Source organism: Massilia phyllostachyos, from assembly GCF_021044825.1.
Taxonomy (GTDB): Bacteria; Pseudomonadota; Gammaproteobacteria; order Burkholderiales; family Burkholderiaceae_D; genus Telluria; species Telluria phyllostachyos.
Window position 1 is genome coordinate 1,479,564 of record NZ_JAJNOC010000001.1, and the last position, 56,482, is coordinate 1,536,045.

At 67.6% G+C, this 56,482-nt stretch carries 52 protein-coding genes (2 of these 52 only partly in view); 29 read left to right on the forward strand and 23 right to left on the reverse strand.

Features of this window, described 5'->3' with window-relative positions; translation table 11 throughout:
• Window positions 1-1,661, forward strand: the 3' portion of a protein-coding gene (locus tag LQ564_RS06460) for a TonB-dependent receptor (RefSeq protein ID WP_231057242.1). It extends 325 nt beyond the left edge of the window; the window shows 1,661 of its 1,986 coding nt (coding positions 326-1,986); its start codon lies beyond the left edge, outside the window; it ends in the stop codon at window positions 1,659-1,661.
• A 150-nt stretch (window positions 1,662-1,811) separates the two neighbouring features.
• Here LQ564_RS06460 and LQ564_RS06465 read toward each other — a convergent pair whose 3' ends face one another.
• Window positions 1,812-2,246 (reverse strand): hypothetical protein, encoded by a 435-nt coding sequence (locus LQ564_RS06465; RefSeq protein WP_231057243.1) that lies wholly within the window; start codon window positions 2,244-2,246, stop codon window positions 1,812-1,814.
• Window positions 2,247-2,361: 115 nt separating this feature from the next.
• Here LQ564_RS06465 and LQ564_RS06470 point away from each other — a divergent pair, with 115 nt between their 5' ends.
• Entirely contained in the window at window positions 2,362-3,786 is a 1,425-nt protein-coding gene (locus tag LQ564_RS06470) for an MATE family efflux transporter (protein ID WP_231057244.1), read from the forward strand.
• Window positions 3,787-3,838: 52 nt separating this feature from the next.
• Here LQ564_RS06470 and LQ564_RS06475 read toward each other — a convergent pair whose 3' ends face one another.
• Window positions 3,839-4,453: a hypothetical protein gene (locus tag LQ564_RS06475; RefSeq protein ID WP_231057245.1), complete on the reverse strand. Its 615-nt coding sequence runs from the start codon at window positions 4,451-4,453 to the stop codon at window positions 3,839-3,841.
• Between the two features lie 390 nt (window positions 4,454-4,843).
• Here LQ564_RS06475 and paoA point away from each other — a divergent pair, with 390 nt between their 5' ends.
• The 5 genes from paoA to rnk all read left to right on the forward strand — a co-directional run bounded on the left by paoA (window position 4,844) and on the right by rnk (window position 10,360).
• On the forward strand, window positions 4,844-5,494 hold the full coding sequence (gene paoA, locus LQ564_RS06480) for an aldehyde dehydrogenase iron-sulfur subunit PaoA (protein WP_231057246.1): 651 nt from the start codon (window positions 4,844-4,846) through the stop codon (window positions 5,492-5,494).
• Window positions 5,491-6,441 carry an FAD binding domain-containing protein gene (locus tag LQ564_RS06485; protein ID WP_231057247.1) on the forward strand — a complete coding sequence of 317 codons (951 nt, stop codon included), beginning with the start codon at window positions 5,491-5,493 and terminating at the stop codon, window positions 6,439-6,441. The genes paoA and LQ564_RS06485 overlap by 4 nt, the downstream gene beginning before the upstream one ends.
• 16 nt (window positions 6,442-6,457) lie before the next feature.
• Entirely contained in the window at window positions 6,458-8,719 is a 2,262-nt protein-coding gene (locus LQ564_RS06490) for a xanthine dehydrogenase family protein molybdopterin-binding subunit (RefSeq protein WP_231057248.1), read from the forward strand.
• A gap of 77 nt (window positions 8,720-8,796) precedes the next feature.
• Window positions 8,797-9,732 (forward strand): hypothetical protein, encoded by a 936-nt coding sequence (locus LQ564_RS06495; RefSeq protein WP_231057249.1) that lies wholly within the window; start codon window positions 8,797-8,799, stop codon window positions 9,730-9,732.
• A gap of 220 nt (window positions 9,733-9,952) precedes the next feature.
• Window positions 9,953-10,360 (forward strand): nucleoside diphosphate kinase regulator, encoded by a 408-nt coding sequence (rnk, locus tag LQ564_RS06500; protein ID WP_231057250.1) that lies wholly within the window; start codon window positions 9,953-9,955, stop codon window positions 10,358-10,360.
• Here rnk and LQ564_RS06505 read toward each other — a convergent pair.
• The 5 genes from LQ564_RS06505 to LQ564_RS06525 form a co-directional block, all read right to left on the reverse strand.
• The gene (locus tag LQ564_RS06505) at window positions 10,305-11,042 is read right to left on the reverse strand and encodes a phosphatase PAP2 family protein (protein WP_231057251.1); all 738 of its coding nucleotides are present in this window, start codon (window positions 11,040-11,042) and stop codon (window positions 10,305-10,307) included. The genes rnk and LQ564_RS06505 overlap by 56 nt on opposite strands.
• Window positions 11,035-12,675, reverse strand: a complete 1,641-nt coding sequence (locus tag LQ564_RS06510) for a phosphoethanolamine transferase (RefSeq protein ID WP_231057252.1) — start codon at window positions 12,673-12,675, stop codon at window positions 11,035-11,037. Before LQ564_RS06510 ends, LQ564_RS06505 begins: the two co-directional genes overlap by 8 nt.
• A gap of 189 nt (window positions 12,676-12,864) precedes the next feature.
• Complete coding sequence (locus LQ564_RS06515) at window positions 12,865-14,079, reverse strand: sensor histidine kinase (protein WP_231057253.1); 1,215 nt, start codon at window positions 14,077-14,079, stop codon at window positions 12,865-12,867.
• Entirely contained in the window at window positions 14,066-14,767 is a 702-nt protein-coding gene (locus LQ564_RS06520) for a response regulator transcription factor (RefSeq protein ID WP_231057254.1), read from the reverse strand. The genes LQ564_RS06515 and LQ564_RS06520 overlap by 14 nt, the downstream gene beginning before the upstream one ends.
• 4 nt (window positions 14,768-14,771) lie before the next feature.
• The gene (locus LQ564_RS06525) at window positions 14,772-15,230 is read right to left on the reverse strand and encodes a hypothetical protein (protein ID WP_231057255.1); all 459 of its coding nucleotides are present in this window, start codon (window positions 15,228-15,230) and stop codon (window positions 14,772-14,774) included.
• An 83-nt stretch (window positions 15,231-15,313) separates the two neighbouring features.
• On the opposite strand from LQ564_RS06525, the gene LQ564_RS06530 reads away from it, so the two are divergent.
• Window positions 15,314-15,583: a hypothetical protein gene (locus LQ564_RS06530; protein WP_231057256.1), complete on the forward strand. Its 270-nt coding sequence runs from the start codon at window positions 15,314-15,316 to the stop codon at window positions 15,581-15,583.
• Here the strand turns inward: LQ564_RS06530 and LQ564_RS06535 are convergent.
• A complete protein-coding gene (locus LQ564_RS06535; protein WP_307729925.1) occupies window positions 15,580-18,951 on the reverse strand; it encodes a PAS domain S-box protein in 3,372 nt (1,123 codons plus the stop codon). The genes LQ564_RS06530 and LQ564_RS06535 overlap by 4 nt on opposite strands.
• Window positions 18,952-18,962: 11 nt before the next feature.
• Between LQ564_RS06535 and LQ564_RS06540 the strand changes: the two genes are divergently transcribed.
• Together LQ564_RS06540 and gluQRS are read left to right on the forward strand one after the other, a co-directional pair.
• Entirely contained in the window at window positions 18,963-19,457 is a 495-nt protein-coding gene (locus LQ564_RS06540) for a nuclear transport factor 2 family protein (protein ID WP_231057258.1), read from the forward strand.
• A gap of 9 nt (window positions 19,458-19,466) precedes the next feature.
• Complete coding sequence (gene gluQRS, locus LQ564_RS06545) at window positions 19,467-20,354, forward strand: tRNA glutamyl-Q(34) synthetase GluQRS (protein WP_231057259.1); 888 nt, start codon at window positions 19,467-19,469, stop codon at window positions 20,352-20,354.
• A 255-nt stretch (window positions 20,355-20,609) separates the two neighbouring features.
• Here the strand turns inward: gluQRS and LQ564_RS06550 are convergent, their stop codons facing one another.
• A complete protein-coding gene (locus LQ564_RS06550) occupies window positions 20,610-21,194 on the reverse strand; it encodes a CHRD domain-containing protein (protein WP_231057260.1) in 585 nt (194 codons plus the stop codon).
• Between the two features lie 122 nt (window positions 21,195-21,316).
• On the reverse strand, window positions 21,317-21,781 hold the full coding sequence (locus LQ564_RS06555; RefSeq protein ID WP_231057261.1) for a DUF421 domain-containing protein: 465 nt from the start codon (window positions 21,779-21,781) through the stop codon (window positions 21,317-21,319).
• 253 nt (window positions 21,782-22,034) lie between these two features.
• On the opposite strand from LQ564_RS06555, the gene LQ564_RS06560 reads away from it, so the two are divergent.
• Entirely contained in the window at window positions 22,035-23,981 is a 1,947-nt protein-coding gene (locus LQ564_RS06560; RefSeq protein ID WP_231057262.1) for a PAS domain-containing sensor histidine kinase, read from the forward strand.
• A 4-nt stretch (window positions 23,982-23,985) separates the two neighbouring features.
• Here LQ564_RS06560 and LQ564_RS06565 read toward each other — a convergent pair whose 3' ends face one another.
• Both LQ564_RS06565 and LQ564_RS06570 read right to left on the reverse strand, forming a co-directional pair.
• On the reverse strand, window positions 23,986-24,171 hold the full coding sequence (locus tag LQ564_RS06565; RefSeq protein ID WP_231057263.1) for an oxidoreductase-like domain-containing protein: 186 nt from the start codon (window positions 24,169-24,171) through the stop codon (window positions 23,986-23,988).
• Window positions 24,172-24,173: 2 nt separating this feature from the next.
• Window positions 24,174-24,548: a BlaI/MecI/CopY family transcriptional regulator gene (locus LQ564_RS06570; protein ID WP_231057264.1), complete on the reverse strand. Its 375-nt coding sequence runs from the start codon at window positions 24,546-24,548 to the stop codon at window positions 24,174-24,176.
• A gap of 71 nt (window positions 24,549-24,619) precedes the next feature.
• On the opposite strand from LQ564_RS06570, the gene LQ564_RS06575 reads away from it, so the two are divergent.
• Both LQ564_RS06575 and LQ564_RS06580 read left to right on the forward strand, forming a co-directional pair.
• A complete protein-coding gene (locus tag LQ564_RS06575) occupies window positions 24,620-25,423 on the forward strand; it encodes a lipid II flippase Amj family protein (RefSeq protein ID WP_231057265.1) in 804 nt (267 codons plus the stop codon).
• A gap of 74 nt (window positions 25,424-25,497) precedes the next feature.
• Window positions 25,498-25,959 carry an FKBP-type peptidyl-prolyl cis-trans isomerase gene (locus LQ564_RS06580; RefSeq protein WP_231057266.1) on the forward strand — a complete coding sequence of 154 codons (462 nt, stop codon included), beginning with the start codon at window positions 25,498-25,500 and terminating at the stop codon, window positions 25,957-25,959.
• 17 nt (window positions 25,960-25,976) lie between these two features.
• On the opposite strand, the gene LQ564_RS06585 is transcribed toward LQ564_RS06580, so the two are convergent.
• From LQ564_RS06585 to LQ564_RS06620, 8 genes are all read right to left on the reverse strand, one after another.
• Window positions 25,977-26,432 carry a hypothetical protein gene (locus LQ564_RS06585; RefSeq protein ID WP_231057267.1) on the reverse strand — a complete coding sequence of 152 codons (456 nt, stop codon included), beginning with the start codon at window positions 26,430-26,432 and terminating at the stop codon, window positions 25,977-25,979.
• Between the two features lie 90 nt (window positions 26,433-26,522).
• Entirely contained in the window at window positions 26,523-27,185 is a 663-nt protein-coding gene (locus LQ564_RS06590) for a response regulator (RefSeq protein ID WP_231057268.1), read from the reverse strand.
• Window positions 27,182-28,753, reverse strand: coding sequence for an ATP-binding protein (locus LQ564_RS25950; protein WP_231057269.1), 1,572 nt, complete (start codon window positions 28,751-28,753; stop codon window positions 27,182-27,184). Before LQ564_RS25950 ends, LQ564_RS06590 begins: the two co-directional genes overlap by 4 nt.
• A 167-nt stretch (window positions 28,754-28,920) precedes the next feature.
• The gene (locus LQ564_RS06600) at window positions 28,921-30,267 is read right to left on the reverse strand and encodes a sulfite reductase subunit alpha (protein ID WP_231057270.1); all 1,347 of its coding nucleotides are present in this window, start codon (window positions 30,265-30,267) and stop codon (window positions 28,921-28,923) included.
• Window positions 30,264-31,265: an FAD:protein FMN transferase gene (locus LQ564_RS06605; protein ID WP_231057271.1), complete on the reverse strand. Its 1,002-nt coding sequence runs from the start codon at window positions 31,263-31,265 to the stop codon at window positions 30,264-30,266. The genes LQ564_RS06600 and LQ564_RS06605 overlap by 4 nt, the downstream gene beginning before the upstream one ends.
• 15 nt (window positions 31,266-31,280) lie before the next feature.
• Window positions 31,281-32,111, reverse strand: a complete 831-nt coding sequence (locus tag LQ564_RS06610; protein ID WP_231057272.1) for a DUF4198 domain-containing protein — start codon at window positions 32,109-32,111, stop codon at window positions 31,281-31,283.
• A 28-nt stretch (window positions 32,112-32,139) separates the two neighbouring features.
• Window positions 32,140-32,652: a DUF2271 domain-containing protein gene (locus LQ564_RS06615; RefSeq protein WP_231057273.1), complete on the reverse strand. Its 513-nt coding sequence runs from the start codon at window positions 32,650-32,652 to the stop codon at window positions 32,140-32,142.
• 46 nt (window positions 32,653-32,698) lie between these two features.
• Window positions 32,699-33,298, reverse strand: a complete 600-nt coding sequence (locus tag LQ564_RS06620; protein WP_371873428.1) for a PepSY-associated TM helix domain-containing protein — start codon at window positions 33,296-33,298, stop codon at window positions 32,699-32,701.
• Between the two features lie 347 nt (window positions 33,299-33,645).
• Between LQ564_RS06620 and LQ564_RS06625 the strand changes: the two genes are divergently transcribed.
• From LQ564_RS06625 to LQ564_RS06650, 6 genes are all read left to right on the forward strand, one after another.
• The gene (locus LQ564_RS06625; RefSeq protein WP_231057275.1) at window positions 33,646-36,501 is read left to right on the forward strand and encodes a 2-oxoglutarate dehydrogenase E1 component; all 2,856 of its coding nucleotides are present in this window, start codon (window positions 33,646-33,648) and stop codon (window positions 36,499-36,501) included.
• 66 nt (window positions 36,502-36,567) lie between these two features.
• Window positions 36,568-37,821, forward strand: a complete 1,254-nt coding sequence (odhB, locus tag LQ564_RS06630; RefSeq protein WP_231057276.1) for a 2-oxoglutarate dehydrogenase complex dihydrolipoyllysine-residue succinyltransferase — start codon at window positions 36,568-36,570, stop codon at window positions 37,819-37,821.
• Between the two features lie 80 nt (window positions 37,822-37,901).
• Window positions 37,902-38,264 (forward strand): PspC domain-containing protein, encoded by a 363-nt coding sequence (locus tag LQ564_RS06635; RefSeq protein WP_231057277.1) that lies wholly within the window; start codon window positions 37,902-37,904, stop codon window positions 38,262-38,264.
• 15 nt (window positions 38,265-38,279) lie between these two features.
• Window positions 38,280-39,713 carry a dihydrolipoyl dehydrogenase gene (gene lpdA, locus LQ564_RS06640; protein ID WP_231057278.1) on the forward strand — a complete coding sequence of 478 codons (1,434 nt, stop codon included), beginning with the start codon at window positions 38,280-38,282 and terminating at the stop codon, window positions 39,711-39,713.
• Between the two features lie 94 nt (window positions 39,714-39,807).
• Window positions 39,808-40,905 (forward strand): cell division protein ZapE, encoded by a 1,098-nt coding sequence (gene zapE / locus LQ564_RS06645; protein ID WP_231057383.1) that lies wholly within the window; start codon window positions 39,808-39,810, stop codon window positions 40,903-40,905.
• 14 nt (window positions 40,906-40,919) lie between these two features.
• Window positions 40,920-41,603: a hypothetical protein gene (locus tag LQ564_RS06650; protein ID WP_231057279.1), complete on the forward strand. Its 684-nt coding sequence runs from the start codon at window positions 40,920-40,922 to the stop codon at window positions 41,601-41,603.
• A 209-nt stretch (window positions 41,604-41,812) separates the two neighbouring features.
• Here the strand turns inward: LQ564_RS06650 and LQ564_RS06655 are convergent, their stop codons facing one another.
• Window positions 41,813-42,607 carry a PP2C family protein-serine/threonine phosphatase gene (locus LQ564_RS06655; RefSeq protein WP_231057280.1) on the reverse strand — a complete coding sequence of 265 codons (795 nt, stop codon included), beginning with the start codon at window positions 42,605-42,607 and terminating at the stop codon, window positions 41,813-41,815.
• Window positions 42,608-42,768: 161 nt separating this feature from the next.
• Between LQ564_RS06655 and LQ564_RS06660 the strand changes: the two genes are divergently transcribed.
• The 3 genes from LQ564_RS06660 to LQ564_RS06670 all read left to right on the forward strand — a co-directional run bounded on the left by LQ564_RS06660 (window position 42,769) and on the right by LQ564_RS06670 (window position 46,323).
• Window positions 42,769-42,969: a YdcH family protein gene (locus LQ564_RS06660; RefSeq protein WP_231057281.1), complete on the forward strand. Its 201-nt coding sequence runs from the start codon at window positions 42,769-42,771 to the stop codon at window positions 42,967-42,969.
• A gap of 25 nt (window positions 42,970-42,994) precedes the next feature.
• On the forward strand, window positions 42,995-45,070 hold the full coding sequence (yoaA, locus tag LQ564_RS06665) for a DNA repair helicase YoaA (RefSeq protein ID WP_269143407.1): 2,076 nt from the start codon (window positions 42,995-42,997) through the stop codon (window positions 45,068-45,070).
• 299 nt (window positions 45,071-45,369) lie between these two features.
• The gene (locus LQ564_RS06670) at window positions 45,370-46,323 is read left to right on the forward strand and encodes an IS1595 family transposase (RefSeq protein ID WP_231057282.1); all 954 of its coding nucleotides are present in this window, start codon (window positions 45,370-45,372) and stop codon (window positions 46,321-46,323) included.
• A gap of 76 nt (window positions 46,324-46,399) precedes the next feature.
• On the opposite strand, the gene LQ564_RS06675 is transcribed toward LQ564_RS06670, so the two are convergent.
• On the reverse strand, window positions 46,400-47,374 hold the full coding sequence (locus tag LQ564_RS06675; RefSeq protein WP_231057283.1) for an NADPH:quinone oxidoreductase family protein: 975 nt from the start codon (window positions 47,372-47,374) through the stop codon (window positions 46,400-46,402).
• Window positions 47,375-47,546: 172 nt separating this feature from the next.
• Between LQ564_RS06675 and LQ564_RS06680 the strand changes: the two genes are divergently transcribed.
• From LQ564_RS06680 to rlmD, 7 genes are all read left to right on the forward strand, one after another.
• Window positions 47,547-48,155: a toll/interleukin-1 receptor domain-containing protein gene (locus LQ564_RS06680; RefSeq protein ID WP_231057284.1), complete on the forward strand. Its 609-nt coding sequence runs from the start codon at window positions 47,547-47,549 to the stop codon at window positions 48,153-48,155.
• A gap of 8 nt (window positions 48,156-48,163) precedes the next feature.
• Window positions 48,164-50,305, forward strand: coding sequence for a tetratricopeptide repeat protein (locus LQ564_RS06685; RefSeq protein WP_231057285.1), 2,142 nt, complete (start codon window positions 48,164-48,166; stop codon window positions 50,303-50,305).
• A 115-nt stretch (window positions 50,306-50,420) separates the two neighbouring features.
• Window positions 50,421-51,155, forward strand: a complete 735-nt coding sequence (gene surE, locus LQ564_RS06690) for a 5'/3'-nucleotidase SurE (protein ID WP_231057286.1) — start codon at window positions 50,421-50,423, stop codon at window positions 51,153-51,155.
• Entirely contained in the window at window positions 51,152-52,042 is an 891-nt protein-coding gene (locus LQ564_RS06695) for a protein-L-isoaspartate(D-aspartate) O-methyltransferase (RefSeq protein ID WP_231057287.1), read from the forward strand. The genes surE and LQ564_RS06695 overlap by 4 nt, the downstream gene beginning before the upstream one ends.
• A 192-nt stretch (window positions 52,043-52,234) precedes the next feature.
• Entirely contained in the window at window positions 52,235-53,152 is a 918-nt protein-coding gene (locus LQ564_RS06700) for a peptidoglycan DD-metalloendopeptidase family protein (RefSeq protein WP_231057288.1), read from the forward strand.
• A 6-nt stretch (window positions 53,153-53,158) separates the two neighbouring features.
• Entirely contained in the window at window positions 53,159-54,160 is a 1,002-nt protein-coding gene (rpoS, locus tag LQ564_RS06705) for an RNA polymerase sigma factor RpoS (RefSeq protein WP_231057289.1), read from the forward strand.
• A 300-nt stretch (window positions 54,161-54,460) separates the two neighbouring features.
• Window positions 54,461-55,855 (forward strand): 23S rRNA (uracil(1939)-C(5))-methyltransferase RlmD, encoded by a 1,395-nt coding sequence (gene rlmD, locus LQ564_RS06710; protein ID WP_231057290.1) that lies wholly within the window; start codon window positions 54,461-54,463, stop codon window positions 55,853-55,855.
• A gap of 117 nt (window positions 55,856-55,972) precedes the next feature.
• Here the strand turns inward: rlmD and LQ564_RS06715 are convergent, their stop codons facing one another.
• Window positions 55,973-56,482: the 3' portion of a Bax inhibitor-1/YccA family protein gene (locus tag LQ564_RS06715; protein ID WP_231057291.1), read on the reverse strand. It continues 186 nt past the right edge of the window; only the last 510 of its 696 coding nucleotides appear in the window; its start codon lies off the right edge, out of view; the stop codon is at window positions 55,973-55,975.

A 56,482-nucleotide genomic window follows, 5' to 3' on the forward strand; every position in this document is an offset into this window, starting at 1 on the left:
TGTCGGTGTCCGACCTGTCCGGCCTGTCGAACGACCACGCCGTCACCGGCGAAAGCGCGACCGCGCGCCAGATCGAGATCCTGCGCGGGCCGGCAGCGCTGCTGTACGGTTCGGGCGCCATCGGCGGCCTGGTCAACGTCGTCAACGAGCGCATCCCGACCGAGCTGCACGAAAAGCCGACCGGCGTGGCCGAGACCCGCTACAGCAGCGTCGACCACGGCAAGGCCGTCTCCTTCTCCGGCGACGCGGCCGCCGGCCAGGTCGCGCTGCACGTCGACGGCAGCGGGAACGATAGCGGCGACTACCATGTGCCCGATGGGCCGGACGGCGACACGGTCCTGAACTCGGCGCTGCGCCAGCACACGCTGGGCGCGGGCGCCTCCTATATCGGCGAACGTGGCTTCTTCGGCGCCTCGGTCAGCTCGCTCAAGAAGCTGTACGGCATCCCGGGCGGCGAGGGCGCCCGCATCGACATGGAGCAGACCCGCTACGACATCGACGGCCAGCTCGATCAACCGATGCCCGGCTTCGACAAGCTGCGCTTCAAGGCCGGCCATACCGACTATGGCCACGTCGAGCTGAACGCCGAGGGCGGTCCGGAAACCATCTTCTCGAACCGCTCCACCGAAACCCGCCTGGAGCTGACCCACAAGCCGATCGCCGGCTGGGACGGCAGCTTCGGCGTGCAGACCGAGCACACGCGCTTCTCGGGCCTCAGTGCGGACAGCGGAGAATCGGCGACGGTGCCGGTGACGGTGTCGGACACATATGCGGCCTTCCTGGTCGAGCAGCGCCAGGTTGGCAGCGCGCGCGTGAATGCGGGCGTGCGCCTGGAGTCGGTCAAGCGCGAGCCGGAGGGCGGCATGCCGGGCCGCAGCTTCGACCTGCTGTCCTACTCGGCGGGCGCGGTGTGGCCGGTGGCGCAGGATTACTCGGTGGGCGTGACCGCCTCGGTGGCGCAGCGCGCGCCGGGCACCGACGAGCTGTATTCGGGTGGCCCGCACGAATCGACGCTGACCTACGACATCGGCAACCCGAACTTCAAGAAGGAGACGTCGCGCAACCTGGAGCTCTCGTTCCGCAAGAGCACCGGCATGCTGCGCTGGCAGGCCAACCTGTTCGAGAACCGCGTGCGCGACTTCATCTACGGCGAAGTGAACGACACCCTGCTGGACGACGAGGGCATGCCGGGCGACGAGCTGCGCGAGCGCATCTTCCGCCAGGCAGACGCCACCATCCGCGGGGCGGAAGCGGAGATCAGCTACAACCAGCATCCGGGCAGCCAGGGCTTGTCGCTGCGTGCTTTTGGGGACCTGTCGCGCGGCTCGCTCGACGATGCGGGCAGCCTGCCGCTGCAGCCGGCCAAGCGGGTCGGGTTCGAGGCCGGCTACAAGCATGGCGCGCTGCGCGGCGGCGTGTCGGTGCTGCGCGCGCTGAAGCAGGAGCGGCTGGCGTCGTTCGAGACCACGCCGACGCCGGGGTACACGCAGCTCGATGCGAATCTGTCGTACACCCAGCATCTGCGCAATGCGGACCTGACCTGGTTCATCATCGGGAAGAATCTGCTGAACGAGGAAATCCGGGTGTCGACGTCGGTGTTGAAGGATATCGCGCCGCTGGCGGGGCGGAACATCACGGTGGGCGTGCGCGCGGCGTTCTGACGCCGATGGTTGTTACCCTCAAGACCGTCGCACCGGGACTAGGCTTCCCCTTGGCCGGTGCCCAAGTTCGTAGCGCAGCAGGTACGCATGCAAAATTGGGCACCGGCCTTCGCCGGTGCGACGTTTACGAGTAGCGGGCCAAAGTTGCGCTCAGCGGGTCCAGTTGCATTTCCCGCGCACGATCGCGGCGGCCCAGAAGGGCAGGGCGAAGATCCCGCTGGCGCCGATGACCCAGCTCTTGGTCTCGATCGAATGGGGCTGGTGTTTCAGCGGATCCGGTCCCATGCAATGCGGCTTCTTCGCCTCCGAGAACTGGCGCGCAAATTCCTTGTACGCCCCACCGCTGAGGGCCGTGCCGTCAGAGGCTGTAAACGGTTTATCCGGATAATCCGCCATCACCTCGCGCACCGCCTTCCTGATCGCCTCGTCGCTCGGACGCGCCCCGGCGGGCGGTGGCGGGGCCTGCGTGTCGGGCAGCGCGAACGGGTCCTTCCCCACGTGCGGTGTCGCCTCCTGCCAGTCGGCATAGGCGGCAAACAGGGGCGCGGTGGCGAGGGCGAGGGCGGGTAGGGGCCAGGTTTTCATCCGGCGACTGTAGCCCGGCAGTTCTTAAGTCCATATTAACGGCGCCAATTTCATGTGAGGTGGATAAGTGCGCTCCACCACAGTGCGCCCACGCCGGCTTGCGTACACTCGCCCCATGGCACCCGACCGCAAAACCCTGTTCCTCGAAGGCTCGATTCCGCGCGCGCTGGTGACGCTGGCGATCCCCATCATCCTGGCCAACCTGCTGCAGACCGGCTACCAGCTGACCGATGCCTTCTGGGTCGGCCGCCTGGGCGCGTCCGCGGTGGCGGCGGTGTCGGTGAGCTTCCCGGTCACCTTCCTCGTCATCGCCCTCGGCTCGGGCCTGGCGATGGCCGGCGCCACCATGACGGCGCAGTACGTCGGCGCCGGCCGCCAGGACATGGTCAACCACGTCGCGGCCCAGACCATGCTGATGGTCGTGATCACCTCGGTGGTGTTCGGCGCGCTCGGCTACGTGCTGGCGCCGATGCTGCTGCGCCTTCTCGGCGTGGCGCCGGAAGTATTCGTGGGGGCGCTCGGCTTCCTGCGCGTTTCCTTTGTGGGCATCATCTTCGTGTTCATGTACGCGATGTTCCAGTCGCTGATGCGCGGCGTCGGGCAGACCCGGATTCCGCTCTACATCGTGGCCGGCACCGTGCTGCTGAACTTCTTGCTCGACCCGCTCTTCATCTTCGGCTGGGGCCCGGTGCCGGGGTTGGGCGTGATGGGCGCGGCCTATGCGACCTTGGTCACGCAGGCGATCGCGGCCGGCATCGGCATGCTGATTTTCCTGCGCGGCCGGCACGGCATCGCGCTGCACTGGCGCGCCTTCAAGCCCGATCCGGTCTACCTGAAGCGCGCCTTCTTCCTTGGCGTCCCGGGCTCGGTCGAGCTGTCCACGCGCGCGCTGGGCCTGATGGTGATGTCCTTCCTGGTCGCCAGCTTCGGCACGCTCACCATCGCCACCTACGGCGTCGGCTCGAACATCCTGCAGGTGATCACGATTCCGGTGATGGGCGTGGCGATGGCGGTGGCGACGCTGGTCGGGCAGAACATCGGCGCCGGCAACATCGCGCGCGCCGAACGCATCACCTGGCTGGGCACCGCGGCCAGCTTCCTCATCCTCTCGGTGCTGGGAGGCGTCGCCTGGCTGTGCGCACCCTGGCTGGTGCGCTTCTTCATTCCCGACGACCCGCAGGTGATCGCCAACGGCGCCCATTTCATCCGCATCATGTGCCTGGCCTGGGGCGGCATCGGCGTCCAGCTGTGCATCGTGTCGGCCTTCCGCGCTTCCGGCAACATGCTGGGCGCGATGATCATCGCGATGGTGTCGCAGTGGATGATCCAGTTCCCGCTCGCCTACGTGCTGGCCAAGCACACCACGCTGGGCGCGGACGGCCTGTGGTGGTCGTTCCCGGTGACGAACGTCGCGGTGGCGCTGATCTCGCTCGCGTGGTTCGCGCGCGGCAGCTGGAAGACGGTGCGCTTGACCGAGGACGACAAGCAGGTGGCGGAGGTTAGCAAGGAAGCGATGATCGAAGAGGGCGGCTTGCGTTAGGCAACGCAGCCGCCGGAGACGCACTCGCGGGCTGGCGAGGCGCCAGGGCCTATCAGCGACGGATGCCGTCCGTGCCCGTCGTGCCGGTGCCGGTCGAGGAGGTGCTGGTGCCCGTGGTGCCGGTCGTACCCGTGGTACCTGTCGTGCCGATGGTGCCCGTCGTGCCAGTGGTGCCGCTGGTGCCCATGGTGCCCGTCGTGCCGACGGTGCCGGCCCTTCCAGTGGCATCCATGGTGCCGGTCGTACCGGAGGTGCCGATGGTTCCGGTAGTGCCGGTGGTGCCGGTAGTGCCACTCGTCCCCATGGTGCCCGTCGTACCCATCGTGCCTGTGGCGCCGGTGGTTCCGGTAGTGCCCGTCGTGCCGGTGGTACCTGTGGTACCTGTGGTACCCATGGTGCCGGTAGTGCCCGTGGTGCCGCTGCTACCCATGGTGCCCGTGCCGTTCATCGAACCGCTGCTCTCCGTGGCGGTGCGGCCGGTCTTGTTCTTCTGCTGCCTGGTCGCGCTGCGCGTGCCGGTGTTGCCGCTGGCCGAGCTCTGGCCGCTGGCCTGCGAGCCCGCCTGGCTCCCGCTCGTGCTGGTCTGTGCCGAGGCGATGGGCGACATGCTCATGGCGGCGGCGACCGAGGCGCCGAGCATTGCTTTCAACAGGGTCTGCTGTTTCATAATCGATCTCCTGATTCTCGTGTGGGGAAAAGCTCAACAATATCAATGACATGGGTGAGCTTGGCAAGTGGAGCAAGTGTAGGTGGAGGGATTCGGAACGAGCGCGCGGTAGCCACCCGGAAATCATTCAAGGGAAGTCAAAGCCGGCAGTATCAGTACGCCAGGTACTGATTCCAGTGCCGTATTCATGAGCACAATTCATAAGGTCTTGCTCTTCTGGCACAAAAGAGCGCGCTTCCCCGGGCCCTACAATGGGGGGATTTGGCGCGGCATCCACATGGCGTCAAGCGCACGCCGAAAAAGTTGGAAAAGCGTTATGTTCTCGGCTTCGCCCATGCATGCGCGTTTCCGTCAAATCGCCCCCATTTCACCGTCCAGAAAGGAACAACGATGCCCGACTTCGATCCCAACCGGCGCCAGCTCCTGAAGGCGTCGACCGTCGCCGTCGGCGGCGTCGCGGTCGCCTCCCAGCTTGCGCAGCCCGCGCAGGCCGCTCCCGCCGCCCAGCCGGCAACCAACACGACGCCCACCACCATGAGCATCCGCCTGAAAGTCAACGGTATCGAACACCAGCTGATGGTCGACCCGCGCACCAGCCTGCTCGACGCGCTGCGCGATCGCCTGCACCTGACCGGCAGCAAGAAGGGTTGCGACCAGGGCCAGTGCGGCGCCTGCACCGTCCTCATCGACGGCCGCCGCACGACCTCCTGCCTGACGCTGGCCGTGATGCAGGAAGGCCACGAGATCACCACCATCGAAGGCCTCGGCACCCCGACCAACCTGCACCCGCTGCAGCGCGCTTTTGTGAAGCACGACGGCTTCCAGTGCGGCTTCTGTACGCCGGGGCAGATCTGTTCGGCCGTCGGCATGCTGGAAGAGATCCGCGCCGGCGCGCCGAGCCACGTGACGGCCGACCTGACCGCGCAGGTGGTGGCCAGCCCGATGGAATTCCGCGAGCGCATGAGCGGCAATATCTGTCGATGCGGCGCCTACTCGAACATCCAGGAAGCGATCGCCGAAGTCGCGGGGGTGAAACCATGAAGGCCTTTACCTACGAACGCGCCAAGACGCCGCAGGAAGCCGCCGCCACCGCCGCGCGCATCCCGAATTCCCGCTTCGTGGCGGGCGGCACCAACCTGCTCGACCTGATGAAGCTGCAGATCGAGACGCCGTCCCACCTCATCGACGTCAACGACCTGGCGCTGGACCGCATCGAGCCCTTGCCGAACGGCGGCCTGCGCATCGGCGCCCTGGTGAGGAACAGCGACCTGGCCGCCGACCTGCGCGTGCGGCGCGACTACGGCGTGCTGTCGCGCGCCCTGGTGGCCGGCGCCTCGGGCCAGCTGCGCAACCAGGCGACCACCGCCGGCAACCTGCTTCAGCGCACCCGCTGCCCCTATTTCTACGACACGAACCAGCCCTGCAACAAGCGCAAACCCGGCAGCGGCTGCAGCGCCATCGGCGGCTTCACCCGCCTGCACGCCATCGTCGGCCAGAGCGAGGCCTGCATCGCCACGCACCCGAGCGACATGGCGGTCGCCATGCGAGTGCTCGACGCGCAGGTGGAAACGGTGTCCCCGACCGGCGCGACGCGCGTGATCCCGATCGCCGACTTCCACCGCCTGCCGGGCACCACGCCGCACATCGACCACAACCTGCAGCCCGGTGAATTGATCACGGCCGTGACCCTGCCGCCACCTGTCGGCGGCGTCCACGTCTACCGCAAGGTGCGCGACCGCGCTTCCTACGCCTTCGCGATCGTCTCGGTGGCCGCCATCGTGCAGCGCGACGGCACGGGGAGGGTGGCGCTGGGCGGCGTGGCGCACAAGCCGTGGCGCGTCGAGGCCGCGGAAGCCGCCATGCCGCGCGGCGCACAGGCTGCCGCCGCCGGCATCCTGCAGGGCGCGCGCACGACCGACGACAATGCATTCAAGGTGCCGCTGGTGGAACGCACGCTGGCCTCGATCATCGCTGAAGCGAAAGCTTAGGGATAAAGGAACTGCCATGAAATTCAACGAACCAGCCACCACCAATCCCATCGACCAATTGAAGGTCGTCGGCCAGCCGATCGACCGCGTCGACGGCCCGCTGAAAACCACCGGCACCGCGCCCTACGCGATGGACCGCCACGACGTGGTGCCGAACCAGGCGCACGGCTACATCCTCGGCTCGGCGATCCCGAAGGGACGCATCGTGTCGATCGATACCACCGCGGCGAAGGCCGCGCCGGGCGTGATCGCCATCGTCACCGCCCAGAACGCAGGCAAGCTCACCAAGGGCAACTTCAATACCGCCAACCTGCTGGCCGGCCCGCGCGTGCAGCACTACCACCAGGCGGTCGCGCTGGTGGTGGCCGAAACCTTCGAGCAGGCGCGCGACGCCGCCCACCTGTTGCGCGTGAAGTACGAGCGCGACAAGGGCGACTACGACCTGAAGGCGGTCAAGACCAAAGCCACCGCGCCGAAAGGCGAGAACGCCGAGACCGCGGTCGGCAACTTCACCGGCGCCTTCGCATCCGCGCCGGTGCGCCTCGACGCCGAATACCACACCGCCCACGAGTCGCACTCGATGATGGAGCCGCACGCCAGCATCGCGGCCTGGGACGGCGACCAGCTCACCGTCTGGACCTCGAACCAGATGATCGCCTGGGGCAAGGGCGACGTCGCCAAGACCCTGAACCTCAAGAAGGACAAGGTGCACCTGATGTCGCCCTACATCGGCGGCGGCTTCGGCTCCAAGCTGTTCGTGCGCGCCGACGCGGTGATGGCGGCGCTGGGCGCCAAAGCGGCGGGGCGGCCGGTGAGGGTGCCGCTGCAGCGCGCCCTCATCCCGAACAACACCACGCACCGCTCGGCCACCATCCAGCGCATCCGCATCGGCGCCAACCGCGACGGCAAGATCACCGCGATCGGCCACGAAAGCTGGTCCGGCAACCTGCCGGAAGGTTCGCCGGAAAACGCCGCGACCCAGACCCGCGCCCTGTACGCGGGCGAGCACCGCATGACGGCGAACAAGGTGGCCGTGATGGACCTGCCGGAAGCGAACGCGATGCGCGCGCCGGGCGAGGCGCCGGGCATGGCGGCGCTGGAGATCGCGATGGACGAGATGGCGGAAAAGTTGGGGCTGGACCCGGTCCAGTTCCGCATCGTGAACGACACCCAGGTGGTGCCGGACAATCCGAAGAAGGAAGGCTCGAGCGACCCGCAGTCGAAGAAGCCGGAAGAGCAGGCCCCGCACAATCCGACCCCGCCATACTCCAAGCGCCAGCTGGTCCAGTGCCTGCAGCAGGGCGCCGAGCGCTTCGGCTGGAACAAGCGTTCCGCCAAGCCGGGCCAGGTGCGCGACGGCCGCTGGCTGGTCGGGATGGGCGTCGCCGCCGCCTTCCGCGACAACCTCTTGATGAAGTCGGCGGCGCGCGTGCGCCTCGACCGACGCGGCATGCTGACGGTGGAAACCGACATGACCGACATCGGCACCGGCAGCTACACCATCCTGGCGCAGACCGCGAGCGAGATGATGGGCATCCCGCTCGAGCGCGTGAAGGTGCGGCTGGGCGACTCGAGCTTCCCGGCATCGTGCGGCTCGGGCGGCCAGTGGGGCGGCAACAACTCGGCTGCCGGCGTCTACGCCGCCTGCATGAAGCTGCGCGAAGCGATTGCGCGCCAGGCCGGGTTCGAGCCGGAACGCGCGATCTTCGCCGATGGCCTGATCCGCGTGGGCGATCGCAGCCTGCCGCTGGCGCAGGCTGTGGGCGAGCGCGAGCTGGTGGGCGAGGACATGATCGAGTACGGCGACATCGACAAGCGCTTCCACCAGTCGACCTTCGGGGCCCACTTCGTCGAGGTCGGCGTCGATGCGGCCACCTGCGAGGTGCGCATCCGCCGCATGCTGGCGGTGTGCGCGGCGGGCCGCATCCTGAATCCGAAAACGGCGCGCAGCCAGGTGATCGGCGCGATGACGATGGGGGCGGGCGCGGCGCTGATGGAAGAGCTGGCGGTGGACAAGCGCCTCGGCTACTTCGTCAACCACGACCTGGCCGGCTACGAGGTGCCGGTGCACGCGGACATTCCGCACCAGGAGGTGATCTTCCTGGACGAGACGGATCCGATGTCGTCGCCGATGAAGGCGAAGGGGATCGCGGAGCTGGGGATCTGCGGGGTGGCGGCGGCGATTGCGAATGCGGTGTACAACGCGACCGGCGTGCGGGTGCGCGAGTATCCGATCACGCTCGATAAGCTGATCACCAAGATGCCGATGGCTGTGTAAGCACCCGACAAATTCGGGACATGTGCCGGCGGGACGGGGTGATATGATCACCCCGTTTTTTATCCCGGCCGCCTGCAATGCCATCACTTTCCCCGACGTCCACCGCGCACCCCATCCGCTGGTCCTTCCTGGTCCCCGCTTTTGCCCTGCTGGCCTTGAGCGTGATGATCTGGCGCTGGGGCGGGACGGTGGCCGATTCGCAGGCCTATTACGACACCGCGCGCTGGCTGCGCGGCGAGATCGACGCGAGTCAGCTGGTGGCGCCATTCCCCTACCGCGTGCTGGTGCCGGCCATCGCCGCCATCCTTCCGGGCGACCTGCGCAACACCTTCGCCGCGTTGAACTGGGTGCTGGTCACGGCCGGCGCCTGCCTGATGTCGGCCGCGGTACTGCGCGCCGGCCTGGGGCACAAGCGCGCCGTCGCGGCGGGCCTCCTGATGATCGTCGCGCTGCCGACTTTCTGGTATGCGCCGTACTTGCTGGTCGACCCGGGCTCGGTGTGCGCGCGCGCCGCCTTCGTGCTGGCGGTCGTCACCGGCCAGCCCTGGCTGGCGGCCGCGGCGGGCCTGGTCGGCACCGCGGTGCGCGAGGAGAACATCCTGCTGCTGGTGTGGCTGCTGGCGATGCGCCGCATCGCCTTCCTCCCCGGCCTGGCCTTCCTGGCCGCGGCCGGCGCCTGGATCGTGTCGCTGCGCTGGTTGCTGATCACCGGCCTGCCGGGCTACACCTGGGCGCCGAGCTGGTGGACGGTCGTGCATGCGCTGCAGGACGTGCGCTCGCTGCTGTCGATCGGCGGTACCGCCATCCTCGTCGTGCCGCTGGCAATCCGGGGCTGGCGCAGCGCGCCGGCCGTGCTGCGGCCGCTGGCGAGCCTGCTGTTCCTGATGGCGCTGCCGCCGCTGTACGCCGCGCTGTGCGTGCGCGTGGACGGGCGCGCGGTGTGGGGACTGTATCCCTTCCTCGTGCCGTTCGCGGTCTGCGCCGGCCTGCAAGTCAGGCAAGGCCGAGGTTGACGCCCGCGGCCAGCAGGCTATACTGGTCCTGCCATGACCGCTTCACGTCTCACATCCCTGCTCACGTCCCCTAACACCGCCTGGCTCGTCCAGGCTCGGTGAGGACAGCCGCACGCCGTTTTTCGTCCTCCCGAGCCTTCCCCATCGCCGCACACCGCCGTCCCCGCGACGGCGCCCACGTCATCGCCCGCAGCAGGCGGGCAACCTTCAAGGAGTCAACATGAAACCATCCATCCTCGTATCGTGGCTCGATATGGACCGCCTCGACCGCATGCTCGATTCGCTGCCGGCCGCCCAGGCCGCGGCGCGCGACGCGCTGCTCGACGAACTCGGACGCGCATCGCTGGCCGAACCCTGGGAAATGCCGCCCGACGTCGTCACCATGAATTCGCGCGTGCGCTTTTCCTTCGACGGCGCGGACGAGGAAGTCGCGATGACCCTGAGCTATCCGAAGGATATGGGATCCAACCCTGACCAGCTGTCGATCCTGACCCCGGTCGGCACCGCGCTGCTCGGCCTGAAGACCGGCGATTCAATCAGCTGGCAGCGTCCGGACGGCGCCATGTTCGAGCTCACCGTGCGCGGGATCGAGTACCAGCCGGAGCGCGAAGGCGTATATCACCGCTAGCGCCCTGCAGCAGCAGCACCAGCAGCAGCACGATGGCGCAGGCGATCCAGGCCGACCACAGGGTATGGCTGAGGAAGTGGGCGCCGCGCAGCTGCTGCATCCAGCCGAGGAACAGGCCTGCGCTCAAGCCCGCGCCGCCTGCGCGCCAGGCACGCTGGGGACTGCCCGGCAGCCACAGCACCGCCAGCGCCATCAGCCACAATGCGCTCGACGCATGCCCTGCCGGGAAGCAGTGGCCGGGCAGGACGTTGGCCGGCAGCGCATCGAACAGGCGCACATACGGTTCCGCGCCGCCGTAGCGCGCCAAGTCCCAGGGACAGTGAGCGCTGCTTCTCTGCTTGATCAGGCTGATCGCCGACGGCACCAGCAGCGCCGACCAGGCCAGCACGCGCAGGCGCAGCCGCGCGAGCGGCGCGTCCAGCGGCGCCTGCGGCCACGCCGCATCGAACAGGGCGGCGCCGATCAGGGCCAGCGCGAAGAGGGTCAGCGCGCCCTTCGCGATCCGGTGGCTGAAGGTCAAGGTCAGCCACGATTCGCGCCAGGGAAAGGCGCCGCTGGCCGGGTCGTACATCCGGTCCGCCAGCCACAGGTCGGCGTTGGTCCAGCGGCCCAGGGCGAAGATGGCGATGGCGGCGACGGCAAGCCAGGCGGCCATGCCCCATGCGGTGCGGCGCTCAAGCATGGCGCACGCAGGCATGGAACAGGTCGAGCTTCGGGTTGCGCACCGCGGTGTCGACGTCGAGCATGCCGAGCACCGAGTGGAACACATTGTCGTGCGAGAGCGCCTGCTCTCGCCGCGCATCCAGGCAGGCGCGGTCGATGCCGAAGCGCTGCTGGAATCCATTCGACATCCACAGCATCATCGGCACGTGGGTTTGCTGTTCCGGCGCGAACATCCAGGGCGCGCCGTGCAGGTACATATTGCCTTCGCCGAGCGATTCGCCGTGGTCCGAGAAGTACAGCATCGCGGTGTCGGCCTCGGCCTCGCCCGCTGCCTCGCGCAGCATGTCGATGGTCTTGCCGAGGAAGTAGTCGGTGTACAGGATGGTGTTGTCGTAGGCGGCCACGATCGATTCGCGGCTGCAGCCTTCGAAGTCGCCGGTATTGCACACCGGGCCGAAGCGCCCGAAGCCCTCGGGGTAGCGCCTGGCATAGGACGGTCCGTGGCTGCCTTTCTGGTGCAGCACGACGACTAGGTCCGGGCCGGGCTGGCGGATCAGCTCCGGCAACCCGGCCAGCAATCCCTCGTCATAGCATTCGTCGCCGGCGCAGTGGGTGTTGCCGCTCGACGGCGCCGCCATGTCGACGAACTCGACGCGGTCGCACACGCCCTTGCAGCCGGAATTGTTGTCGCGCCAGATCACGCGAAAGCCCGCATGCGCCAGCACGTCGAGCAGGCCTTCCTGGCGCCGCGCCTTGCCGTCGTCGTAGTGCTCGCGCCCCAGCACCGAGAACACGCAGGGAACGGACACCGCGGTGGCGGTGCCGCAGGACTGCACGCGGGAGAAGTTGATCAGACCAGGCTCGCGCGCCAGCAGCGGGTTGGTCGGACGGGTATAGCCGTTGAGCGAAAAATTGGCGGCGCGCGCGGTCTCGCCGACCACGATCACGGTCACCGTGCGGCGCGCCTGCCCGGCCCAGTGGACGCCCTTGACCGCGTCGCGGCCGAGCGGGGTGATCGTCACCGGCGCGCTGAAGCGGTCGCGCAGGTAGCCGTTGAGCGCCTGGAACACGTTGGTCGGGGTCAGGAGGAAGCGCAGTTCGCGGTGCTCGCGCACCACGGGCGCCAGGGTCTTGAACAGCATGACCAGGATCAGCGCGGCCAGCGCCAGCGACCCGGCGCTGATCCCGATGCGCCGCAGCAGGCCGCGCACGCCGCCGGGGAAATCGATGCGCGCGCGCGCGACCAGCATCGACGGCAGTCCGCCGGTGAGGAAGACGAACAGCGCCAGGCGCCAGTTCAGCAACTCGGCGGCTTCGCGGGTATCGGTCTCGAACACGTTCTGGATCATCGAGCGGTCGATCACGATGCCGTATTCGTAGATGAACCAGACCACGGCGGAGGCGCTCAGGAGCATCAGGATCAGCACCGGCTTGACCACGAAACGGAAGCTGGCCAGGGTCAGCAGGCCGTGGAAGAGCAGGGCGACGATCGCGAAGCAGCCCAGCAGCAGCGGGAGGCGCGCCGCGCTCAGGCCGCCGACCGCGTGCGTGAGGGTGGTCCAGAAATTCAGGTTGGCGGCGCTGGCCAGGAGCAGGGCGACGGCCAGGACCAGGGTGTTGGCGCTGATGGGGCGTTGATGGGCGATTTGCATGGTGTTCCACTTCGGATGGTCAAGTGGAACGATAGCGACCGGGCTGTGAGTCGCTCGTCAGTAAGCCGTTAAGTCAGCGTGAACGTAGGGTGCACGGGTTTCCCGTGCGCGCGTTCAACCAGCTGGTGTTTATCCGCGCCGCATCCTTTCACAGGGGAGCTGAGCGCGCGCACGGCAGAGCCGTGCACCCTACGGGAAGCTGATCGTGAAGCGGCTGCCGCCGCCTTCGCGCGGTTCGTAGGCGAAGCCGGCCCCGAGGAAATCGCAGATGCGCCGCGTCAGCGCGAGGCCGAGGCCGGTGCCGCCCGATCCGCTCGACGGGCTGCCGCCGCGGCCCAGCGTGGCCACCACCGCCGGCGGCAGTCCCGGCCCGGTATCCTCGACCACCACCCCTCCCGGCAGCAAGGACACCCGCACCTCGCCGGCATCGGTGTACTGGCAGGCATTGCGCACCAGGTTGCCGATCGCCGCCGCGCACAGTTCGCGCGGAGCGCGCACCTCGAAGGCCGGACCCTCGACGAAGCGCAGCGCGACTGGCTTGCCGGCCACCAGCGGGCGGTATTTCTCGACCTCGTCCTCGGCCACGTGCTCGATCGCGACCGGCGGCTGCGCGCCCAGCTCGGGTGCGCGCGCCAGCAGCAGCAGCACGGTGACGCATTCGGCCGCTTCGTGGGCGGCGCGGTAGATGCGTTCGGCCGGGGCGCGGATGGCCGGCGTGGCATCCTGGATCAGGATCTCGGCGGCGCCCATGATCACGGTGAGCGGGCTGCGCAGCTCGTGGCTGACGTCGCCGGTGAAATAGCGCTCGCGGTCGAGCACCGCGCGCATCGCGCTGGTGTGCGCTTCGAGGGCGCGCGCCAGCACGCCCAGTTCGTCGGCGCGGCCGGTGAGTTCCGGCGGGGCGGTGTCCATGCCAACCGATTGCGCCAGTTCGCGCATCGGCGCAACCACGCGTTTGCCCAGGAAGCCGCCGAGCAGGGCGGCCAGCAGCACGAAGCCGAGGAACACCGCCGCGAACATCGAATACACCACGAACTCGATCTTGTCGTAGTCGCTTTCGTGGTCGACCAGCACCCAGCCGCCGCGTGCGTCGTGGCCGGCCAGCACGTGCAGGCGCACGCTGCCGACGTCGATCTTGTGCACGCCGTCGTCCAGGTTGCGCAGCGGCGCGGGAATCGCCTCGTTGCGGTGGAAACGCAGGCCGGCCGGCATGTCGACGTCCAGCCCCGCCGCCTGGCGCGGCGCGGCCCAGGCCACCGCCGCTTCCAGGCGCTTGTCGACCAGCTGCACCTCGATACCTTCAATCGCCAGCGCCGCGGTGAGGGCGAAGAAGGCCGAGGCGCCGGTCCCGAACAGCAGGAAGGCGACGACGATGCGGCGGCGCAGCGAGTCAGCGGGCCGCATGCGGCTTGGGCTCTGGGCTGACCAGCTTGTAGCCGACCCCGGCCACCGTCTGCAGCATCGGCGTGGCGAAGGGCTTGTCGATGGCCTGGCGCAGCGCGTGGATGTGGGTGCGCAGGGCGTCGCTGTCGGGGCGGTCCTCGCCCCACACGGCCTGCTCCAGCGTCTCGCGCGTGACGATGCGCGGCGCGGCCGCCAGCAAGGCGCGCAGCAGCGTATAGCCGGTGCGGGTGAGCGTGACCGGGACGCCGGCGCGCGAGGCTTCCTGGGTGTCGGGGTCGTAGCTGAGTTCCCCGAAGCGCATGGTGGCGTGCAGCGCGTGGGCCGAGGAGGAACGCCGCACCAGGGCTTTCAGGCGCACCTCGAGTTCGACCAGCGAGAAGGGCTTGACCAGGTAGTCGTCGGCGCCGCTGTCGAAGCCGGCCACCTTGTCGGTGAGGCTGTCGCGCGCGGTCAGCATCAGCACCGGGGTCGACTTGCCGAGTTCCTCGCGCAGCTTCTGGCACAGCTCCAGGCCGTTCAGGCCGGGCAGCATGACGTCGAGGACGATGACGTCGTAGTCGTGTTCGGAGGCCAGCGCCAGGCCGCCGTAGCCGTTGCGGGCGGAGTCGAGCTGGTGGCCCTTGGGCTCGAGGAAGCCGTAGAGGTTGGCGAGAATATCGGGATGGTCTTCGACGATAAGGATGCGCATGCGTCTATTGTAGTAGCTGTCCGCCGCCGTGGCCACGGCGGTATGCGGCGGCGCATCTGGCATGACGCAGGAGTTCGAAGAACTGCTCGCCGCTCAGCGGCGCGTCGTCGGGCAGGCGCAGCAGGGAGCACACCAGTGCCTGGTCCTGGCGGTCGAGCACGGCGAGCCGGTGGGCCCAGCGCGGATGGCCGGGCGTGCGCCCGAACAGCAGGCGCGGCAGCGCGATCAGCAGCAGGGTCGGCCCGCACAGCGGCACCAGCACGCTCCACCACGTTGCCCATGCCAGGGCCAGGGCCAACGCGAGCAGGAAGGTGACGGCCAGCGTGGCCGCGTACAGCCTGCGCCAGTGGCGTTCCAGCCAGTCGGGCGGATATTTTTGGGCGAGCCGGCGCGCGACCTCCTCCAGCACCAGGTAGTGCTGGTGCGGGATGGTTGGTGAATGGACGTGCTCGAAGGAAGTCACTGCATGCCTAATGATGCTCTGGATGCCGGAGCCTAGCGCGCACGCCGTTAAATCCGCGTTAACAAGCGTGCCCGGGTCCGGGCATGGGCTGGCTGTACAAGGCGGTGATGGTGCTGGTCCTGATTCTCAAGACACTGGTCGAGCGCCGGCAGGCGGCGCTGCCGGAAAACGTGGTGGTCACTTTCACCCTCCAAGAACAGAACAAGCCGGAGCCCGACCCCGCCTTCGCCACTGCGACAATCCCGGCGTCGGGCGTGGTTTCCAGCATGCTGCATGCGCTGTCCGTCCGCCTGGAGCGCGCCTGCGCCCGCAACAAGTACGGCCTGAGGGAGAGCGCCTGCAAGGAGCGCTAGGCCGCAGGCCGGGCGCCGCGCACTTGCGCGATCATCCGTTCCAGCTCGTCCACGCTGGCCGGCTTGGTGAGGTGGGCGTCGAAACCCGCCTCCTTCGAACGGCTGCGGTCGAGTTCTCCGCCCCAGCCGGTCAGTGCGACCAGCACGGTGCCGTCCATGCCGGGCGTGGCGCGGATGGTGCGCGCGACCTCGTAGCCGTTCAGGCCCGGCATGCCGATGTCCAGGATTGCCATGTCGGGTCGGTCCGCCGTGATGTGCTCGAGCGCCTCGCGGCCGTCGTGCACCGCGCTCACCGCATGGCCCGATATCTCGAGCAGGTCGGCCAGCAGATGCGCCGCGTCGACGTTGTCGTCGGCGATCAGGATGCGCAGTCCAGCGTCCCTGGCCTGTGCGGCCAGTGCGGCGGCGCCCGTATCGGCGCCGGGAGGCGGGCAGTCGGGCGCTTCCGGCAGTTCGACGGTGAAGGTGCTGCCCTTGCCCATGCCGGCGCTGCTCACGGCGACGCTGCCATCGTGCAGATCGACCAGGCTGCGCACCAGCGACAGGCCGATCCCCAGGCCGCCCTGGGCCCTTCCCATATTGCGCGAAACCTGGCTGAACATGTCGAACACGCGCGCCTGCTCTTCCGCGGGAATCCCGATCCCGGTGTCGCTCACCTCGATACGCATCGCGGCGCCGCTGCGCGCCGCCGCGACCGTAATCGCGCCGCCGTTCGGCGTGTACTTGACGGCGTTGGCCAGCAGGTTGGCCAGGATCTGGGCCAGGCGCGTGCGGTCGACCTCGACCATCAGGGCGTCCGGGGGCAGGTCCACCCGTACCGCGTGCCCGGCAGCCTCGATCGCCGGCAGCGCGGTCTCGACGGCGTTGGCGATGGCGGACTGCAGGTCGATGCATTCCTTCTTGAGGACGATCTTGCCATTGTTGATGCGCGAGACGTCCATCAGGTCGTCGATCAGGTGCACCATCTGGCGCAGCTGGCGGTCCATCATCTCCATCACCTTCGGTCCGCCGGGCGCCTCGCGGCCGGCCATGCGGATCAGGTCCAGGCCGGTGCGCATCGGCGCCAGCGGATTGCGCAGCTCGTGTGCCAGCGTGGCCAGGAACTCGGTCTTGCGGCGGTTGGTCTCGGACAGGTCGGCAGCCAACTGGCGCAGCTCCTCCTCGGCCTTGCGCCTGGCCGTCACGTCGGTGAACAGGATGGCGATACGGCGTTCGTCCGGATGGCCCATGGGCGTGGCATACACGTCCCACCAGTAGCCCATCGCCGCCGAATGCTCGGTAAAGCGGACCGGCTGGCGCGACAGCGCCACCTTGCCGTAGCGTTCGATCCAGCGCTCCTCGATGTCGGGCACCATCTCGCGGATGGTGCGGCCGGCGGCGTTGACCAGGCCGGACTGCAGTTCGAGCGCGCGGTTGACTTCCTCGAAGCGGTAGTCGACCGGCCGGCCCGCATCGTCGACCAGCACCTGGACGATGGCGAAGGCTTCGTCCATCGAGGTAATCAGGGTGCGGTAGCGTTCTTCCGCGGCGCGCAGTCCGGCCTCGGCTTCCACCTGCGGCGTGATGTCGAGCATGACGCCGGCCAGCGTCCCCGGGCGTCCCTGGGCGTCGAATTCGATGCGGCCGCGCGCATTGACCCAGCGCCAGCCCCCCTGGCCGTCGCGGATGCGGTAAGTGGCCCGGTAGGCCTCGCCGGTATCGGTGGCGTGCCGGATCTGCCGGGCGACTTCTTCGGCGTCGTCCGGATGGATGGCGTCGGTGTACATCGACAGCGGCAGCTCCGCGGCGTCGCCGTCCGCCACGCCGAACAGGGAAGCCAGGTTGCGGTCGCCGGTGACGCGGTCGCCCTGGATGTCCCAGATCCAGATGCCGACGTCGCCGGCGGAGAGCGTGGCTTCGAGGCGCACCCGCCCTTCCTCCGCAGCTTTTTCGAGCTGCTTGCGCAGCGTGACGTCGGCTGCGGTGCCGATGATCACGGGGCTGTCCGAGGCGCCCGCCCGCAGCATGCCGGTGATTTCCACCCAGCGCATGTCCGCGTCCGGCGCCGGACGGAAGCGGCCGGTGAACTGTAGGCGCTCGCCGTGCTGCAAGGTGGCGTCGACGGCATGCAGGAAGGCCGGCGCATCGTCCGCGTGCAGCAAGCCGTTCAGCAGTTCGGTTGCGTTGACGATGGGGCCGTCCACCGGGCGCTGGAAGATCTCGTACATGCGCGCGTTCTCCCAGGTTCCGGCATCGCGTCCGGCGTCCCAGGCCCAGATGCCGAGCTGCGCAGCCTCGGTCGCCAGGCGCAGCAGCTCCTGCGTCTTGGACAGTCCGGACTGGGCTTCCTCGGCAGCGATGCGCCGGCCCTGTTCGCGCACCGCGTCCTCGCGCGCAGTATGGGCGGCTTGCTGGGCGCTCAGGTCCTGCATCGACACCACCGCGCCCAGCACCTGGCCGGCGGCATCTTCCAGCGGGCGTCCCGATACCTGGACGTGCCGGCGCGTGCCGTCGGCCGACTCCACGACGATCCGCTCGGCGTCGACCCGTTCGCCTTGCAGGGCGCGATAGAGCGGAAGGTCCTCGCGCTCCAGCAGCGCCGCGCCGTCCGGGCGGTACAGCCGGTACTGTTCGGCCCAGTGCTCGGAAGATACCGGATGTTCCTGCATGCCGTGGATGGCGCGGGCGGCGTCGTTGAAGAAGGTCAGCTTGCCCTGCCGGTCGCAGGCGACGATGCCGTTCTCGATGCTTTCCAGGACGGCCGCGAGGAAAGAGCGCCGTTCCGAGCGCGCGCTGATCGCCTCGCCCGGTCTATCCTTCTTTCTGGTATAGGCTTCGCGCATGACCTTGCCGTATCCCAGCAGCGTCACGCCGTCGTCCGCCATGATCCGGTTGACGGTGCCGTCGCAAAACACGCTGGAGCCGTCCTTGCGCGCATGCCAGCGCACATCGGCGGCGTGACCCAGGGCCAGTGCCGTGTGCAGCTCGGCGCGCGGCACATCCGCGGCCCGGTCCTCGATCGTGAAGATGTCCTGTGCGGGCCGCCCGACGATTTCCTGCGCCGTCCAGCCGAGCAGCGCCTCGGCGCCGCGCGACCATTCCCGGATCACGCCGTCGGCATCGATCATGATCATGGCGAATTCGAGCGCGCTGTTGACGAGGAGCCGATGGCGTTGGTCGGAAGAAAGGTCAGGCATGGCGGGAACAGGTAAGAAATGCGTAATCGGACGCGGCAAGGCGCATCGGACTATAACCGTTTTGACAATACCGCGGTGTTCGCATGCGCGCGGCCGAACGCAGGCGGTTGGCAAACTGCCCACGGCTGCGCTATCGTTGGCGGCTTGCCGCTTCCATCCACTCCCGCGCATGAAAAGCGCTGTGCAACCCATTGAAAGAGACCATGAAACGATTCTTCGCCGCCGCCGTCCTGTTCTTCGGCATGCTCGGCCTGGCCCAGGCCGAAACCGATGCCGTCCTCACGAAGCAGGTCAACACCTTCGTCGACGAATGGCACCAGGATGCGGCGAACGCCCGCATGGCCTATTTCGACAAGATCGCCAAGGACGGCGTCTACATCGGCACCGACCGCAGCGAACTGTGGCGCCGCGACGAATTCAAGGCCTGGGCCAAGAAATACTTCGACGCCAAGAAAGCGTGGAGCTTCAAGGCCACGCGCCGCAACGTCTACGCCTCCGCCGACGGCTCGCTGATCTGGTTCGACGAGCTGCTCGACACCGCCAACATGGGCCACTGCATGGCCAGCGGCGTGATCCGCAAGACCGCCAAGGGCTTCGAGATCGTGCACTACCAGCTGTCGGTGGCGGTGCCGAACGAGGTGGTGGACGGGGTCACCCAGACCATCCAGGAGTTCGAGAAGAAGGCGTCGAAGAAGTAAGGTGACACAGTGAACGAGCCGTACATCGGCCGCTTCGCGCCATCGCCCACCGGCCCGCTGCACGCGGGCTCGCTGGTGGCGGCGCTGGCCAGCTACCTCGACGCCAGGGCCCACCACGGGACCTGGCTGGTGCGCATCGAGGACATCGACGAAGGACGCGCCGTGCCGGGCGCCGCCGAGGGCATCCTCGCCTTGCTCGAACAGCTCGGCATGCATGCGGACGGCGAGATCGTCTGGCAGAGCCGGAGAAAAGCGCTGTACCAGGCGGCGGCCGAGCGCATCGCCCTGCATACCTATCCCTGCGGCTGCAACCGCCGCGAGATCGCCGACTCGCGCCTGGGCTTCGCTCCCGACGGCGCGGCGATCTATCCGGGCACCTGCCGCCACGGCCTGGCCGAAGGGCGCAGCATGCGCAGCCTGCGCCTGCGGGTGCCCGATCCGGGCTTCGACGTGATCAGCTTCCAGGACCGCTTCGCGGGCGAGGTCACGCAGCGCCTGTCGGGCGAGTCGGGCGACTTCGTGCTCAAGCGCGCCGACGGGTTCTGGGCCTACCAGCTGGCGGTGGTGGTGGACGATGCGGAGCAGGGCGTGACCGACGTGGTGCGCGGGGCCGATTTGCTCGACTCGACGCCGCGGCAGATCTTCTTGCAGCGGGTTCTGGATGTGCCGACACCGCGTTATCTGCACGTGCCGGTGGTGCGCAATGAGTTGGGGGAGAAGCTGTCGAAGCAGACGGGGGCGCTGGCGGTGGCGCCGGGGGATGAGCAGGCTGCGGTTGCGGCGCTTTCGGATGCGACCCGCTTCCTCGGCCTGCAGCTCGCGCCTGTGGAGTCGCTGGATGCTTTCTGGCGCGCGGCCGTCCCCGCGTGGGCCAATCTGCTGCGCGAACGCGCGTAGAGGGTGTGAAAAGACGGCGATGGCAAGGCGCCGAGTCGAAGACAGTACACCCGTACGGCGAGACGAGGCAACGCAGCCATAGACGAATTTTTCACACACCCGTAGGGTGGACGGCTCGTGATTTGGTCCACTGGACCAAATCACTCCACTGGACCAAATCACTCCGCGCGTTCAACTCCCACGTGAACGGACGCGACACGTTTATTCACGCACGGTTTGAACGCGTGGGCGGAGGACCGCCCACCCTACGAAAAACTACCCCCGCGGGCGGCGCCGCGCAAGCAATGCCAGCCCCGCCAGGCCCGCCCCCAGCATCCCCCATGTGGCCGGTTCCGGAATCGGCGCGGCCACCAGGAAGCCGCGGATCTCGCCGCTCGGATACTGGCTGCTGTGGATGTTGAGGTAGGCCTCGTTGGCGGCGATCGCGTCGAACAGCGCCTCGCTTGCCGCTGCCGGGGTGCCGCCGAAGGAAGCCAGGAAGGCCGGGTCGTACACGGCGGCGTCGCTCAGGTCGAAGGTGGCGCTGTACGTGCCTGCCGTCACCTGCAGCGGGAAGTCCGGGAAGGGGATCGCCACCGGCGCCACACCGGTGAAGGCTTCGGTCGTGCAGCAATGGATGTGGGCCGAGACGGTGCCGGCGAGCAGGTCGCGGAAGGGCGCCTCGACGCGCATCAGCGAGCCGTCCACTTCGAAGGTGGCGACGCTGGAACCGGGCGAGCCGTTCGGCGGCGATTCCGCCGGGCCGCTGGCCACGGCGCGGTAGATGTCCTGGGCCATGCCTGGCGGTGCGGCTGCCAGGCTGGCCACGGCCAGCGCAATTGCGGTGATTGCTTTCTTCATGGCATACCTCCTGATCAGGAAAGTCTCCCGACACGCCACCGACCTGGCAGCGCTGCCGGAAAAATTAGCACATGAAGAACGGCGAGTTCACACCATACGGATGGGTACAAGCCTTTGAGAAATTACTGCGGATTGCGCATGATCGTGATCTCACCGTCGGCTTCGAGGAAGGCGCATTTCATCTCGGGTCGCGGGCAGTCGTGTTCACGCAACGCTTCCTCCAGGTCGGATTCGGACAGGCGGCAGCGGCGCACGACCTTGTCGAAGAAGACGCCGTCACGGCCGATCAGGACGGCGCTGCCTTCGAGGAGTTTCTCGATGCGTCCGTTGCGCGAGGTGAGCACAGCGATGGAGGAATTGATCGCGACCAGGGTCGCCGCCGAGATCAGGCCGCCGGCCAGGGAAGCATCGCCGCCGTTCAGCGAGTTGGAGACCGATTCCGACAGCAGCATCACCACCAGCAGGTCGAAGGGAGTGAACTGGCCGACCGTGCGGCGCCCGGAAATGCGCACCATGATGAGCAGCAGGAGGTACACGGCCAGGCCGCGCACGATAAATTCCCACCAGGGAAGATCCATGTCGAACATATTTTCTCCACCAGTTTGAACCGATGAGCCATTGTAGTCAGATCGGCCATCCACACGCGCCTGCCATGTGCATTCGGCGGGAATAGCGGTGGGATGGTTTCCATCGTTTGTCGACCCGCCTTTGCCGCTGGCTGTGTATTTACTCGGCGCGCTGCCCTCGTGTATTCTGCGTGAAGCCGCGTCCCGCTGCAGGGTTTCGTTCCGGCTGGGGGTCTTATCGATAGCGACAAAGCCTGGAGGAACCATGCAGTGCATGAGCATTGAAACCTCTCTTCCCATGCGTGTGCTGGACCATGCGTCGTCGATGCTGGCCTACTGGGATCGTTCGCTGACCTGCCGTTATGCGAACCGGGTCTACGAGAAATGGTTCGGCAAGCCTGGCGCCGAGCTGGTCGGCATGCATATGTCCGACCTGCTGGGGCCGGAGATCGCGGCGCTCAACGAACCCTACGTTCGGGCCGTGCTGGACGGGCAGGCGCAGACTTTCGAGAGGACGATCACGGGGCCGGACGGAATCCGCCGGCGCGGCATCGTGCGCTACCACCCCGACGTAATCGACAGCGCCGTGGCCGGGTTCATCGCCGAAGTGTCCGATGTCGGGCCCATCAAGGACCTGGAAGCCAGGCTTGGGGACGAGCTTGCGACCAGGGAGCGCATGGCCATTGCGCTGGACAGGAACCAGGCGGCGCTGGAAGCGGCCCAGGAGCTGGGCCGCATGGGCAGCTGGCACTGGGAGATCGAGTCCGACATCACGAGCTGGTCCAGCGGGCTGTATCGCCTGTTCGGACGCGATCCCGGCCGCCTGCCGCCGGGCTACGCGGAGCATGCGCGGCTCTACACGCCGCGCAGCTGGCGCCTGCTGAAGGACAGCGTGCGCGCCGCGCTGAAACATGGCACGCCCTATGCGATCGAGCTCGAGTTCTACCGGCCCGGCGGCGATACCGGCTGGCTGGCCGCGCGCGGCGAGGTCGAGCGCGACGGCGCCGGCGTGATCGTCGGCCTGCACGGCACCGCGCAGGACGTCACCGAGAGCCATTGCCTGCTGCATGCGCTGCAAGGACAGACCGAGCGGCTTGCGCTGGCCCTCGACGCCGCGCGCCTCGGCATCTGGCGCTGGAATCCGCAGACCGATGTCCTCGAGTGGGAAAACCGCGGCGTGCGCGCGATCCTCGGCATTCCCGCGGAAGAGGGCGGCTGTGAAAGCGGCGCCGCCTGTTTCTCCAGGCTGCTGCACCCGGACGACCGCCTGGCCTTCTTCGACGCCACCCGGCGTTTCCTGGAGGACGGGACCGACCGTTTCGCTTTCGAAGGCCGTATCGTGCGCGCCTGCGACGGCCAGGTGCGCTGGGTCGAGTGCATGGGCAAGGCGATCGACGACGCGGACGGGTTCCGTATCCTGACCGGCACCATGCTGGATGTCAGCGAACAGGTGGCGACCAGGAATGCCTTGCAGAACACGGTGGCGGTCCTGCGCGAGAGCTGTGAACGCAAATCGCAATTCCTGTTCGCCCTGGGGCACGAACTGCGCAACTACCTCAGCCCCTTGTCGGCCGGCCTGCAGTTGCTCGGTCCGGCGCTGGGCGAGGGGGCGCCGCGCCGCATCGAAGAGCTCATGCGGCGACAGCTGGGCCATATCGCGCGCCTGGTCGACGACATCTTCGACCTGCGCCGCATCCAGAGCGGCGAACTGCAGCTCGAGCGCGCCCGGATGTCGCTGAACGCCATGGTGAACGAGGCGATGGAGGTCTGTGCGCCGGTCGTCAAGCGCGCCGGGCACACCCTGGCGGTCGCGCTGCCGGACGAGGAGCTGCTGGTGAAAGGGGACAAGGGCAGGTTGACGCAGGCGATGGTCAACCTCGTCACGAATGCCTGCAAGTTCACGCCGCCCGGCGGCCATGTCGGCGTCTGCCTGCGCCGCGAGGCGGACGGGATGGCTGCGCTGACCGTGCGCGACGACGGCGCCGGCATGGCGCAGGATGTGCTCGACTCGATCTTCCACCTGTACGTCAAGCTCGACCAGGCTGTCTCGCCAGCCTGCGCCGGCCTGGGAATCGGCCTGCACCTGGTCAAGCAGATCGTCGAGCTGCACGGGGGATCGGTGGCGGCGGCGAGCGACGGTCCGGGCAAGGGCAGCACCCTGACCATGCGCTTGCCGCTGTGCCGGCGACGCGCCCGCACCGCCGTCGGGCAGCACAGCTGAGGCGTCAGCGCAGCGGATCCGGCTGCGCGGGAGCCGGCCCGGCTGGGCCGGCGGCTTCCCATGACGCCAATGCGCGCTCGTAACGTTCGAGCGCTTCCTCATAGAGATCGAATACGCAGGGCGTGCAGCCGCTGCGGCAGCAATCTTCCAGCTCGGGCTGGACCGGCGGCACGGGACGCGGGCCAGGCATGTTCACTCCTCGTCGTTGAGGATGCGCTGGATCTCCTCGCGGTCCTTCTTGCTGACGTGGCCGCGCAGGGCGGCCAGCACCAGCTCCTTGCCGGAGCCCGAGAAGGCCTTGTGGATCAGGTCCTTGATCAGGCCGGCCTGCAAGTTGTCCTGCGGCTGGGCGGGGGCATAGACGTGGGCGCGCGCGCTTTCGTCGCGCGTGAGCAGGCCCTTCGCATGCATCATCTGCAGCAGGCGCAGCACATTCGCATAGGCCATGTCGGGCCGCGTCTCGACGGCCGCCTCGTGCACCTGGCGCGCGGTGGACGGGCCGAGTTGCCACAGCAGGCGCAGCATCTCGAGTTCGGACGGGGTGGGCTTGGCGGGAACCGTGTTCATGGGTCTAGAATAAATGATCTAGAGGGCAGCGTCGATGATACGATTGCAATCTTTATCCAAAGCATGGCGACGTGGATACCCAACTGCTCCTGATCTGCTTCCTGACCTTCGTCATCCACCTCATCGGGACGCTGGCTTACTCGGTCCGGATCGCCGGCGTGCGCACCCGCCGCATCGCGGTCTCGTTCGCCCTGTTCAGCATCCTGGTGCTGGTCTCGCGCACCTCGAATTCCTTCCTCGGGCCCTTCCTGGCCAAGCGGGTCGAGACCAATCTCGACGGCGCGGCGGCGGGAGCCCTGCTGTGGGACTTCCGCTGGCTGCTGGTCTCGGCCAGCCTGGCCACCATCATCGGCGCCTTGTTGATCCCGACCTTCCAGCGCGTGTTCTGCCGCGCGGTGCTGCACTTCCAGGTGCACCGCTCGGTGCCCAAGCTCATTCTGCACGGCTTCTTCAAGGGCGGCCTGTCGTACGTGAAGGATGTGGCCAGCGTGCCGGCGGCGCGCAACATGACCGACATGCGCTCCGGCCACGGCGTCTCGGTCCGCATCACCGTGCTGAACGTCGCCGCCACCGCCCTGTGGACGGTCGGCGTGTTCGCCTCGCTCTATGCCGGCGTGCTGGACCCGTCGGTGCGGGTCACCTCGAGCACGCTGTCCTCGATCATCAACGGCGGCGCCACCATCATGATGGCGATCTTCATCGATCCGCACATGTCGGGCATGACCGACGATGTCATCGAGGGCAAGGTCAGCGAGGGACAGTTCCGGAAGGCGATCGTGTGGCTGGTCGGCAGCCGGCTGGCCGGGACCCTGCTGGCCCAGGCTCTCCTGGTGCCATCGGCGATGCTGATCGCCTGGGTCGCCAACGTGATCTAGCAAGCTTGTCATCACGGCGGCGCGCGCGGTATGCTGCTGCGGCATCCTTGTTGACCAACCTACGAAAGACCGCCTTGAAAAAACTGTTCACCTGCTGCGCCCTCGGCCTGGCGCTCGCCACCACCCTGTCCGCCTGCAAGCGCGCCGAAGCGCCGCAGACGCCCGCCACGGCCGCCGCCACCGCGCCGGCCGCCGCCGTGCCTTTCCAGAAAATCGACGGCGTGACCGGCACCGGCAAGGAAGCGGTGGCCGGTTCGACCGCCGTGGTCAACTACACCGGCTGGCTGTACGACCCGGCCGCCACCATGCAGCGCGGCGCCCAGTTCGATTCCTCGATCGGGCGCGAACCGTTCGCCTTCGAAGTCGGCGGCGGCCAGGTCATCCCGGGCTGGGACCAGGGCGTGCTGGGCATGAAGGTCGGCGGCAAGCGCACCCTGATCGTGCCGGCGAACCTCGGCTATGGCGAGGGCGGCGCCGGCCCGATTCCGCCGAACGCCACCCTGGTGTTCGAAGTCGAGCTGCTGGACGTGCGCTGATCTCAGCACAACTCAGTTCAATCCTCCACGTGGTATTCGCGTAGCTGGAACACCGGCTTGCCGTGCTCGCGGCCGCAGACGCCGATCATGGTTTCGCCCTTGGCGACGGCGTAGGTGACGCGGGCGCCGCGCGCCTTGCCTGAGCAGGCGGCGTGGGCCCCGGCCGGGACGTCCGGGATCGGCGGCGGTTCCGGCGGCATCGGCGGTGCCGGAGGCACGGCCGGGATGGCCGGCATCGCCGGCAGGGCCGGCGGCGCGGCATGGGCGAAGCGCTCGAGCGGTGGCGCCGGCGGTGCTGGCGGTGCGGGCGGCGCCGGCGGCGCCGGCGGGGCCGGTGGGGCGGGAGGCGCCGGGCACTTGCCGTTCACCGTCGACTTGCACACATAGTGGACCGCGGCCTCGGCCCGGTCCGCGCCCAGGCCCAGCAGGGTCCCGAGCAGGATGGTCGCCAGCATGGCGTTCGTCGTCTTCATTTTCGTTTCTCCTTTGGCTGCGGCCCGCGCAGGTGTGTCGGGCCATGGATGCATCCTGCGCGCCAAATGTGGAGAAAAAATGGAGTGGATCTACACGTCGCAGCGGTAGCCGAGGCCGTAGATCGAGCGGATCGCTTCCAGGCCGGGCGCGGCGGCGTCGATCTTGCGGCGCAGGTTTTTGATGTGGCTATCGATGGCGCGGTCGGTCGCGTCCAGGCTGTCGGCGCGGGCGGCGTCGAGCAGCTGGGCGCGCGAGAACACCTGGCCGGGACGGCGGGCGAGGGCCGCCAGGATCGCGAACTCGCTCGGCGTCAGGTCGAGCGCCTGGCCGTGCAGGCGGACGCGGCGCGCGGTCTCGTCGATGTCCAGCACGCGGGCCGGGACGGCGCTCCCCGCGCGCCGCAGGATGGCCTTGATGCGCGCCATCAGCTCGCGCGGGCTGAAGGGCTTGCACAGGTAGTCGTCGGCGCCGGCCTCCAGTCCCAGCAGGCGGTCGATCTCTTCCACGCGCGCCGTCACCATCACGATCGGCACCTCGCTGAATGCGCGCACCGCGCGGCACACCGACAGGCCGTCCAGGCCGGGCAGCATCAGGTCGAGCACCACCAGCGCCGGGGCCTCGCGCCGGATCGCCGCCAGGGCCTCGGCGCCATCGCCGAAGACCTCGGGCGCATAGCCGGCGGCGCGCGCGTAGTCGGCCACCAGGCCGGCCAGTTCCGGCTCGTCCTCGACGACCAGGATGCGCGGATTCATTCGGCCTCCCTGGCCAGCGGCAGCGACACGGTCACGCGCAGGCCCCCCAGCGGCGCGTGGGCGAACTGCAGGTCGCCTCCCTGCGCTTCGAGGATGCGGCGGCACAGCGCCAGGCCGAGACCTGCGCCGCCGTGGGCGCGGCTGCGCGAGGCGTCGACGCGGTAGAAGCGTTCGCCGAGGCGCGCGATCGCCTCGTCCGGCACGCCGGGGGCGCTGTCGTCGATCACCAGGCACATGCGGCGGTTCGCCGTGTGCGCGTGCACGGCGATGCGGCCGCCGGCGGCGGTGTAGCGCAGGCTGTTCTCGAACAGGTTGTCGAGCACCTGGCGCAGGCGGTCGGGGTCGCACAGCACCGGCGCCGATGGCGGCGGCTGATCGAGATCCAGCGCGAGGCCGGCGCCGCGCAGGCGCTCTTCGAAGCCGCGCGCCGCCTCGGTGGCGAGCCGCCACAGGTCCAGCGGCACGGGCTTGCAGTCGAGCGCGCCGACGTCGGCCCGCGCCAGCGCGTACAGCTCGTCGATCAGCTTGTTCAGGGCCAGCACCTGGCGCAGCATGGCGTTCAAGGTGTCCGGGGTGGCGCTGCGCACGCCATCCTGCAGGGCTTCCAGTTGCGCGCGCAGCACTGCCAGTGGGGTGCGCAGCTCGTGCGAGGTGTCGGCCACCCACTGGCGGCGCGCGGCTTCCATGCTGTCCAGCTGCGCGGCCAAAGCGTTGAAGTGGCGCGCCAGGCTCCCCAGTTCGTCGCTGCGCGTGTCCGGCAGGCGCACGTCGTAGCGCCCGCCCGCGAGCGCGGCCGCGCCATCGGCCAGCTGCCCGATCGGCCGGCGGAAGTGGCGCGCCAGCAGGGCGCCGGCCAGGGCGCTCAGCGCCACCGCTGCCACCACGATCTGCCACAGGCTGCTGCGCAGCTGCTCCAGGAAGGCGAGCGCCATCGCATCGCTCGGCTGGTGGCTGCGCGCGACGCCGAGGTAGCCGACGGTGCGGCCGCCGACCTCGATCGGGCGCTGCGCCAGCGGCAGGGCGCCCGGCCGGCGGCCGGCCAGGTAGCGCCCGTCGGCATCGAGCAGGGTGACGCGCTGGTGCAGGTCGTAGGCGACGCCATCGTCGCCGGGTGCGGCCGCGGGTAGTGCCGGGAACGGCAGCGCCGGCGGGGCGGGTGGGGCCGGGGGCGCGGGCGGGGCCGGCGGGACGTGGAAGGGACTGGCCGGGGCGTCCAGCTCGGCGGCGGGGGCGGCGTCGACCGCGTCGGCTGCCGGCGCCGCTGGAGCCGCCGGGGCCGGAACCGCAAGGGCGCGCCGCTCGCGTTCATCCTGCAGACGCAGCAGCTCCTGCGCGATCCAGTCGCGCTTCGCATCGCCCTTGGGGAGGAAGTTCCAGTTGCCTTGCGACCGATATCGGGCCGCCAGCGCGGTCGACAGTTCGTCCAGGCGGTCCAGTTCGATGCCGACGGCGTAGTCGCCGAAACCGGCCAGCACGTTCTGGCGCAGCAGGTAAACGGCGCCGGCGGCCACCGTCAGCATGGCGAGCAGGACCGAAAGGAAAAGGCGGTGACCGATTGAAAATTTCACGATGTCGACGCGAGTGAACAGGCGGCAACTATGGCACCGAAACCTCGAGGCGGCAACTGCAAAGCTGGCACGGTAACGCCGGGGTCTGACATTCAGACACGGGTTCAGCGCTAGTTGCGGTTACGGCAGAGTTCGTGTCCGAATGTCAGACCTGACACCGAAGTGCGTTAGTAGACGTCGCGGCGGTAGCGGCCCTCGAGCGTCAGCGTCTCGACCTGTTGCTGGCCCAGGACCTCGATCAGGGCCTCGTGCACGCCGCCCGCCATCCCCTGCAGGCTGCCGCACACGTAGATCGCGGCGCCCTTTTCGACCCAGGCTCGCAGCGCGTCCGCGTGCTCGCGCACCAGGTGCTGCACGTAGCGCGCCGTGGCCTGGTCGCGCGAGAAGGCGAGGTCGAGGCGGGCCAGGTTGCGCGCGGCCAGCCAGCCCTGCAGCTCTTCGCGGCACAGGTAGTCGTGGGCGGCGTTGCGCTCGCCGAACAGCAGCCAGTTGTCGCCGTGGCCCGCATCGATGCGCGACTTGATCAGCGCGCGCAAGCCAGCCAGGCCGCTGCCGTTGCCGATCGCAATCAGGGGCCGCGCGGCGTTGCCGTTCAGGCGGAAGCGCTGGTGGGCGCGCAGGCGCAGCTGGATCACATCTTCCATCGTCGCGGTTTCGCACAGCCAGCCCGAGGCCGCGCCCAGGCTGCCGTCGTCGCGCCGCTGCAGGCGCACCAGCAGGGCCAGGTGGCCTTCGCCGGGCGCCGAGGCGATCGAGTATTCGCGCGGGTGGTCGGGGTCGAGCGGTGCGCTGACCTGGGCCAGGTCGCCGGCTTCCCAGGCTGGCAGCGCGCCCGCCAGAGGCGCCAGCACCAGGCGGTACAGCGGCGCGCCGGCGCTGCCCGGATTGAGCAGCGTGCGTTCGCGGATGCGCCAGTCGCCGTAGCCCGGCGCTTCCCAGTCCGGCGCGTCGCTGGTGCCGGCCAGGCGGCCGACGTGGTGCTGCCATTCGGCCAGCGCCCCGGCATTGCCGCGGTCGACGTCGATGCGCTCGAACAGCGGCGTGGCGCCGTGCGCCGCCAGCCAGCCATCGAGGGCGCGGCCGAAGCCGCAGTATTGCGTGTAGGTGCTGTCGCCCAGCGCCAGCACCGCGTAGTGCAGGTGGCGCAGGTCGGGCGTGGTGCCCATGGTCTGGCCGGCGAAGCGCGCGGCCGTGTCGGGCGCGTCGCCTTCGCCGTAGGTGCTGGCGATGAACAGCACGCGGGTGGCATCCGCGAGCGCGCCGGCTTCGAGTTCGGACATGCAGAGCGCGCGCGCCGACAGGCCGCCGGTGGACAGCAGGGCGGCGCTGCGTTCGGCCAGGTGTTCGGCGCTGCCGGTCTGGCTGGCGTGGACCACCAGCCAGTCGGCGCCGGCGGCGGGAACGGTGCGGCGGGCGCCGGCGCGGGCGCGCCAGATGGCGGCGCACATGGCGAGGTAGCCGCCGGACAGGGCAAGCGCGCCGCCCAGGCGCACGGGGTCGATCGTCATCATCATTGCAGCAGGTCGCGCCAGGCGGCGGAGGTGTGTTCGGTCAGTCCGCCGTTCAGGCGGACCAGGTAGCGCACGGCGATGCCGCGCGCGTCGGCGAAGGCGAGGCCCGCGTCCACGCCCATCACGGTAAGCGCGGTGGAGAGAGCATCGGCCGCCATGCAGGTGGACGCCACCACGGTGGCCGAAGCGACCTGGTTGGCGATGGACAAGCCGCTGCGCGGGTCCAGCGTATGCGAGACGCGGCGTGGGCCGTCGTGGAAATAACTGCGGTAGTCGCCCGAGGTAGCCACCGCGAGCCCGTGCAGGGCGACGATGGCCTGGGTCGGGTTGTAGCCCGTATCCGGCACGCCTTCGATCTCGACCCACCACGGTTCGCCGCCCGGCTTGACGCCGGATCCGCGCAGCTCGCCGCCGACTTCGACCAGGTAGTGGCGCACGCCCTGGCGCTCGAGGCACAGGCCGAGGCGGTCGACGCCGTAGCCCTTGGCGATGGACGAGAGGTCGAGGATGGCGCCGCCCGGCTGCAGCAGGCGGCGGCCGGCGCGATCCAGCTGCGGGGTGGCGCGCGCCGCGAGCACGGCGGCGATGGAGGCGTCGGACGGTGTCGTGAAGCCGGCCTGGCTGTGGCGCCCCGTGGGACCGAAGCCCCACAGGTTGACCAGCGCGCCCGCGGCCGGATCGTAGGCGCCGGCGCTGTCCTCGTGCACGCGCAGCGCGAAGTCGATCACTTCGAAGAATTCCGGCGGCAGCGCATGCCAGCTGCCGGCCGGGGCCGAGTTATAACGCGAGAGCAGCGAATCCGGATCCCATTGGCTCATCTGGGCCACCACAAGATCGAGCTCGCGCTGGAGCAGGGCGTCCAGGTCCGTGCTCGAGCCGGGCGGCGCCAGCATCCGGGCCGACCAGGTCGTACCCATGCTGTGGCCTTGCGCCTCGTGCAGGCGGCTGCCGGGAGGCGGCAGCGCGAGGTCGATCGCGTGGGGTACCAGGACGTCGCGCATGCCGGTCGACTGCCCTTACTGCGGCAGGACTTCGAAGGTCGCCGCGTAGGTGTAGCGCTTGGCCGGCGCCTGCTGTTGCTGGCCTGGAGCGCCGCGCTCGCCGCCCGGGAACGATGCGTTCAGCCAGTACATGTTCGCCGCCGGCACGGTGAAGCTCGCTTCACCCTTGGCGTCGGTGGTCAGGCGCTGCTCGCCCGACGAACCGCGGTACTTGGCGGTGCCCGGGGTCACGCTGAAGGCCAGGTTGGCGGCCGGCTTGCCGTCGAGCTGGAAGCGGATCTTGATCGGCTCGCCGACGCGCAGGTCGGTCGGGTGGGTAATCGGGACCAGTTCCAGGCCGCTGCCGCTCGGCTTCAGGGCGCCTTCGCTCATCTTGTTGGCCGAGACGAAGGTCTCCAGGCGGGTCTGGACTTGCGTGGTCTGCACGTCGGTGGCGCCGGACGGGATCTGCGCGCCCGGGCTGCCCTGGGCGCCGCGGAAGCGCTTGGTCTCGCCGTTCAGCTTGTAGCTGCCCATCACGTTGTTGTTGACGATGGCCAGGCGGTAGGTGCCGTCCTTCGGCAGGCGCAGGTCGAGGGTGCTGCGGAATTTGCCGAGCACGGCGCCTTCGGCCTTGGTAGTGTTGCCGTCCGGGTCGGTGATCATCAGGTTGTCCAGGCGCAGCGGCGCGTGGTTGAACTCGAACAGCTGGTTCGAGATGCCGGCGTCGAGCGAGACCCAGGCTTCCTTCGAATCGATCATGGTGGCGTTCGGCAGCAGCCAGGCGTTGTGGGCCTGGGCGCCCAGCGACAGGGTGGCGGCGATCAGGCCGAGGGCGATGGACTTGCTGAGGCGATTCTGTTGCATGGAATTCTCCTGATGATGATTATTCGATTTATTGGAACTGCAGCGACACCGCGCCCAGCTCGTCCTTGCCCGCCGCGGTGGCGTCGACCTTGCCCTTGCCGGTCCAGGTGAACGGCACCTTGACCACTTCGCGGCCGCCCGATTCGCGCGCCGCTTCCACCACCAGCGTGTAGTCGCCGGCCGGCAGCTTGTCCAGGCCCGCTTTCGCGCCTTCGAACTTCATCGTGTGCACGCCCGGCGCACGGGTGGCGCCGCTGACGCCGTCGATCGGCATGGTGGCGTCGCGCCCGGCCTTGCGCCACCAGCTACGCAGGTCCTTCAGCCACTTCTCGCCCTCCTTGTTGCGCATCTTGACGTCGTACAGCACGGCCAGGTTGGCGGCCACGGCCTGGTCGGCCTTCTCGACCCAGATCGCCACATAGGGCTTGTGGTATTCGGCGACGTTCAGGCGCGGCAGCTCGAACTTGACGGACAGGTCGGCAGCCGTGGCCCAGCTGGAGGCCAGCGGCAGGGTCAGGGCGAGCGAGTGGGACAGTTTCATCGGATTGCCTTATATATAGAGGTGGACTATTAACTGAGCTTCTGGATCAATGGACGAAGAGCAGGGCGATCACCGCCGGCAGCACGATGCCGAAACCGATCACCGGCCAGGTCGAAGGCCGCTTGGCCGCATGGTATTTCAGGATCAGGAAGCCGGTGACGCAAAAGATCACGCAGGCGACCGCGAAGATGTCGATGAACCAGCTCCACACGGCGCCGGTGTTGCGGCCCTTGTGCATGTCGTTGAGCCAGGAGATCCAGCCGCGGTCGGTCTTCTCGTATTCGGCGCCGCCGTCGACCGCAATGCGCAGCCAGGCGTCGCCGCCAGGGCGGGGCAGGGCGACGTAGGCGTCGTCCTCGCTCCATTCGGCGCGGATTCCCCGCACGTCGACCGGGAAGGACGCATTGGCCCAGTCCGCGATCTCGCTCGGCAGCGGCACTTCGGCGTCGACGTGGTCCTGGGCGTATTTCTCCAGCTGGGCGCGCAGCGGCGCCGGCAGCGTGGCCTTCAGGCGCATGACTTCCGGCTTGGCCTCGATGTGGACGGCGTTGTTCAGGGTGATGCCGGTAAAGCTGAACAGCAGCATGGCCATCAGGCAGATGGCGGAACTGATCCAGTGCCACTGGTGCAACTGCTTCAAATACATGGCACGGCCTGCGCCGGGCAAGGTCGGGGCCGCTTTGTTCGGGATGGAAGTGGTAGGACCGGTTGAGTTCATCCTTAAATGATAACGATTATCATTTACCTGGTCAACATTGGAATGTCGCTTTACAAATAGAAATAAATAATTTATGGGCGCAGGGTCCGCCTTGACTTCTCGCTTGCGTTACAATACCCAGCGCAAATTGGCAGGATGGCGCAGCCGTCCTCTGGAATTCGTCCTTCCCCCACAACTTGAGAAGTAAGTGCGATCCGCTAACCGGTCAGGCCGTGTCGCGGAAGGTTAGACTAACCCGCCCCACACTCGCGAAGCGCGAAGAAAGGTGAGCAAGAATGATGCAGCAACAAACAGCCAACTCCTACCTGTTCGGCGGTAATGCGCCGTACGTGGAAGAGTTGTACGAGGCCTATCTGAACAATCCGGGTTCGGTCCCGGACAACTGGCGCGCCTACTTCGACCAGATGCAGCACGTGCCTGCGGTCGACGGCAGCGCCCGCCCGGACGTGGTCCACTCGTCCGTCATCGCCTCGTTCGCGGAACGCGCCAAGCAGGGCCCGATCCGTACCGTCACCGCGACCCCCGACGCCGAACTCGGCCGCAAGCGCGTCGCCGTCACCCAGCTGATCGCCGCCTACCGCTACCTCGGTTCGCGCTGGGCCAACCTGGACCCGCTGCAGCGCCAGGAACGTCCGCCCCTGCCGGAACTCGACCCGGCCTTCTACGGCTTCACCGAGGCGGACCTGGACACCGTCTTCAACATCAGCAATACCTACTTCGGCAAGGAAACCGCGCCCCTGCGCGACATCCTGAACTGGCTGCGCGACACGTACTGCCGTTCGATCGGCGCCGAGTTCATGTACATCAGCGACCCGACCGAAAAGCGCTGGCTGCAGGAACGCCTGGAGTCGATCCGCTCGACCCCGACCTTCTCGGCCGAAAAGAAAAAGCACATCCTCGAGCGACTCACCGCGGCCGAAGGCCTGGAGCGCTACCTCCACACCAAGTACGTCGGCGCCAAGCGTTTCTCGCTGGAAGGCGGCGAATCCTTCATCGCCTCGATGGACGAAGTCATCCAGCGCGCCGGTGAAAAAGGTGTGCAGGAAATCGTCATCGGCATGGCCCACCGCGGCCGCCTGAACGTGCTGGTCAACACCCTGGGCAAGAGCCCGGCCGACCTGTTCGAAGAATTCGAAGGCAAGCACGCCGACGACCTGCCGGCGGGCGACGTCAAGTACCACCAGGGCTTCTCGAGCGACATCTCGACCCCGGGCGGCCCGGTCCACCTGTCGCTGGCCTTCAACCCGTCGCACCTGGAAATCGTGAATCCGGTCGTCGAAGGTTCGGTCAAGGCGCGCATGGAACGCCGCGGCGACCGCAAGGGCAAGGAAGTGCTGCCGATCCTGGTGCACGGCGACGCCGCGTTCGCCGGCCAGGGCGTGGTCATGGAAACCCTGAACCTGGCCCAGACCCGCGGCTACGGCACCGGCGGCACCGTCCACATCGTCATCAACAACCAGATCGGCTTCACCACCTCGGACCCGCGCGACGCCCGTTCGACCATCTACTGCTCGGACGTCGTCAAGATGATCGAAGCACCGGTGCTGCACGTGAACGCGGACGACCCGGAAGCGGTCGTGCTGGCCTCGCAGCTGGCGATGGACTACCGCACCGAGTTCGGCAAGGACGTGGTGGTGGACATCGTCTGCTACCGCAAACTGGGCCACAACGAGCAGGACACGCCGGCGCTGACCCAGCCGCTGATGTACAAGAAGATCGCCAAGCACCCGGGCACCCGCAAGCTGTACGCGGAGAAACTGGCTGCGCAGAACACCATCGCCGCCGACGGCGGTGACCAGCTGGTCGCCGAATACCGCAACGCGATGGACGCCGGCAAGCACACGGTCGATCCGGTGCTGACCAACTTCAAGAACAAGTACGCCGTCGACTGGGCGCCGTTCCTGAACAAGAAGTGGACCGACGCCGCCGACACCGCGGTGCCGATCACCGAACTGAAGCGCCTGGCCGAACGCATCACCAAGGTGCCGGAAGGCTTCAAGCCGCACTCGCTGGTCGAGAAGGTCCTGAACGACCGCGCCAATATGGGCAAGGGCGAGATGAACCTCGACTGGGGCATGGGCGAGCACCTGGCCTTCGCCTCGCTGCTGTCCTCGGGCTATGCGATCCGCCTGTCGGGCCAGGACGCAGGGCGCGGTACGTTTGTCCACCGCCACGCCGTGCTGCACGACCAGAACCGCGAGCGCTGGGACCAGGGCATCTACCTGCCGCTGGCCAATGTCTCGGACAACCAGGCCAACTTCACCGTGATCGACTCGGTGCTGTCGGAAGAAGCGGTGCTCGGCTTCGAGTACGGCTACTCGACCGCCGAACCGAACACGCTGACCATCTGGGAAGCCCAGTTCGGCGACTTCGTCAACGGCGCGCAAGTCGTCATCGACCAGTTCATCGCTTCGGGCGAAGTGAAGTGGGGCCGCGCCTCGGGCCTGGTCATGATGCTGCCGCACGGCTATGAAGGCCAGGGTCCGGAGCACTCGTCGGCCCGTATCGAGCGCTTCCTGCAACTGTGCGCCGACAACAATATGCAAGTCGTGCAGCCGACCACGGCCGCCCAGATCTTCCACCTGCTGCGCCGCCAGATGGTGCGCCAGTTCCGCAAGCCGCTGGTGATCTTCACGCCGAAGTCGCTGCTGCGTAACAAGGACGCCGGCTCGCCGCTGACCGACCTGGCCAAGGGCGGTTTCCAGACCGTCATCGGCGAAGTCGACGAGAAGATCGAAGCGTCGAAGGTCAAGCGCGTGCAGGTCTGCTCGGGCAAGGTGTACTACGACCTGGTCAACGCCCGCAAGGCGCGCAATGCCAACGACGTGGCCATCGTGCGTATCGAACAGATGTACCCGTTCCCGCACAAGTCCTTCGCCGCGGAACTCAAGAAGTATCCGAACGCGCTCGAGGTGGTGTGGGTGCAGGACGAGCCGCAGAACCAGGGTCCGTGGTTCCAGATCCAGCACAACGTCTTCGAGAGCATGGAAGACGGCCAGCGCCTGGCCTATGCCGGCCGCGCCGCTTCCTCGTCGCCTGCGGTCGGTTATGCCGACAAGCACGTGGCGCAGCAGAAGGAACTGCTGGAAACCGCGTTCTCGAAGCTCAAAGGCTTCATCCTGACGAAATAAGAAAAAGATGCCCCGGGTTGAGGCCCGGGGCTTTTGCACAGAATACTTAAACGGAGCTACACACAAATGGCACAAATCGAAGTCAAGGTCCCCCAACTGTCGGAATCGGTCGCTGAAGCAACCCTGCTGTCCTGGCACAAGAAAGTCGGCGAAAAGGTTGCGCGCGACGAGAACATGATCGACATCGAAACCGACAAGGTGGTCCTGGAACTGCCGGCCCCGAACGAAGGCGTGATCGTCCAGCTGATCAAGGCCGACGGCGCCACCGTCGTGTCGGGCGAAGTCATCGCCATCATCGACACCGAAGCGTCGGAGCAGACCAGCCCGGTCGCCGTGCGTTCGGCGCCGGTGCAGCCGGCCCCTGAAGCGCCTGCCGCCGCTCCTGCCGCCGCAGCCACCGGTTCCAAAGGCGACGTCGCCATGCCGGCCGCCGCCAAGATCCTGGCCGACAACAATATGAGCGCTTCGGACGCCACCGGCACCGGCCGCGACGGCCGCGTGACCAAGGGCGACGCCCTGGCCGCTGTCGCCAACAAGCCTGCGCAAGCTTCGGCACCGGCTCCTGCCGCCGCCAAGCCGGCACTGCAGCAAGTCGCCGCCCCGAGCGCCAACCTGGGCGACCGTCCGGAAGAGCGCGTGCCGATGAGCCGCCTGCGCGCCCGTATCGCCGAGCGCCTGCTGCAATCGCAACAGACCAACGCCATCCTGACCACCTTCAACGAAGTGAACATGGCTCCGGTCATGGACCTGCGTAACAAGTACAAGGACAAGTTCGAGAAAGAACACGGCGTCAAGCTGGGCTTCATGTCCTTCTTCGTCAAGGCCGCCGTCGCAGCCCTGAAGAAGTACCCGATCCTGAACGCGTCGGTCGACGGCAACGACATCGTCTACCACGGCTACTTCGACATCGGTATCGCCGTCGGTTCGCCGCGCGGCCTGGTGGTGCCGATCCTGCGCAACGCCGACCAGCTGAGCATCGCCGAGATCGAGAAGAAGATCGGCGAATTCGGCCAGAAAGCCAAGGACGGCAAGCTGACCCTGGAAGACCTGAACGGCGGTACCTTCTCGATCTCGAACGGCGGCGTGTTCGGTTCGATGCTGTCGACCCCGATCATCAACCCGCCGCAGTCGGCGATCCTGGGCGTGCACGCGACCAAGGAACGCGCCGTCGTCGAAAACGGCCAGATCGTCATCCGCCCGATGAACTACCTGGCCATGTCCTACGACCACCGCATCATCGACGGCCGCGAAGCCGTGCTGGGCCTGGTCGCGATGAAGGACGCGCTGGAAGATCCGTCGCGCCTGCTGCTCGACCTGTAATCGGCAGCCTGTAATGCGAGTGCGGACATGTTCATTATGAACATGTCCGCGTCACAGCAGCCCAACCAGTGAGGACCGCCATGATCTCCGATGAAATCCGGCGCTTGCACGAACTGCACCAGGCCGGCGCCCTGAGCGACGCCGAATTCGAGCAGGCCAAGGCGAAAGTCCTGGCCGGCGACAAGGTCAGCCTGGACAAGGACCGCAGTGATGGCTCGAGTTCCGGCGCCTCGGCCCCGCCCGGCAGCTTCGAAACCAAGCTGCGCGGCATGCGCCGTTCGCGGCGCGACCGCTGGCTGGCCGGCGTCTGCGGCGGCCTGAGCGAGACCTTCGGCATGGACATCTATGCCTGGCGCCTGGTCTTCATCCTGCTCACGCTGGTGACCTCCGGCGCCGGCGCACTGGCCTATCTGGCGCTGTGGATCTTTGTCCCAGAAGAATAAATAAGGAAGCTATTCATGAGTAACGAGAAACAATTCGACGTCGTCGTCATCGGCGGCGGCCCTGGCGGCTACATCGCCGCGATCCGCGCAGCGCAGCTCGGTTTCAAGACCGCCTGCATCGACGAATGGAGCAACGCGGCAGGTAAACCTGCCCCGGGCGGCACCTGCACCAACGTCGGCTGCATCCCGTCGAAAGCCCTGCTGCAATCGTCGGAACACTTCGAGCACGCCGGCCACGCCTTCGCCGACCACGGCATCAAGGTCGGCGGCCTGGAACTCGACCTGCCGACCATGCTCAAGCGCAAGGACACCATCGTCAAGCAGAACAACGACGGCATCCTGTTCCTGTTCAAGAAGAACAAGGTCACCTTCTTCCACGGCCGCGGCGCCTTCGCCGGCAAGGCTGATGCCGGCTACACCATCAACGTGACCGGCCCGACCACCGATACGCTGACCGCGAAGAACGTGATCGTCGCCACCGGTTCCAACGCACGCCAGCTGCCGGGCGCGGAATTCGACGAAAAGATCATCCTGTCGAACGCCGGCGCACTGGCGATCGATGCGGTTCCGGGTAAACTCGGCGTGATCGGCGCCGGCGTCATCGGCCTGGAAATGGGTTCGGTGTGGCGCCGCGTGGGCGCGGACGTCACCGTGCTGGAAGGACTGCCGACCTTCCTGGGCGCCGTGGACGAGCAGATCGCCAAGGAAGCGCACAAGCTGTTCACCAAGCAGGGCCTGAAGATCAACCTGGGCTGCAAGATCGGCAAGATCACCAAGGGCGAGAACAACGTCACCGTGGAATACGCGGATTCGACCGGCGCCGAGCAGACCGCCACTTTTGACCGCCTGATCATCTCGATCGGCCGCGTGCCGAACACCAATGGCCTGGGCGGCGAGACCGTCGGCCTGCCGCTGGACGAGCGTGGTTTCGTGGTCGTCGACGACGAATGCCGCACCAGCCTGCCGGGCGTGTGGGCGGTGGGCGACGTCGTACGCGGCCCGATGCTGGCGCACAAGGCGGAAGAAGAGGGCGTCGCGGTTGCGGAGCGCATCGCCGGCCAGCACGGCCACGTCAACTTCAACACCATTCCGTGGGTGATCTACACCTCGCCGGAAATCGCGTGGGTCGGCAAGACCGAGCAGCAACTGAAGGCCGAAGGCGTGGCCTATAAAGCCGGCACCTTCCCGTTCATGGCCAACGGCCGTGCGCGCGCGCTGGGCGATACCTCGGGCATGGTGAAGTTCCTGGCCGATGCCACGACCGATGAAATCCTGGGCGTGCACATCGTCGGCCCGGTCGCTTCGGAACTGATCTCGGAAGCTGTCGTGGCGATGGAGTTCAAGGCTTCGTCGGAAGACATCGCCCGCATCTGCCACGCCCACCCGTCGCTGTCGGAAGCCGTCAAGGAAGCCGCGCTGGCGGTGGACAAGCGTTCGCTGAACTTCTAAGCCTCACCGACATCCGCGCATCGATCGATGCGCGGACACGTCTTGCAACGCGGGCGGCATGGCCGCCCGCGTTGCGTTCAACACCAAGCATCCGATGAACGTTCAAGAGTACTATCAACACGCGCTGACCGAGCGCGGCTTCAAATCCGACCCTGCCCAGCAAGCCGCAGTGGACCGCCTCCAGCAGGCGTACGACGACTGGGTCCACTACAAGGCCCAGCGGTCGTCCGCTTTCAAGCGCCTCATCAACCGTCCCGACGTGCCGAAGGGCGTGTACATGTGGGGCGGCGTCGGGCGCGGCAAGTCCTTCCTGATGGACTCCTTCTATTCGGTGGTGCCGGTGGTGAGGAAGACGCGCCTGCACTTCCACGAATTCATGCGCGCCGTGCACGGCCAATTGGACGAGCTGAAAGGCGTGTCCGACCCGCTCGACGAAGTCGCCAAGCGCATCGCCAAGAAATACCGCCTGATCTGCTTCGACGAATTCCACGTCTCCGACATCGCCGACGCGATGATCCTGTACAACCTGTTGAAAGCCCTGTTCGACAACGGCGTCTCCTTCGTGATGACCTCGAACTACGAGCCCTCGACCCTGTACCCGGACGGCCTGCACCGCGACCGCATGCTGCCGACCATCGCGCTCCTGAAGGACAAGCTCGACGTACTGAACGTCGACGCCGGCAACGACTACCGCAAGCGCGCGCTCGAGCAGGTGCAGGCCTACTACATGCCGCTCAACGCCGCCTCCGACAAGGCGCTGCGTGACGCCTACGCCAAGGTGGCCGACACCGCCGACGAGAGCCCGATCGTGCACATCGAGAACCGCGAGATCCGCGCGCTGCGCCGTGCGGGCGGCGTGATCTGGTTCGACTTCGCCACCCTGTGCGGCGGCCCGCGTTCGCAGAACGACTACCTGGAGCTGGCCTCGCGCTTCCACACCGTGGTGCTGTCCGGGATTCCGGCGATGTCGGCCGGCCAGTCGTCGGAAGCGCGCCGCTTCACCTGGCTGATCGACGTGTTCTACGACCACAAGGTCAAGCTGATCATGTCGGCCGCGGTCGAGCCGGAAGAGCTCTACACCCAGGGTATGCTGGCGAACGAATTCCACCGCACCGTCTCGCGTATCATTGAAATGCAGTCGCGCGAATACATGCTGGCCGAGCGCCGCGGCGCCGCCGACGCCATCGCCTGAATCGAAAGGAAACCATGAAGTCTGTTCCAATGCGTGTCCTGGCCGCAGCCGCCATCGCCATGAGCCTGGCCGCCTGCGCGACGCCGGAAGCGGGGCCCTCGGTGGCGGCGGTCGAGCCGACCACCTCGGTCGAGCAGGCCGACGCGCGCCTGGCCGCGGTGGCGCAGGAACGCGCCGCGATCGAGGCGCGCTTCGCCGAACGCGAGGCGGTCTGCTACGACAAGTTCTTCGTCAACCACTGCCTGGACGAAGCCAAGGAACGCCGTCGCGTGGCCCTGGTCGCCCAGCGCAACATCGAAATCGAAGCCGAGCGCTTCAAGCGCCGCGTGAAGGTCGAGGAGCGCGACCGCGAACTGGCCGCCGCCGAAGCCGAGTACAAGGCCGAGGAAGCCGCCCTGGCCGCCCAACCGGCTGCCGCCCCGCGCGCCAACGCCGACCTGCCGCCGCCGAAACCATCCCCGGCCGCCTCGCGCATGGCGCGCCGCAACGCCAAGGCCAAGGAAGAAGCGGCCCGCGCGCCGCAAGAAGCGGCGCGCGCAGCCGCCAGCGCGGCCGCGTTCGAGGAACGCAAGCGCAAGGCGGAGCAGAAGCAGAAGGAAGTGGCGGAGCGGGTGGCCGAGCGGGAGGCGAAGGCTGCGGCGAAGAGGGCGGAGGAAGAGAAGAAGAAGGCCCAGCAGGCGGCGCCGGCCGCGAAGTAAGGTTAGGGGCACCGCGAACGTACCCTTTACCCGTTAGCCTAGAGACCGTCGCTCCGGCGAAGGCCGGAGCCTAATTTCCCTTGAGTCGCCACTAACATCACGCGCTGTCGGGACGCGACGGAATTGGATTCCGGCCTTCGCCGGAAGTCATGGGCGCCAGTGGCGCGCATGACGTGCGAAAGCTGGAGGGTTAAGGTGGAGAAGGCGGCTTACACCGTCCGCCCACCCCACGCCGCCATCCCTTCCGGCACCGCCTTCACCAGCTTCACGATCGCCATGGTGCAATTCCCCCCTTTGCCCTGCGACCGTTCCTGCGCCTTGTTGATCAGCATCTCCGCCGCCTGCCGCGGCGTGGCCTTGCTGGTCGCCGCGCCCAGCTCGGCGTCGGTGAAGAAGTGCCACAAGCCATCCGAACACAGCAGGAACGCATCCCCCGGCGCCAGGTCCGCATGGCTGCCGACGGTGACGAAGGGATCCTTGCGGCTATTCCCCAGCACATTGAGCAGCAGCTTGGACTTGCGATGGTTCCTGGCCGCTTCCTCCGGCAGCCGGTCGCTGCCCACCAGGTGCTCCACATAGGCCGCATCGTTGGTCCGCGCCATGCACTTGCCGTCCGTGAACCGGTACAGCCGCGATTCACCCACATGGGCCCAGACCGCCTCGCGGTGCGGCGTCAATACCAGCCCGACGAAGCTGGCGTGCGCCTCGCTCTTGTTGGCGACCGCATTCATGTTCATGACCAGGTGGGTTTCGCTGACGATCTCGCGCAGCAGCTCGCCGATGCGTTCCAGGCTGGGGCGGTCGCCCGGCTTGAAGGCGTCGAAGACCTGGCGCGCCGTGTGCAGCACCTGTTCGGAGCCGGCGCTGCCGGCGATCCCGTCCGACAGCACCGCCAAGACATAACCGGGGGCGCGGGCGCCGGTCAGCAAGGCAACGCGGTCGTTCTGCTGCGGGCGGTTTCCGATGTGTTGCGCGGTTCCCGCTTCGATCTTATAAGTTGTCATAAATAGCTTGTTTTCCAGGCGCCCGCGCCGATCTTTGTTGGCGGCAACCTCAGCGTAGATTAAACTATGCACCGAGAAGCCCCGGTGTTGCAAGCCATACACTCGCGCGGCTCCCGGGCGCCCACCCGATCCCGCAAACGCTTACCTAGCAGAACTCAATCATGACCGACGTCCAGGACCTCCAGCGCCGTATCATTGAACTCGACGTGGAACACCGCGACCTCGATGCCGTCATTTCGATGCTGACCGCCGACGGCCATGCCGACCAGCTCCAGCTGCGCCGTTTGAAGAAGCGTAAGCTGCAGCTGAAGGATCATATTACGCTGCTGAAGATGCAGCTGGTACCCGATATTCCCGCCTGAAAAGGCCTAGATAGAAACACGCATTTTGACCGACCATCTCCCTTCCGGCGTAGACACCGGGCCGGCAGTGGCGCCGGCGCAGCAGGGCGATGTCCTTCCCGCTGCGGCGCGCCCCCCCGGCAAATACGACGACGAGCTCGACCGCCTGTTCGGGGCGGGAGGCCCGCTCGCGCCCAACGTCGGCACCTACAAACCGCGCCAGTCGCAGACCGAGATGGCCAAGGCCATCGCCTCCGCGATCGCCGACCAGAAAGTGCTCATGGCCGAGGCCGGCACCGGCACCGGCAAGACCTTCGCCTACCTGGTCCCGGCCCTGCTGTGGGGCGGCAAGACCATCATCTCGACCGGCACCAAGAACCTGCAGGACCAGTTGTTTTTGCGCGACATCCCGACCATCCGCGCCGCCCTGCGCGCCCCGGTCTCGGTGGCGCTGCTCAAGGGCCGCTCGAACTACGTCTGCCACTTCCACCTCGAACGCACCCTGAACAACGGCCGCCTGACTTCGCGCGACGACGTCGGCCACCTGCGCGAAATCTCGCGCTTCATCAAGATGACCAATTCCGGCGACAAGGCCGAACTGGCCAAGGTGCCGGAAAGCGCCACCGTCTGGAACCTGGTGACCTCGACCCGCGACAGCTGCATGGGCGCCGAGTGCCAGTACTACCAGGACTGCTTCGTGATGAAGGCGCGCCGCGAAGCGCAGCAGGCGGACGTGGTGGTGGTCAACCACCACCTGTTCTTCGCCGACGTGGCGCTGAAGGATACCGGCGTGGCCGAACTGCTGCCCTCGGCGAACACCATCATCTTCGACGAGGCGCACCAGCTGCCGGATACCGCGACGCTGTTCTTCGGCCAGTCGGTGTCGACTTCGCAGGTGCTGGAACTGTGCCGCGACGTGCTGGCCGAAGGCCTGGCGCATGCGCGCGGTCCGGACTGGGCCAAGGTGGTCACGGTGGTCGAAAAGGCCGCGCGCGACCTGCGTTTGAGCTTCCCCGACGGCGGCATCCGCCTGTCGCTGCCGCAGATCCTGCCGACATCAAGCTTCTTCCCGGCGCTGGACAAACTGAAGGAAGAACTGTCCGGCATGATCACCGTGCTGGAAGAGCACGCCGCGCGCGCCGAGACCATCGAGGCTTGCCGCGTGCGCGCCCAGGAACTGGCCGCATCGTTCGAGGCCTGGAAGCCGGACCCCAAGAAGCCCAAGGTGGGCGGTGAAGACGCCGCCGTGCTGTGGGTCGAAGCCTTCTCGTCCTCGCTGCAGCTGCACAAGACGCCGCTGTCGATCGCGCCGGTCTTTTCCAGCCAGCGCGAAGGCACGCCGCGCAGCTGGATCTTCACTTCGGCGACCCTGGCGGTGAAGAACGACTTCAAGCACTTCTCCGACCAGATGGGCCTGACCGGCGAGCCGGCCATGACCTGGCCGAGCCCCTTCAACTACGGCGAGCAGGGCATCCTCTACGTGCCGACCGGCCTGCCGGAACCGAACTCGATGCACTACACCGACGCCTGCGTCGACACCGCGCTGCCGGTGATCGAAGCGGCGGGCGGGCGCACCTTCTTCCTGTGCACGACCATCCGCGCCGTGAACAAGGTCGCCGAGCGCCTGCGCGCCGAGTTCGCGGAACGCGGCCTCGATTTCCCGCTGTTCGTGCAGGGCGAGCGCGGCCGCACCGAGCTGCTGGATTCCTTCCGCAACGCCGGCAACGCCGTGCTGGTGGGCAGCCAGAGCTTCTGGGAAGGCGTCGACGTGCGCGGTGACGCGCTCTCGCTCGTCATCATCGACAAGCTGCCCTTCGCCCCGCCTGACGACCCGGTGCTGGCGGCGCGCATCGAGGTGATGGAAAAGCAGGGCATGAACGGCTTCATGCACCACCAGCTGCCGGAAGCGATCATCACGCTCAAGCAGGGCGCGGGACGCCTGATCCGCGACGTCGAAGACCGCGGCGTGCTGATGATCTGCGATCCGCGCCTGATCACCAAGCCGTATGGCCGCCGCATCTGGCAAAGCCTGCCGCCGTTCAAGCGTACGCGGGTGCAGGCGGATGTGATCGAGTTTTTCCAGCCGGGGACCATCGCCGACGCGGCGGACCTGAACGCGTGATGTTCGTTGGCGCTTGGCCGTTGTAGGGTGGACGGCTCCGCCGTCCGCGCGTTCAAATCGCCTTGGCTTGGCCCGCCAATTCGTCGATTGTCGTTAGCAGACGCACGTCATCCCGGCGAAGGCCGGGATCCGATTTTGCATGCGGACCGGTTCGATCAAACGCTACCGATACGCGAAGAAATTGGGTACCGGCCTTCGCCGGTACGACGTTTTAAATGGCTGTGTTCGCGATCGTTGGGTGAACCAAGTCGCGTTGTCGAAGTCTTACGCATCGTCGAGTTAACTCATCTGGAGTGACGATGCAAGGCCTGCGCTTCGACGAATTGTTCGCTTTTCTGACCGCCGCGCCATTGTCCAGCGCTGATCTGTCTCGGCTGCGCGACTGGCTCGACAACATCCGCGACCCGGCCGAGTGCCTGGCGCTCATCGAAGCGGCCGCGGCAGGCCGGCCCTGTCCGCACTGTGCTTGCGCGCGCTTGCACCGGTCCGGCTTCGCTAGCGGCCTGCAGCGTTATCGCTGCCTGGGTTGTCGCCGCTCCTTCAATGCGCTGACCGGCACGCCGCTGGCCCGGCTGCGCAAGCGCGAGTGCTGGCTGCCTTATATCAAGTGCTTGCTGGAATCACGCACCGTACGCGACGCGGCGCTCGTTACCGGCGTGCATCGCACGACAAGTTTTCGCTGGCGCCACCGATTCGCGCCGGGGGCCGCCCGGCACCGGGCCGCAGCACTGACGGGAATCGTGGAGGCCGACGAAACCTACCGCCTCGAATCGCAGAAGGGTTCGCGCACCTTATCGCGCCCGCCGCGCAAGCGTGGTGGCGCCGCCCGGCGGCGCGGCATCAACCGCGAGCACGATTGCCTGCTGGTGGCGCGTGACCGCATCGGCACGACGCTGGACTTTCATACCGGACGTGGTCCCGTGACCGCTGCGCAACTGCGCACCTGCCTGCAGCCGGTGCTGCCGGGTGACGGGCTGCTCATCAGCGATGGCGCTGCGCCCTATGTCCGGTTTGCCCTTGACGCTGGAATCATGCACGAATCCATCAACGTGCGGGCGGGCCGGCGCGCACGCGGTGCGATCCACATCCAGAACGTGAATGGCTGGCACAGCCGCTTCAAGAACTGGCTGGTACGCTTCAAGGGCGTGGCCAGCCGCTACCTGGCGAACTATTCCGGGTGGCAGCGATTACTGGATGCGCAGGCGTTGCGTACACCAGCGCAGTGGCTATGTGCTGCGGTACGACAAGTTTAGTGAAGGCGGCTGCGAATCCATAATTAATGCGAACACAGCCTTTTAAATAGCGTGTCAGAAGTAGGTGCGCCAGTATTCAGGGATTGATCACGACTTTGCCGGTGACCTTGCGCGCCGCCATATCGTTCAGGGCCTGCGCCGTATCTTCGAGCTTGTAACGCCCCGACACCAGCGGCTTGAGCTTCCCTTCCGCCATCCACCCCAGCATCTCCCGCATCGCCTTCAAATTCGCCTGCGGCTCACGCCGCACGAAGTCGCCCCAGAACACGCCAACGACTGAAGCGCCTTTCAACAGCATCAGATTCCACGGCAGCTTCGGAATCTCGCCCGCCGCGAAGCCGACGACCAAATGCCGCCCGCGCCAGGCGATCGAACGCAGCGCCGGTTCGCTATACGGGCCGCCGACCGGATCGTAGATCACGTCAGGCCCGCGCCCCTTGGTCGCCGCCTTCAAGGCTTCGCGCAGGTCTTCCTTCTCGTAGTTGATCACGGCATCCGCCCCGTGCGCGCGGCAAGTCGCCAGCTTCTCGTCGTTCGACGCCGCCGCGATCACGCGCGCCCCCAGCGCCTTGCCGATCTCGATCGCCGCCAGCCCGACGCCGCCGGCCGCGCCCAGCACCAGCATGGTTTCGCCCGGCTGCAGGGCCGCGCGGTCGACCACGGCGTGGTGCGAGGTGCCGTAGGTGAGGGTGATGGCGGCCGCGATGTCGAAGTCCATCCCGGGCGGCATCGGCATCAGCGCTTCGACCGGCGCCACCGCCTGCTCGGCGAACGCGCCGGTGCGGGTGAAGCCGATCACTTGCTGCCCCGGCGCGAACGCGGTGACGCCCGCGCCGACCGCGCGCACCGTGCCCGCGAACTCGTTGCCCGGCGTGAAGGGCAGCTCGGGCCGCACCTGGTACTTGCCCTGCACGGTCAGCACGTCCGGGAAATTCACGCCGGCCGCTTTCACATCGACCACGACCTCGCCCGCGCCGGGCGCGAGGTCCGGCAAGTCCTCGATGACGAGGCTGTCGATCGGTCCCCAATCCTTGCATCGCACGGCTTTCATGTTCTCTCCTTCAGTGACGTTCAATATTTTCCCGCGGGATTATGCCTCAAGACCATTCGCATCTTGCTGCGGACGAGTCCGCCGGAGCGCTTGTGCGTCCGCAAAATGGCCGGGGTCGGCGGCGCTAGAGTCGGGAGAGCAGGCCTCCATACACCAGAACAGGGACAGGCAAATGGCGATCCGCTACGGATGCTTTTTCAGCTATGCGCACGGCAGGCATGAACTCATGCGGCGGTTCAAGACCGCCCTGGCCGACGCGCTGCGCTGCTATCTCGAACCTCACTTCGACAACGAAGACGAACTGTTTATCGACACCGAGCAGCTGGGCGGGGGCGACGACCTCGACCGCAAGATCGCGCGCGCCATGTGCGAGAGCGTCTGCATGATCCTGATTTATACGCCGAAGTACGAAGCGCACGCCTACACGCGCCGCGAGCATGCAGCCATGCGCCTGCTGGAAGCGGAGCGCGCGGCCTGGTATCCGCTGCCGGGCCACCTGATCATCCCGGTGATCATGACCCGCCATCCCGATTCGCTGCCGCCGCAGATCACCGACAGCAGCTTCTACGTGGACTTCTCCCACTTCACGATGGCGACGAGCGACCTCAAGTCCAATCCGGACTTCCTGCCCGACATCGAGAAGATGGTCAGCCGCATCGCCAGGCACTACCACTATCAAAAAAAGCACACGCCGCCCGGCCACGACTGCAACCAATTCGTGCTCCCCGATGTCCCACCCGAATGGCGCGCGGTGCCGAACCTGACCTTCCCGAAAAAATGAGGAGCAACATGGACCAGCATGGCTTCATCCCCGAACTGCCGGGCGCTCCCGGCGCGGTCACGACCTTCTATGCCTACGAGGGCGGCCCTGCCCGCAACGGCCTGCTGGCCGCGATGGCGCAGCAGCTCGCGGCCGACCCCGCGCAGGCGCCGGTGCTGGTGATCGACTGGGACCTCGAATCGCCGGCGCTGCACGGCTACCTGGACGGCGCCGCGCTCGAGGTCGACGGGGAGGGGGAGCGACCGGGCCTGGTCGAGTATGTCGAAGCCCTGCGCGGTGCGCTGCCGCGCCAGCGCACCGCAGGCGCCGACCCCGAGGCGCTGGCCGACGCCGTGCTCGACGCCGTCGACTGGCGCAACTACATCGAGCGCGCCGACGGCCGCCATCCTCTGTGGCTGATGCGCGCCGGCCGCTTCGACGACGGCTACGCGGAGCGCGCCGCGCGCCTCGACTGGGTCGCCCTGTTCGACGCCTGCCCGGCGCTGCTGCGCCGCTTCGCCGCGCGCATGGCGCGCCACTATCGCCATGTGCTGGTGGCCAGCCGCGCCGGCCGTTCGGCGGCGGTGAGCGCCTGCACGGCCTTGCTGCCGGACCGCCTGGTCGGCCTGTTCACGCCGGCGCCCGGCAGCCTCGAAGGGTTCGAAGGCGTCGTGCGGCGCGCCATCGACTACCGCTGCACCCACGAGGACGAGCAGCGTCCGCTGCTGGTCTACCCGGTTGCCTGTCCCGGCTTCGGCGCCGGCAGCGACCCCGGCCAGCGCTGGCGGCGCGGCGACCCCGCGCTCGGCATGGCCGGCTACCAGCCGCGCATCGAGGCCCTGCTGCGCGAGGTCTACGGCAATTCGCTGCTGCGCCTGGCCAGCTGGTTCGACGAGGTGCAGCCGGCCCTGTGCGACGCGGTGGCCGTGCGGCGCATCGGCGCCGGCCACGGGGCGCTGGCGCGACCGGCCGCCAGCCTGCTGGAATGGTTCGCGGGAGGACGCTATCCCTGGCAGTCGCTGCGCGAAGCGCGCCTGCATGCGGCGATCGCGCGCGCCGAGGGCGAGGGCGAAGGCGCGACTGGGGTGCTGGCCGGCTGCCTCGCGCGCCTGGGCGCGCTGTGCCATGAGGAAGGGCGCGACGCCGAGGCCGAGGCGCTGCTGCGCCGGAGCCTGGACCTGCGCAGCAGTATGCTCGGCGAAGACCATTCGGACACCCGCGCCGGACTGCGCGCGCTGGCCGAGCTGCACGCCGCTGGCGATCGCTTGCAGGAAGCGCGGCGCGGCTACGAAACGCTGGCCCAGGCGTGCTTGCGCAGCGTCGGCGCGGAGCACCCCGAGACCCTGGGCGCGCGCTCGCGCCTGGCCGGCGTGCTCGGCCGGCTGGAGGAGGGCGAGCGTGCACTGGCGTTGCACGAACAGGTGGTGGCGGGCTGCGAGCGCCTGTTCGGCGCCTTCCACCCGGCCACGCTCGACAGCCTCGAAGACCTGGCCCTGACCCTCTGCCACGGCCAGGAATATGAGCGCGCGCGCCTGCTGCTGGAACGCGTGCTGGACGGCCGGCGCCGCCTGAACGGCCCGGAACACGAGGACACGCTGCGCTGCGGCCGGCGCCTGGCCGGGCTGCTCGGCGAGATGGGCGACCTCGGCAGCGCGCGCCGGCTGCTGGAATCGGTGCTGCGCGCCCGCGAGCGCCAGGACGGACCGGACGCAGCGGCGACCTTGCAGGCGCGCGCCGCGCTGGCCGACGTCTATGCGGCCCAGGGCGACGTGACGGCGGTGCGCCGCATCCACGACGGGCTGCCGTGGACGGGTGAGTGGATGACGGGAGCGGAAGCAGGACAAACCAGCCAGGACGCCGCCGCGCTGCCCGCCGGCCACCAACCCCATCCGGCCTCGACCGGCCTCCAGCACCAGCTGGCCCAGCTGCAAAGCCTGATCGACAGCGACAGCCCGCGCGAGGCGCGCGCCCTGGCCGACAGCCTGCGGCCGTCCGTCCTGAACCAGGGTGTGGCACATCCGCTACGCAAGCGCGGCGCCGAGATGATCAAGCGGGTCTACCAGCAGGATGGCGACAAGGATGCGCTGCTGTCCTGGGCCGAGGACGTGGTCGCTTCACTGGAGGGCGCCCTGTTCCTGGCCGAGCGCGGCGGGCCACCGGCCTTGTCATGAAGACATGATCAGCTTAATAAAACTATTGACCAGCGGTGGCAAAAAATCGCCGTCCGGAAACAAAAATCGCGCCACAGGCGAACGAAGCTGGCGTTGCTTCAGGTAAAATCGCAGGATGCGAATTCTTATCAGTAACGACGACGGCTACCTGGCGCCTGGTCTCAGTGCGCTGGCTGATGCGCTGTCTGCGATCGCGGAGATCGTGGTGGTCGCGCCCGACAGCAACCGCTCGGGTGCGTCGAATTCGTTGACGCTCGACCGGCCGCTGACGGTCCAGAAGGCGGCAAATGGTTTTCATTTCGTCAACGGCACGCCGACCGACTGTGTCCACATCGCACTGACCGCGATGGGCGATGCGCCGCCCGACCTGGTGGTTTCCGGCATCAACAACGGCCAGAACATGGGTGACGACACCCTGTATTCCGGCACCGTCGCGGCCGCCACCGAGGCTTACCTGTTTGGCATCCCGGCGATCGCCTTTTCGCAGGTGAACGCCGGTTGGGCCCACGTCGACGCCGCGGCGAAAGTAGCGCGCGAGATCGTCGAGCGCCGCTTCGACAAGCTCGAGGCGCCGTTCCTGTTCAATGTGAACATCCCGAACCTGCCGTATGAAGAGATCGGCCCGCTGACGCCATCGCGCCTGGGCCGGCGCCACCAGGCCGAGCCGGTGATCAAGTCGCAGGACCCGCGTGGCCGCGAGATCTACTGGATCGGCGCGCCCGGCGCCTGCCGCGACGCCGGCGAGGGCACCGACTTCCACACGACTTCGCAGGGCAAGGTGTCGATCACGCCGCTGCAGATCGACCTGACCCACCGGACCCAGCTCGACCTGCTCAAGGGGATCGTATGACGGACAAGCGCAGCACCTTCCCGCTGCCGCTGTCCTCGGTGACCGGCGGCGACAGCCGCAAGCCGCGCACGCCCGCGCCGGCACCAATCGCCACGCCCCAGACCGCGACCCGCAACGCCGCCCACACCGCGGTGAACAAGGGCGCCGCGCTGCCGCCGGCCGCCTCGCAGCCGTCGCCGCGTCCGCCCGGCTACGCCCAGGCGCACGTGCCGAGCGCGCCGGTGGCGCAGCGCTCCGACCTGATGGCCTCGGAGGCGGTGCGCCGCGCCATGGTGGCGCGGGTGGCGCGCCAGGGCGTCAAGGATGGCGTGGTGCTGGCCGCGATGGAGGCGGTGCCGCGCCACCTGTTCATCGAGCCGGCGCTGTCGGCGCAGGCGTATATCGACGCCTCGCTGCCGATCGGGCACAACCAGACGATCTCGCAGCCCTACATCGTGGCGCGCATGATCGAGGCGATGCGGGCGGCGACCGCGCCGGGTGGACAATTGAACAAGGTGCTGGAAATCGGCACCGGCTGCGGCTACCAGGCGGCGGTGCTGAGTTTCGTCGCGCGCGAGGTGTACTCGATCGAGCGCATCAAACCCCTGCACGAGCTGGCCAAGACCAATCTGCGGCCGCTGCGGATCTCGAACCTGCGTTTGCAATACGGCGATGGTATGCTAGGCTTGCCGCAGGTTGCACCCTTCGACGGCATCATCCTCGCGGCCGCGGGCCTCGAGGTGCCGCGGGCCCTGCTCGAACAGCTGGCCATCGGCGCGCACCTGGTCGCCCCGGTTGGCGCCCAGGACCAGCGCCTGGAACGCATTACCCGCATCGGCAAGAGCGAATGGACCAGCGAGACGCTGGAAGCCTGCCATTTCGTGCCGCTGCGTCCGGGTATCATCTGAAAAGACCCCGGTAAACACAGCCGTGTCATCGCCGTACCCATCAGCGGCGTTGTAGAGTCTGGCACTCTGTCGCGGTCCGGCCCCTGTGGCCCGGACTCCCTGCCTGGCATGACCCACCCTGGTCCGCCGGCGCGGCCTGCGCGCTTTCAATAGCGCACGGCCTACGAACATGAAACAGAAAACAGAAAGACAATGAACCAAGCACCCCGATTAGCACTGCTCACCCTTGCCCTCGGCCTGCTGGCCGGCTGTAACTCCCTCACGCGCCAGGCGCCGGTCGTCGAACGCACCGCAGTGCCGGCCTCGCATCCGCGTCCAGCCCCGGCGGTCAAGGCCGAAGAGCCGAAGGCGGACGACAAAGGCATGTACACCGTGCGCCGCGGCGACACCCTGCTGCGCATCGCGCTGGACTTCGGCCAGAACTACCGCGACATCGTCGCCTGGAACAACCTGGCCGACCCGGACGACATCAAGGTCGGCCAGACCCTGCGCGTGGAAGCGCCGGAGAAGGGCGAGCGCACCGCCAATATGCAGACTGCGCCGGTCCCGATGCCGCCGCCGGCCGCGCCGCCGCGCAAGACCGCGCCGCGCGCCGACAAGCAGCCGTATACCGAAGGCGCCGTCGCCAGCGCGCCGCAGTCGGGCGCGCGCGCCGACACCGTCGTACCGGCAGCGGCGCCGGCCCCGGCTGCGCCGTCCGGGGGCGTCTCCACCGGCAGCATCGTCAGCGCCAACGACAACGAGAAGCTGAGCTGGATGTGGCCGGCCGACGGCCGCATCGTCGCCACCTTCGACGAAGGCCGCAACAAGGGCATCGACATCGCCGGCAAACCGGGCCAGGCGGTGATGGCCGCCGGCGCCGGCAAGGTGATGTACGCTGGCAGCGGTATCCGCGGCTATGGTAACCTTGTTATCGTCAAGCACAGCAACAGCCTGCTGTCGGCGTATGCGCACAACCGCAAGATCGTGGTCAAGGAAGGCGACAACGTCTCCAAGGGGCAGATCATCGCGGAAATGGGCGATTCGGACGCCGACTCGGTGAAGTTGCATTTCGAGATCCGCCAACAGGGCAAGCCAGTCGATCCGTCGAGGTTCCTGCCCGGTAGATAAGGATGTATGACGCAGCCGCCGACGCACTCGCTGGATTCGCAGGATACGGACGAGTTTCCGGATGAACCGGAGAGCGACGGCGCGCTTGCGGCTGCCGACGGGGCCGAGGTCATCGCCCCCGTGCAGGAAGCCGAGACGGTCGACGAGCTGCGCAAGGTCCTGCAGGCCGAGCTCGCGACCGACACCACCCAGCACTACCTGAACCAGATCGGCACCCGCCCGCTGCTCACCGCGCAGGAAGAGGTGCAGGTGGCCACCCTGGCCAAAGCCGGCGACTTCGCCGCGCGCCAGAAGATGATCGAGCATAACCTGCGCCTGGTCGTCTCGATCGCCAAGCACTACATCAACCGCGGCGTGGTGCTGCTCGACCTGATCGAGGAAGGCAACATCGGCCTGATGCGCGCCATCGACAAGTTCGAGCCCGAGCGCGGTTTCCGTTTCTCCACCTACGCCACCTGGTGGATCCGCCAGAGCATCGAGCGCGCCATCATGAACCAGGCCCGCACCGTGCGCCTGCCGGTGCACATGGTGCGCGAACTGAACGCCGTCCTGCGCGCCAAGTACCACCTCGAAGCCCAGAAACACGACGGCAAGGAAGCCGCCGCCGAGGACATCGCCAGCCTGGTCGGACGGCCGGTGGAAGAAGTCCAGGACATCCTGGCCCTGTCGGAACACGCGGCCTCGCTCGACGCCCCGCTCGATAACGATCCGCAATCGAGCCTGATGGACATGCTGCCCGACGAAGGGGAGGCGATGCCCGATGCCCTGGCCGAGCACCATGAGATGACGCTGCTGGTGCGCGACTGGCTGGCGCGTTTGCCGGACAAGCAGCGCATCGTCGTCACGCGGCGCTTCGGGCTCGATAACGACGATCCGGCCACGCTGGAGACGCTGGCGGAGGAGATGGGGGTGACGCGCGAGCGGGTGCGGCAGATCCAGCAGGAGGCGCTCGTCAAGCTCAAGCGGGCGATGGCGGCGCGTGGGGTGGTGCGGGATTCCTTGCTGTAGCGGCTTCGGTTTGCAAACTTGGGCACCGGCCTGCGCCGGTGCGACGGTCTTGCGGATAACGGTGAATAAAGCACTAGCGTTATCCGACCACCTCACCAAACCAACGTCGTACGCGCCACTGGCGCCTACGACTTCCGGCGAAGGCCGGAACCCAATTTCAACCAGCCCATGCGTCGTCGCTCATCCCTTGAGGCCCGCCCCCAAAGTAGCGCCCCCTCTGTTTCCTTGCTATCATCGCGGGCTTACCTGCGAACTCCCCGCGCAGCCTGTCCTGCGCCTCATTCCCTTCTCCCACACACCATGCAAGAAATTTTCATCGACATCAAATCCCTGGATGCGGACGCCCGCGGCGTCGGCCATCTCGAGAACGAGGACGGCACGCCAGGCAAAGTGATCTTCGTCGAAGGCGCACTGCCGGGCGAACGCGTCAGCTTCGAGACGCTGCGCAAGAAGAAGAACTGGGAATCGGGCCGCATGGTCACCCTGCAGCGCGCCTCGTCGATGCGGGTGGAGCCGAAATGCCGGCACTTCGGCTACTGCGGCGGCTGCTCGATGCAGCACCTGGAGCCGTCGGCCCAGGTGGCGATGAAGCAGCGCGTGCTGGAAGATAATCTCTGGCACCTCGGCAAGGTGAAGTCCGAGATGATCATGCGCCCGATGTACGGCCCGACCTGGGACTACCGCTTCCGCGCGCGCCTGTCGGTGCGCCACGTGGCGAAGAAGGGCGGGGTGCTGGTCGGCTTCCACGAGCGCGCCTCGTCCTACGTCGCCGACATCACCTACTGCGAGATCCTGCCGGACCACGTGGCCCAGCTGATCGTGCCGCTGCGCGAATTCGTCGGCAAGCTGTCGATCTACAACCAGATGCCGCAGATCGAGGTCGCCATCGGCGAGGAGGTCACGGTGCTGGTGCTGCGCATCATGGCGCCGCTCACGCCCGCCGACGAGGCGTTGACGAAGGCCTTCGCCGACCAGTGGAACATCCAGTGGTGGCTGCAGCCCAAGGGCCCGGACACGGCTTACCCCTACTACCCGCTCGGCAAGGAGCTGTACTACACGCTGCCGGACTTCGGCATCAAGATGCCGTTCAAGCCGACCGACTTCACCCAGGTGAACCACCAGATCAACCGCGTGCTGGTGTCGAAGGCGCTGCGCTTGCTGGAAGTGCAGCCGAACGACCGCGTGGCCGACCTGTTCTGCGGCCTCGGCAACTTCACCCTGCCGCTGGCGACCCAGGCGCGCGAAGTGGTCGGCATCGAGGGCAGCACCGCGCTCACGACCCGCGCGCTCGAGAATGCCCAGGCCAACGGCCTGGCGGCCAAGACCTCGTTCTCGACCCGCAACTTGTTCGAAGTGACCAAGGAAGACCTGGTCGCCCTGGGCAAATTCGACCGCATGCTGGTCGACCCGCCGCGCGACGGCGCCATGGCCCTGTCGCTGGCGCTGGCCGACCTGCGCGAGACGCACGAGGCGTTGATGCCGCAGCGGATCGTGTACGTGTCCTGCAGCCCGTCGACGCTGGCGCGCGACGCGGGGATCCTGGTGCACAAGGCCGGCTATGTGCTGAAGAAGGCGGGGGTGTGCAATATGTTCCCGCATACGTCGCACGTGGAGTCGATTGCGGTGTTTGAACTGGGTGAGAAGCCGGTGGCTTCGGCTGTGGCGTTCGAAGTGCCGGCTGAGGTGGTGCAGTAAGCAAAATTGGGTTCCGGCGAATGCCGGAACCCAAGTTCGTAGCGTCCAGTTAGCCCAGGCAAACGCACGAAAAAAAGCCGACCACTGGTCGGCTTTCTCGTTCAGCGGGATGACGAATCAATCGTCGCTACCACCCGCAATACCCAGCAAACGCAGCAGGCTGGTGAAGATGTTGTACACATCCAGGTAGATCGACAGCGTGGCCGTGATGTAGTTGGTTTCGCCGCCGTTGACGATGCGCTGCACGTCGAACAGGATGAAGGCCGAGAAGATGCCGATCGCCATGATCGAGATCACGATCGACAGCACCGACATCTGCAGGAAGATGTTGGCGATACCGGCCAGGATCAGGACGATCACGCCGGCCATCAGCCAGCTGCCCATGCCCGAGAAGTCGCGCTTGGTGGTGGTGGCGATGCTGGCCATGACGGCGAACACGCAGGCGGTGCCGCCGAAGGCGGTCATGATCAGGGTGCCGCCGTTGCCGTAGCCCAGGGTGTGCTGCAGCAGGGGCGTGAGCATCAGGCCCATGACGAAGGTGAAGGCCAGCAGCAAGCCCAAGCCCACGGCCGAATCCTTGAATTTCTCGATCGCGAAGATGAAGCCGAAGGCGACCAGCATGAAGGC

Coding starts and splice junctions, on each gene's coding strand:
- LQ564_RS06465 (WP_231057243.1), bottom strand. CDS start 2,246: ATGAAAACCTGGCCCCTACCCGCCCTCGCCCTCGCCACCGCGCCCCTG.
- LQ564_RS06470 (WP_231057244.1), top strand. CDS start 2,362: ATGGCACCCGACCGCAAAACCCTGTTCCTCGAAGGCTCGATTCCGCGC.
- LQ564_RS06475 (WP_231057245.1), bottom strand. CDS start 4,453: ATGAAACAGCAGACCCTGTTGAAAGCAATGCTCGGCGCCTCGGTCGCC.
- paoA (WP_231057246.1), top strand. CDS start 4,844: ATGCCCGACTTCGATCCCAACCGGCGCCAGCTCCTGAAGGCGTCGACC.
- LQ564_RS06485 (WP_231057247.1), top strand. CDS start 5,491: ATGAAGGCCTTTACCTACGAACGCGCCAAGACGCCGCAGGAAGCCGCC.
- LQ564_RS06490 (WP_231057248.1), top strand. CDS start 6,458: ATGAAATTCAACGAACCAGCCACCACCAATCCCATCGACCAATTGAAG.
- LQ564_RS06495 (WP_231057249.1), top strand. CDS start 8,797: ATGCCATCACTTTCCCCGACGTCCACCGCGCACCCCATCCGCTGGTCC.
- rnk (WP_231057250.1), top strand. CDS start 9,953: ATGAAACCATCCATCCTCGTATCGTGGCTCGATATGGACCGCCTCGAC.
- LQ564_RS06505 (WP_231057251.1), bottom strand. CDS start 11,042: ATGCTTGAGCGCCGCACCGCATGGGGCATGGCCGCCTGGCTTGCCGTC.
- LQ564_RS06510 (WP_231057252.1), bottom strand. CDS start 12,675: ATGCAAATCGCCCATCAACGCCCCATCAGCGCCAACACCCTGGTCCTG.
- LQ564_RS06515 (WP_231057253.1), bottom strand. CDS start 14,079: ATGCGGCCCGCTGACTCGCTGCGCCGCCGCATCGTCGTCGCCTTCCTG.
- LQ564_RS06520 (WP_231057254.1), bottom strand. CDS start 14,767: ATGCGCATCCTTATCGTCGAAGACCATCCCGATATTCTCGCCAACCTC.
- LQ564_RS06530 (WP_231057256.1), top strand. CDS start 15,314: ATGGGCTGGCTGTACAAGGCGGTGATGGTGCTGGTCCTGATTCTCAAG.
- LQ564_RS06535 (WP_307729925.1), bottom strand. CDS start 18,951: ATGGGTTGCACAGCGCTTTTCATGCGCGGGAGTGGATGGAAGCGGCAA.
- LQ564_RS06540 (WP_231057258.1), top strand. CDS start 18,963: ATGAAACGATTCTTCGCCGCCGCCGTCCTGTTCTTCGGCATGCTCGGC.
- LQ564_RS06550 (WP_231057260.1), bottom strand. CDS start 21,194: ATGAAGAAAGCAATCACCGCAATTGCGCTGGCCGTGGCCAGCCTGGCA.
- LQ564_RS06555 (WP_231057261.1), bottom strand. CDS start 21,781: ATGTTCGACATGGATCTTCCCTGGTGGGAATTTATCGTGCGCGGCCTG.
- LQ564_RS06560 (WP_231057262.1), top strand. CDS start 22,035: ATGAGCATTGAAACCTCTCTTCCCATGCGTGTGCTGGACCATGCGTCG.
- LQ564_RS06565 (WP_231057263.1), bottom strand. CDS start 24,171: ATGCCTGGCCCGCGTCCCGTGCCGCCGGTCCAGCCCGAGCTGGAAGAT.
- LQ564_RS06570 (WP_231057264.1), bottom strand. CDS start 24,548: ATGAACACGGTTCCCGCCAAGCCCACCCCGTCCGAACTCGAGATGCTG.
- LQ564_RS06585 (WP_231057267.1), bottom strand. CDS start 26,432: ATGAAGACGACGAACGCCATGCTGGCGACCATCCTGCTCGGGACCCTG.
- LQ564_RS06590 (WP_231057268.1), bottom strand. CDS start 27,185: ATGAATCCGCGCATCCTGGTCGTCGAGGACGAGCCGGAACTGGCCGGC.
- LQ564_RS06600 (WP_231057270.1), bottom strand. CDS start 30,267: ATGATGATGACGATCGACCCCGTGCGCCTGGGCGGCGCGCTTGCCCTG.
- LQ564_RS06605 (WP_231057271.1), bottom strand. CDS start 31,265: ATGCGCGACGTCCTGGTACCCCACGCGATCGACCTCGCGCTGCCGCCT.
- LQ564_RS06610 (WP_231057272.1), bottom strand. CDS start 32,111: ATGCAACAGAATCGCCTCAGCAAGTCCATCGCCCTCGGCCTGATCGCC.
- LQ564_RS06615 (WP_231057273.1), bottom strand. CDS start 32,652: ATGAAACTGTCCCACTCGCTCGCCCTGACCCTGCCGCTGGCCTCCAGC.
- LQ564_RS06620 (WP_371873428.1), bottom strand. CDS start 33,298: ATGTATTTGAAGCAGTTGCACCAGTGGCACTGGATCAGTTCCGCCATC.
- LQ564_RS06625 (WP_231057275.1), top strand. CDS start 33,646: ATGATGCAGCAACAAACAGCCAACTCCTACCTGTTCGGCGGTAATGCG.
- odhB (WP_231057276.1), top strand. CDS start 36,568: ATGGCACAAATCGAAGTCAAGGTCCCCCAACTGTCGGAATCGGTCGCT.
- LQ564_RS06635 (WP_231057277.1), top strand. CDS start 37,902: ATGATCTCCGATGAAATCCGGCGCTTGCACGAACTGCACCAGGCCGGC.
- lpdA (WP_231057278.1), top strand. CDS start 38,280: ATGAGTAACGAGAAACAATTCGACGTCGTCGTCATCGGCGGCGGCCCT.
- zapE (WP_231057383.1), top strand. CDS start 39,808: ATGAACGTTCAAGAGTACTATCAACACGCGCTGACCGAGCGCGGCTTC.
- LQ564_RS06650 (WP_231057279.1), top strand. CDS start 40,920: ATGAAGTCTGTTCCAATGCGTGTCCTGGCCGCAGCCGCCATCGCCATG.
- LQ564_RS06655 (WP_231057280.1), bottom strand. CDS start 42,607: ATGACAACTTATAAGATCGAAGCGGGAACCGCGCAACACATCGGAAAC.
- LQ564_RS06660 (WP_231057281.1), top strand. CDS start 42,769: ATGACCGACGTCCAGGACCTCCAGCGCCGTATCATTGAACTCGACGTG.
- LQ564_RS06670 (WP_231057282.1), top strand. CDS start 45,370: ATGCAAGGCCTGCGCTTCGACGAATTGTTCGCTTTTCTGACCGCCGCG.
- LQ564_RS06675 (WP_231057283.1), bottom strand. CDS start 47,374: ATGAAAGCCGTGCGATGCAAGGATTGGGGACCGATCGACAGCCTCGTC.
- LQ564_RS06680 (WP_231057284.1), top strand. CDS start 47,547: ATGGCGATCCGCTACGGATGCTTTTTCAGCTATGCGCACGGCAGGCAT.
- LQ564_RS06685 (WP_231057285.1), top strand. CDS start 48,164: ATGGACCAGCATGGCTTCATCCCCGAACTGCCGGGCGCTCCCGGCGCG.
- surE (WP_231057286.1), top strand. CDS start 50,421: ATGCGAATTCTTATCAGTAACGACGACGGCTACCTGGCGCCTGGTCTC.
- LQ564_RS06695 (WP_231057287.1), top strand. CDS start 51,152: ATGACGGACAAGCGCAGCACCTTCCCGCTGCCGCTGTCCTCGGTGACC.
- LQ564_RS06700 (WP_231057288.1), top strand. CDS start 52,235: ATGAACCAAGCACCCCGATTAGCACTGCTCACCCTTGCCCTCGGCCTG.
- rpoS (WP_231057289.1), top strand. CDS start 53,159: ATGACGCAGCCGCCGACGCACTCGCTGGATTCGCAGGATACGGACGAG.
- rlmD (WP_231057290.1), top strand. CDS start 54,461: ATGCAAGAAATTTTCATCGACATCAAATCCCTGGATGCGGACGCCCGC.